This is a genomic window from Pseudomonas sp. NBRC 111131, from assembly GCF_001320525.1.
Taxonomy (GTDB): Bacteria; Pseudomonadota; Gammaproteobacteria; order Pseudomonadales; family Pseudomonadaceae; genus Aquipseudomonas; species Aquipseudomonas ceruminis.
This window is the reverse complement of the sequence record NZ_BCBH01000007.1, coordinates 168,778-211,889: the sequence shown is the minus strand read 5'-3', so window position 1 is coordinate 211,889 and position 43,112 is coordinate 168,778. Positions and strand designations below refer to the sequence as shown.

Here is a 43,112-nt window from a genome sequence, read left to right as displayed (position 1 = left end):
AAAAAAGGGCCCCGCGAAGGGGCCCTTTTCATATTGCATGGCGGTCGTTTAGACGCCCGAAGCCTTGGCAGCGGCAACGTCTTTGATCGACAGCTTGATACGGCCGCGGTTGTCCACGTCCAGTACCAGAACTTCAACTTCCTGACCTTCTTTCAGAATGTCGGTCACCTTCTCTACACGCGCATCGCTGAGCATGGAGATGTGCACCAGGCCATCCTTGCCCGGCAGGATGTTGACGAAGGCACCGAAGTCGACGATGCGCTCGACCTTGCCCACGTAGATCTTGCCGATCTCGGCCTCTGCGGTGATACCCAGGATGCGCTGGCGAGCAGCTTCCGCGGCATCTTTGGTTTCGCCGAAGATCTTGATCGAGCCATCGTCTTCGATGTCGATCGAGGCCTTGGTTTCTTCGCAGATGGCGCGAATGGTGGCGCCGCCTTTACCGATGACGTCACGGATCTTGTCGGTGTCGATCTTCATCGCGATCATGGTCGGGGCGTTGGCCGACAGCTCGGTACGCGATTGGCCGATGATCTGGTTCATCTGGCCGAGGATGTTCAGGCGCGCTTCCAGGGCTTGGCCCAGGGCGATTTCCATGATCTCTTCGGTGATGCCGTTGATCTTGATGTCCATCTGCAGCGCAGTAACGCCTTTGGCGGTACCAGCAACCTTGAAGTCCATGTCGCCCAGGTGGTCTTCGTCACCCAGGATGTCGGTCAGGACCGCGAACTTCTCGCCTTCCTTGACCAGGCCCATGGCGATACCGGCAACCGGAGCCTTCATCGGTACACCCGCGTCCATCAGGGCCAGGGAAGCACCGCAGACGGAGGCCATGGAGCTCGAGCCGTTGGACTCGGTGATTTCCGAAACCACACGGATGGTGTACGGGAACACGTCAGCAGCAGGCAGCATGGCCTGGACCGAACGGCGGGCCAGACGGCCGTGACCGATTTCACGACGGCCTGCACCGCCCATGCGACCACACTCGCCGACCGAGAACGGCGGGAAGTTGTAGTGCAGCATGAAGGGGTCTTTCTTCTCGCCTTCAAGGGTGTCCAGCAGCTGGGCGTCACGGGCAGTACCCAGGGTCGCAACGACCAGGGCCTGGGTTTCGCCACGGGTGAACAGTGCAGAACCGTGGGTTTTCGGCAGTACGCCGACTTCGATGTTCAGCGGGCGCACGGTCTTGGTGTCACGACCATCGATACGCGGCTTGCCGTTGACGATGTTCTCGCGAACGGTGCGGTATTCGATTTCACCGAAGATTTCTTTGACTTCGGACGCCGATGGCTGGCCTTCTTCACCGGAGAACTTGGCGATCGCCTGATCACGCAGCTCGCCCAGGCGCGCATAGCGGTCAGCCTTGACAGTGATGGTGTAGGCCTGAGAAACGCCCTCACCGAATTCGGCGCGGATGGCGTTGAACAGTTCGGTGTTGGCAACGGCTGGTTTCCAGTCCCAGGTCGGCTTGGCAGCTTCAGCGGCCAGCTCTTTGACAGCCTGGATAACGGCCTGGAATTCGTCGTGGGCGAACAGAACGGCGCCCAGCATCTGGTCTTCGGTCAGCTCTTGGGCTTCCGACTCAACCATCAGTACAGCAGATTCGGTACCGGCGACGACCATGTCCAGGCTGGAGGCAGCCAGTTGCTCGTAGGTCGGGTTCAGCAGGTAGCCGGTGCTTTCGTGGAAGGCAACGCGAGCCGCGCCGATCGGGCCTTCGAACGGAATGCCGGAGATGGCCAGGGCAGCCGAGGTACCGATCATCGCAGCGATGTCCGGGTCGGTCTTCTTGCTGGTGGACACCACGGTGCAGACGACCTGGACTTCGTTCATGAAGCCTTCAGGGAACAGCGGGCGGATCGGACGGTCGATCAGGCGCGAGGTCAGCGTCTCTTTCTCGGAAGGACGGCCTTCACGCTTGAAGAAGCCACCCGGGATCTTGCCGGCGGCGTAGGTCTTTTCCTGGTAGTGGACCGACAGCGGGAAGAAGCCCTTGCCTGGGTCGGCCTGCTTGGCTCCGACCACGGTCACCAGCACGGTGACGTCGTTGTCGACGGTAACCAGCACGGCGCCGGTTGCCTGGCGGGCAATACGGCCCGTCTCGAGAGTAACGGTCGACTGACCGAACTGGAATTTCTTGATTACCGGGTTCACGGTTTCCTACCTTTTTCAGTGGCTCTGGGGGAACTGGTTTCTTGCGAATTCTTGGGCAGAACGGGGAATCGGCCCCATTGACCGTCCAGATACAACACGAGGCTGGGAGCCTGGCGCCGAGCGGATAATCCGCTCAACATTGCCAGGCTGCCAACCTCGAAGATACGCGTGGCGTGTTCGACGCAAACGCTGCCAGGCAGCGTTCCCGAAGCATGCAACACGCCATGCACACCACTGACCAGGCCGCTATTAGCGACGCAGGCCCAGGCGACCGATCAGGGCGCTGTAACGAGTGGTGTCTTTGCCCTTCAGGTAGTCCAGCAGCTTGCGACGCTGGTTAACCATACGGATCAGGCCACGACGCGAGTGGTGGTCTTTACCGTTGGCCTTGAAGTGGCCTTGCAGCTTGTTGATGTTCGCGGTCAGCAGAGCGACCTGAACTTCCGGGCTACCAGTGTCGCCAGCGGCTTGCTGGAAGTCGGTAACGATTTGAGCTTTTTCTTCAACGCTGAGGGCCATGAGGCTTCTCCTGATAACGGAACCCGCGAACGGGTCCAATAGGCCAGGGACAAATCCCTGTATTAATAAAAAAGGTGTGACCGTGCCTACTGACAGCCACCCTTGTGTCCGCGGGCCGCAGCCGAAGCCTTGACCCGTGGTTTCGATCATTCCGACCGAATCAGTCGACGCGGCGCAATGCGCCCGTCTTCGCTCACTTCACCGATACCGATGAAGCGACCATTGTGATCCTGTACCCGGACCATGCCAAATTGCGGCGCGTCCGGCGCACGTACTGCCTGACCATGCAGCCAGTAGAAAGCGCTGTGTTCGGACAGGCCAACCAGCGGCCAGTCCTGCAGACCACTGTCGGCAGGCATGAGGAAGCGGTCGAGCGCTTCGTTGCCACCTTCGGCGTGTGCCTGTTCGAGTTCCTCGAGGGTCACGGTCTGGGCCAGCTCGAAGGGCCCCGCGTGGGTCCTGCGCAGCTCGGCAACATAGGCGCCGCAGCCAAGGGCCTCACCGATATCCTCCACCAGGGTGCGGATATAGGTGCCTTTGCTGCATCCTACGCTCAGCCGTGCACGGGTGCCTTCGCACTCGAGCAACTCCAAGCGGCCAATAGTAACAGAACGCGCCTCGCGCTCCACTACCTCTCCTGCACGTGCCAGTTTGTAAAGCGGCTGACCGTCACGCTTGAGGGCCGAGTACATGGGCGGTATCTGGCTGATCGGGCCGCGAAAACGAGGCAGCAGTGCCTCGATATCGGCACGACCAACGGTCACCTCCCGCGTTTGCAGGACTTCGCCTTCAGCGTCGGCAGTGTTGGTAGTCTGCCCCAGCTGCATGACCGTTTCGTAGCCCTTGTCGGAATCGAGCAGGTACTGCGAAAACTTGGTCGCCTCGCCAAAGCACAACGGCAGCACGCCAGTGGCCAAGGGGTCGAGGCTGCCGGTGTGGCCGGCCTTCTCGGCATTGAGCAACCAGCGCACTTTCTGCAATGCAGCGTTGGAGGTGAACCCCAACGGCTTGTCGAGCAGGATGATGCCGCTGACATTGCGGCGGATACGTTTGACCTGGGCCACCGCTTACTCCTTGGTGTCCAGCTCGTCGGCGTCCTTGTGCAGGCGGTCTTCGGCCACCGCACGCTCGATCAGCGCCGACAGGTGTACACCACGGCTGACGCTTTCATCGAAGTGGAAGTGCAGTTGCGGCACGCTGCGCAGCTGCATCGAGCGGCCCAGGTGCAGGCGCAGGAAACTGGCGGCGCTGTTCAGCGCCTTGAGCGACTGCTGCACCGCGTCCGGGGTTTCTTCACCCATGACGGTGATGAAAACCTTGGCATGCCCCAGGTCGCGGCTGACGTCCACGGCGGTGATGGTCACCAGACCGACGCGTGGATCCTTGACTTCACGGCGGATCAGTTCAGCCAGCTCGCGCTGCATCTGATCACCGATACGTTGGGTACGGCTGTATTCTTTGGCCATTTTTGCTACCTGTAACGTAAAGCGGCAAACGCCCGGTCAGGCTGAAGCCTGACCGGGCGCTACCTACAGAGGCGCTGCCACCGCCCTGGGACGGGGGCTGGCGCCATGCTCGCCCATTAAAGGGTACGAGCAACCTGGACTTTCTCGAAGACTTCGATCTTGTCGCCGACCTTGACGTCGTTGTAGCTCTTGACGCCAATACCGCACTCCATGCCCGAACGCACTTCGGCAGCGTCGTCCTTGAAGCGACGCAGCGACTCCAGCTCGCCTTCGAAGATCACAACGTCTTCGCGCAGTACGCGGATCGGACGGTTGCGGTACACGGTACCCTCGATGACCATACAGCCAGCGATGGCGCCGAACTTCGGCGAACGGAACACGTCACGTACTTCGGCGACGCCCAGGATGTTCTCGCGAACATCGCTGCCCAGCATGCCGGTCAGGGCCTTCTTGACGTCTTCGATGATGTCGTAGATCACGTTGTAGTAACGCATATCCAGACCTTCCTGCTCGACGATCTTGCGCGCACCGGCATCGGCACGCACGTTGAAGCCGAACAGCACCGCGTTGGACGCCAGCGCCAGGTTGGCATCGCTCTCGGTGATACCACCGACGCCGCCACCGATCACACGAACCTGAACTTCGTCGTTGCCCAAGCCGCCGAGCGAACCCTGCAGTGCTTCCAGGGAACCACGCACGTCGGTCTTGAGGACGATGTTGAGGGTCTTCTTCTCTTCCTGACCCATGGTCTCGAAGATGTTTTCCAGCTTGCCGGCGTGAGCACGGGCCAGCTTGACCTCGCGGTACTTGCCCTGACGGAACAGTGCAACTTCGCGGGCTTTCTTCTCGTCAGCAACCACGGACAGCTCGTCACCGGCTTCCGGCGTGCCGTCCAGGCCAAGGATCTCGACCGGGATCGACGGGCCAGCTTCCTTCACAGGCTTGCCGTTCTCGTCGAGCATGGCGCGAACACGGCCGTAGTTGGAGCCGCACAGGACCATGTCGCCCTGACGCAGGGTACCGTCCTGAACCAGGATGGTGGCTACCGGGCCGCGGCCCTTGTCGAGGCGCGATTCGACCACGACACCACGACCTGGAGCGGTCGGGGTAGCGGTCAGCTCGAGGATCTCGGCTTGCAGCAACACGGCTTCGAGCAGTTCGTCGACACCGGTACCCATCTTCGCCGAAACCTTGACGAACGGCGTGTCACCACCCCAGTCCTCGGAGGTCACACCTTCGACAGCCAGTTCGTTACGGATGCGATCGAGGTCGGCACCCGGCTTGTCGATCTTGTTCACTGCAACAACCAGTGGAACACCGGCTGCCTTGGCATGCTGGACGGCTTCGCGGGTCTGCGGCATCACACCGTCGTCCGCTGCCACCACCAGGATGACGATGTCGGTAGCCTTGGCACCACGGGCACGCATTGCGGTGAACGCGGCGTGGCCTGGGGTATCGAGGAAGGTGACCATGCCGCGGTCGGTTTCCACGTGGTAGGCACCGATGTGCTGGGTAATACCACCGGCTTCGCCAGCAGCAACCTTGGCACGACGGATGTAGTCGAGCAGCGAGGTCTTACCGTGGTCAACGTGGCCCATTACGGTAACGACCGGGGCACGCGATTCGGTTTGGCCTTCGAACTTCAACGACTCGGCCAGGGAGTCTTCCAGGGCAGTGTCGCTGACCAAGGTCACCTTGTGGCCCAGTTCTTCTGCGATCAGCTGAGCGGTTTCCTGGTCGAGCACCTGGTTGATGGTGACCGGGGTACCCAGCTTGAACATGAACTTGACGACTTCGGCGGCCTTGACCGACATCTGCTGTGCAAGCTCCGAGACGGTGATGGTCTCGCCGATGGTCACGTCACGGATGACAGGACCGGTCGGGTTCTGGAAGCCATGCTGGTTGCGCTTCTTCAGCTTGCCCTTGCCACCACGACCACGGCGAGCGCCATCGCTCTCTTCGTCGGTGGTGCGCGGAGCGGCACGCGGCGTCGGAGCCTTTTCCTTCTCCTTGACCTTGACCTTGATCGACACACGCGGCGCCTCGCCACGACGACGGTCGTCATCGCGAGTGCGGCTTTCGTTGCGGCGAGTCTCGTCCTTCTTGCGCTCGGCAGCACGGGCAGCGGCGTCTTCGGACGCCGGAGCGTCGGCGACTACCGGTGCCGGGGCAGCGGCAGGTGCCGGCTCTGCCTTGGCAGCCGTTGCAGGCGCAGCAGTGGCCGTTTCGGCAGCCTGGCGACGGGCCTGCTCTTCGTTACGCTGGCGAACCTCGGCCTCGACCTTCTCGCGAGCGGCGTTTTCAGCCGCGCGGCGCTCTTCCTGCTCGCGCTTCTGCTCGGCCTGGATCTCTTCCGGGCTGCGCTGCACGAATACTTTCTTCTTGCGTACTTCTACGCTGATGCTCTTGCTACCGGCGACACGCAGGGTGCTGGTGGTCTTGCGCTGCAAGGTAATCTTGCGCGGCTCTTCCGCCTTGCTCTTGTGGCTGCTCTTCAAATGGGTCAGCAGAGTCTGCTTCTCATTGTCGGTCACTACCTGACCGGCGTCGGTGTGCGGCAGACCTGCCTCACGCATCTGCTGCAGCAGGCGCTCTACCGGTGCCTCGACCTCTTGGGCCAGTTCTTTCACCGTGACTTGCGTCATGCACTTCTCTCCTCAGGCCGCGCCTAATTACTCGAACCAGTGGGCTCGGGCGGCCATGATCAACTTGCCGGCACGCTCTTCGTCGATGCCGTCGATGTCGAGCAGGTCGTCAATCGACTGCTCGGCCAGGTCTTCGCGGTTAACCACGCCGCGCACCGCCAGTTCCGCCGCCAGGTCCTTGTCCATGCCCTCAAGGGAGAGCAGGTCTTCGGCCGGATGGGCGTCTGCCAGTTTTTCTTCGGTAGCGATGGCCTTGGTCAACAAACGGTCCTTGGCTCGAGCGCGGAGCTCATTGACGATATCCTCGTCAAAGCCATCGATGTTGAGCATTTCTTCCAACGGTACGTAGGCAATTTCTTCGAGGCTGGTAAAGCCTTCGTCGACCAGCACTTGGGCCAGCTCCTCGTCGACTTCCAGTTCCTCGATGAAGTTGCGCAGGATGTCACCGGTTTCAGCCTGCTGCTTGGCCTGGATATCCTTTTCGGTCATCACGTTCAGGGTCCAGCCGGTCAACTGACTGGCCAGGCGAACGTTCTGACCACCACGGCCAATGGCCTGGGCCAGGTTGTCCTCGGCAACGGCGATGTCCATGGCATGGGCATCTTCATCAACGATGATCGCCGCGACTTCAGCCGGCGACATGGCGTTGATGACAAATTGCGCCGGGTTCTCGTCCCACAGGACGATATCCACACGCTCACCACCCAGCTCGCCGGATACGGCCTGGACACGCGAACCGCGCATGCCGATACAGGCACCTTGCGGGTCGATGCGCTTGTCCTTGGAGCGGACGGCGATCTTGGCACGCGAACCCGGATCACGGGACGCGGCCATGACTTCGATAAGGCCTTCGGCGATTTCCGGCACCTCGATACGGAACAGCTCGATCAGCATCTGCGGCGCAGTGCGCGACAGGATCAGCTGAGGGCCGCGGTTCTCGGTGCGGATTTCCTTGAGCAGCGCACGCAAGCGCACGCCAACCCGGAAGGTCTCACGCGGAATGATGTCTTCACGGGCCAGCAGCGCTTCCGCGTTGTTGCCCAGGTCGACGATGACGTTGTCGCGGGTGACCTTTTTCACAGTCCCCGAGATGATCTCGCCCACGCGTTCGCGGTAGGCATCCACCACCTGGGCGCGCTCGGCCTCGCGGACCTTCTGCACGATGACCTGCTTGGCGGTCTGGGCGGCAATACGACCGAATTCGATGGACTCGATCTTCTCTTCGATCACGTCACCTACCTTGGCATCAGGGTGGGTCTCGTGAATCTTGGCCAGCCAGGTCTCGATGGCCGGATCGTCCAGATCGGCCTCATCGACCACGGTCCAGCGACGGAAGGTCTCATAGCTACCGGTGTGGCGGTTGATTTCCACACGCAGGTCGACTTCGTCCTCAAAACGTTTTTTGGTTGCAGTAGCCAGGGCCACTTCCAGCGCTTCGAAAATGACGCCGGGCGGTACACCTTTTTCGTTGGATACCGATTCAACAACCAGCAGTACTTCTTTGCTCATCGTACGCCTCGCCTTGCGCAAGCCATTGGGCCCGGATAGTCCGCCGGGCCCGGCACGTCTCAGTCAAAACTGGGAATAATATTGGCCTTGTCGATCGAGTCGATCGGCAACAGGAACTCGTGACTGTCCACCTGGACCACCACATCCTGCTCCTCCACACCGCGGAGAAGGCCCTGGAAGTTACGACGCCCCTCAAAGGGTGTACGCAGCTTGATCTTCACTTGTTCGCCGGCATGCGAGGCAAACTGTTCCAGTGTGAACAGCGGGCGATCCATGCCAGGAGAGGACACCTCAAGGGTATATTCACTGCTGATCGGATCTTCCACATCGAGGATGGCGCTGGCTTGGCGGCTGACCGATTCGCAGTCGTCCACCAGAATGCCGCCTTCCTTGTCGATGTAGATGCGCAATACCGAATGCTTACCCTGGGAAACGTACTCGATCCCCCAGCATTGATAGCCCAGACCCTCGACAACCGGGGCCAACAAGGCCTGCAACTGTTCTAGCTTGCTCGACACCTGAACCCCCTCGTGCATGCTGTGCAAATAAAAAATGGGCGAAGCGCCCATCCCTGAAAGCGCCGTAGGACAACGACGCCGTAAACTGTTCGGCTAGCAAAAAGCCCCTGAAAAGGGGCTCCGCTGAAGCTGGTTGCGGGGGCTGGATTTGAACCAACGACCTTCGGGTTATGAGCCCGACGAGCTACCAAGCTGCTCCACCCCGCGACAAAGCTGGGGCGAAAGTATAAGACCGAACCCGTTGCTGGGTCAATCCAACCTCCACCTGCAAGAAAGCCCGCTAAAGCGGGCTCTCAAGCTTTAATTGGTACCGAGAAGGGGACTCGAACCCCTACACCCTATGGGCACAACCACCTCAAGGTTGCGTGTCTACCAATTCCACCACCTCGGCAATACTACATCTTGAAACCCGTTACTTCTGCTCTTCGGCTGGAGGAGGTACATCACCTTTAGGGGTGGTTTCGCTCTTCTGCTCCTGGAGCACCGGTACATCATCATTTACTGCCGGCTTTGGCTCTTTAACTTCCAACACCGCCGGATCCGGAAGACCCGCCTGGCTCAGCTGGTGAGCTTGTTGCTTGGCGAAGTATCCTAACCCAAGTGCTGTCAAAAAGAAAGTGGCAGCAAGTATAGCAGTAAATTTACTTAGGAAGGTAGCAGAACCTTGGCTTCCGAACACAGTATTTGAAGCACCTGCGCCGAAAGATGCACCTGCTTCCGCACCTTTACCCTGTTGCAACAGAACCAGCACTACTAGCGACAGCGCTGCCAACAGATGAAAAACAACGATGACTGTTTCCAGCATTTGTTCAGTTTCCTGCGGCGCGACAAATTGCACCGAATTCGTCTGCGTTCAGGGATGCTCCACCAATGAGCCCCCCATCAATATCCGGCATGCCGAACAGTTCGGCCGCATTGGCCGCCTTCACGCTACCGCCGTAGAGAAGCTGCACGTTTTCTGCAACTTCGGCGTCCATCGCTGCCAACTGCTTGCGGATGGCAGCATGCACATCCTGAGCTTGTTGCGGCGAGGCCGTCAAACCTGTACCGATGGCCCAGACAGGCTCATAGGCAACTACTGCATTGGCAAAAGCGGTAATACCGAACGCGTCGATAACACTGCTTAGTTGACGCCCAACAACTTCAAGCGTCTTGCCTGCCTCACGCTCTTCAAGAGTTTCCCCTATGCAGAGCACCGGCGTCAAACCACTTTTCTGAGCAGCTGCAAACTTGCGATTCAGCACTTCTTCACTTTCGCCGATAATCTGGCGACGCTCGGAATGGCCAATCAATACCAACTTGCAACCTGCTTCAGCCAACTGACTCGGTGCAACTTCACCGGTCAGCGCACCCTGTTCGGGTTGTACTGCAGAATTCTGTGCTCCAACGATGATTCCCTTGCCCTTCAGGCCATCAATGACTTCATTGATGAACAAGGCCGGTGGGAATACCGCGACTTCGATACCTTCGGGAATGAGCATTGTGCCCAAGCCCTGAGTCAGCTCAGCGACGCTGGCGCGGGTACCGTGCATCTTCCAGTTACCAGCTACCATGGGGCGACGCATGCTTTACCTCGTCGGTCAAAGTGGGCGCAGATCTTACCCAACCCGATCTGCGCTGGCAAGCCTCTTTCAGACACAAACTTCTTTGACCAGCTTGGCCAAGGCTTCGGCGTGGGTGCGCACCTGGTGCTCGTCGTCACCTTCGACCATCACCCGGACCAACGGCTCGGTACCGGATTTGCGCAACAGCACACGCCCGCGCCCTGCCATGTCCTCGGTCACCTTGGCGCTGGCCTCCTTGACCGCAGGGTGCTCCAGAGGGTCGACCTTGCTTGCACCGAAGCGCACGTTGATCAACACCTGGGGGCACTTGCGCAGGGCCTGGCGGGCCTGTGCCAGCGTCTCGCCGCGGCGCTTGAGTGCCATCAGCACCTGCAGTGCGGCAATGATCGCATCACCGGTAGTGGTATGGTTGCAGCACACCACGTGGCCAGAGTTCTCGCCACCGACCAGCCACTCGCGCTCAAGCAGCTCTGCCATCACGTAACGGTCGCCGACCTTGGCCCGCACGAACGGGATATCCAGGTCCTTGAGCGCCAGCTCCAGGCCCAGGTTGCTCATCAAGGTACCGACCACACCGCCCTGCAGCTTGCCTCGCTCGTGCATGTCGCGGGCGATGATGAACAGCAATTCGTCACCGTCGACGATGGCACCGGTATGGTCCACCATCAGCACACGGTCGCCATCACCGTCGAAAGCGATGCCCAGATCGGCATGGCCAACCAGTACTGCGGCCTGCAGCGACTCAATATGGGTCGAACCGCAGTTTTCGTTGATATTCAGCCCGTCGGGCTGTGCATGCAGCACGGTCACGTCGACACCCAACTCACGGAACACGCTCGGCGCGACCTTGTACGTAGCACCGTGGGCACAGTCGATCACCAGCTTGAGGCCCTCAAAGCTGGTGCTGCTGGGCACGCTGCTCTTGCAGAACTCGATGTAGCGGCCTGCAGCGTCGTTGATACGCGACACCTTGCCCAGCTTGCTCGAGTCGACCACCGTCATGGGCTGATCAAGCAACTCTTCGATCATCAGCTCGACTTCGTCCGGCAGCTTGGTGCCCTGGCCCGAGAAAAACTTGATACCGTTGTCATCGTGCGGATTGTGCGAGGCACTGATGACGATACCCGCCTCGGCATGGAACGTGCGGGTAAGGTAAGCGATGGCGGGCGTGGGCATCGGGCCAAGCAACATGACGTCGGCACCTGCTGCGGACAGCCCGGCCTCCAGTGCAGACTCGAACATGTAACCGGAGATGCGCGTGTCTTTGCCCACCAGCACGCGGCAATTGCCTTGCTTGCGGAAGGCCATGCCCGCCGCCCAGCCCAGCTTGAGCATGAAGTCAGGAGTGATCGGGTATTCGCCGACACGGCCACGGATGCCGTCGGTACCAAAATATTTTCTGCTCATAGAAACTCCAGTGTTCTTATTCGGCGCCTTGCACCGCAGCAATCATGCGCACGACATCGACAGTCTCGGCCACATCGTGGACGCGCAGAATGCTGGCGCCCTTGGTCATGGCCAACGCCGCCAGCGCCAGGCTGCCGTACAGTCGCTCGCCGACCGGGCGATCCAGCGCCAGGCCGATCATGCTCTTGCGTGAAACGCCCACCAACAACGGACGCCCGAGGCGATAGAGCGCTTCCATGTGTTTGAACAGGCTGAGGTTGTGCGCCAGTGTCTTGGCGAACCCGAAACCCGGGTCAAGAATGACCCGCTCGGCACCGATGCCCACCGCTGCGCAAGCAGCCATTCGCTGCTCAAGATAGCGCGTTACATCGGCGGTCACATCCTCGTAATGCGGGTTGTCCTGCATGTTCCCCGGCTCGCCACGCATGTGCATCAGGCACACCGGCAACCCCGTATCCGCTGCAGCATCCAGGGCGCCATCGCGCTCCAGTGCACGGACATCGTTGATCAGGCCGGCACCCAGGCGCGCGGCCTCGCGAATGACGGCTGGGGTAGAGGTATCGACAGAGATGACGACGTCGAGACGGCTGTTGATGGCCTCGACCATCGGGGCCACCCGCTCGAGCTCTTCGGTGACGGATACAGCGCGCGCACCCGGGCGCGTCGATTCGCCACCGATGTCGATCAGTGTGGCACCGGCCGCGACCATCGCCTCGGCATGGCGCAACGCTTCGTCACGCTGGGTGAAGCGCCCGCCGTCGGAGAACGAATCAGGGGTGATATTGAGGATACCCATGACATGGGTACGGGACAAATCAAGAACCCGGTTGCCGCAAGGCAACCGGGTCGGGTACAGCTTCGAGCTCATAGATGCCCTTAGTGTTGAGCCGCGGGGCCGCCAATCGGCGATTCCGGACGATCATTCTGGGCAGCCGGAGTGCCCGAGGTCTTGTCGTCGTCCCAGTCACGGGGTTCGCGCGGGGTACGACCAGACATGATGTCGTCGATCTGGTCAGCGTCGATGGTCTCGTACTTCATCAGCGCTTCGGCCATGGCGTCCAGCTTGTCGCGGTTGTCGGTCAGCAGCTGCTTGGCAGTGGCATAGCACTGGTCGATGATGCTGCGTACTTCGGAGTCGATCAGCTTGGCAGTCTCGCCCGAAACACTGGCGTGCTGGCTGCCGGCGCTACGGCCGAGGAACACCTCGCCCTCTTCTTCGGCATACATCAGTGGGCCGAGTTTTTCGGACAGGCCCCACTTGGTCACCATGTTCCGTGCAATCTGGCTGGCGCGCATGATGTCGTTGGACGCACCGGTGGTAACGCCATCGAAGCCCAGGGTCATTTCCTCGGCGATACGGCCGCCATACAGCGAGCAGATCTGGCTGATCAGGGCGCGCTTGGACAGGCTGTAACGGTCTTCCTCTGGCAAGAACATAGTGACGCCCAGGGCGCGACCACGAGGAATGATGGACACCTTGTAGACCGGATCGTGCTCCGGCACCAGGCGACCAACGATGGCGTGGCCTGCCTCGTGATAGGCAGTGTTCTGTTTTTCTTTCTCGGACATGACCATGGTCTTGCGCTCGGCGCCCATCATGATCTTGTCTTTGGCCAGCTCGAACTCTTTCATTTCGACCAGGCGCTTGTTGGAGCGCGCAGCGAACAGCGAAGCCTCGTTGACCAGGTTGGCCAGGTCGGCACCAGAGAAGCCAGGGGTGCCACGAGCAATGACCGCCGGGTTGACGTTATCGCCGATCGGCACCTTGCGCATGTGCACTTTGAGGATCTGCTCACGGCCGCGGATATCCGGCAAGCCAACCACGACCTGACGGTCGAAGCGGCCCGGGCGCAGCAGTGCTGGGTCGAGGACGTCCGGACGGTTGGTCGCTGCAATGACGATGATGCCATCGTTCATTTCAAAACCATCCATCTCCACCAGCAACTGGTTGAGGGTCTGCTCGCGCTCGTCGTGACCACCGCCCATGCCGGCGCCACGGTGGCGACCAACGGCGTCGATTTCGTCGATGAAGATAATGCACGGTGCGTGCTTCTTGGCCTGCTCGAACATGTCACGCACGCGGCTCGCGCCCACGCCGACGAACATTTCGACGAAGTCAGAGCCGGAAATGGTGAAGAACGGCACCTTGGCTTCGCCGGCAATGGCCTTGGCCAGCAGGGTCTTACCGGTACCTGGCGGGCCGACCATCAACACACCACGTGGAATGCGGCCACCCAGGCGCTGGAACTTGCCCGGGTCACGCAGGAACTCGACCAGCTCGCCGACCTCTTCCTTGGCCTCGTCGCAGCCAGCGACGTCAGCCAGGGTAGTCTTGACCTGGTCTTCGGACAGCAGGCGCGCCTTGCTCTTGCCGAAGCTCATCGGGCCGCCCTTGCCCCCCGCACCACCTTGCATCTGGCGCATGAAGAACATGAATACGGCAATGATCACCAGAATCGGGAAGCTCGCGACCAACAGCTGGGTCCAGATGCTCTGCTGCTCAGGCTGCTTGCCTTCGACCACGACGTGGTTGTCGACCAGGTCGCCGATCAGGCCATTGTCGGTAATGGCCGGGCGCACGGTCTTGAAGTTGTCACCGTCGGCGCGCTTGCCGGTAATGATGTAGCCGTCGACGGTCACACGCTCGACCTTGCCATCCTTGACCTGCTGGATGAAGTCGGAGTAGTTGAGGGTCTGCGGCTCGTTAGGGCTGGAGAAGTTGTTCATCACTGTCACCAGGACAGCTGCGATGATCAACCACAGGATCAGATTCTTTGCCATGTCGTTCAATTCGCTACCCTCTGAGGCCGGCGCACGACGCAGCCGTGCCTCGCATGATATTCATCGCCCTAACTTACTACATTACCTACGCATCCGCAGGCACCGTCTGTAACCCTTTGTGAAACCTAGACTACACGAAGTTCGGACGATCCAGACGGGCTGGCCGATTGGAATTAACTATCAGCCACCCCGCAACACGCCTCATGCCCCTTTGAATCCCTTGGCCAGCAGATACTGTTCACGGGAACGATCCCGCGAAGACGATGGCTTGCGCATCTGTACCTTGTCGAACTTGCTACGCACGTCCTTGAGGTACACATCGAAACCCTCGCCCTGGAAAATCTTGATCAGGAAGTCCCCGCCGGGCTTGAGCACGCGGGTCGCCAGATCCAGAGCCAGCTCGCAGAGGAACATGGCACGCGGCATGTCCACCGCAGGCGTACCACTCATATTGGGGGCCATGTCGGAAATCACAAGGTCTACGTGCGAATCACCGACCGCCTGGAGGATCTGCTGCAGCACTTCGTCCTGGGTGAAGTCGCCTTGAATGAAGGTAACATCAGGGATCGAGTCCATTTCCAGGATGTCGGAAGCGATCAGTCGACCTTGGCCACCAATCAGACGACTGGTCACCTGCGACCAGCCCCCAGGCGCTGCGCCCAGGTCGATCACGCTCATGCCAGGGCGAATCAGGCGGTCCTTTTCCTGAATCTCCAGCAGTTTGTAGCTCGCGCGTGAGCGGTAGCCATCCTTCTGCGCCTGCTTCACAAAAGGATCGTTGAAATGCTCTCGCAGCCAGTTTGCGCTGCTTTTGGAACGTTGTACCACGGGGCACCTCGATGATATGCGTCGTGATTGACTGGGCGGAGCCGGTGGCCCTCGGGTAAAATGCCGGTCAATTTTACAGAATCAGACGGAAAGGGTCAGATTATGCCGCTCAATAACGAGCAGAAGAAGCAATACAAGTCCATTGGTCATGACCTGAAGCCGGTCCTGATCGTTGCTGGCAACGGTTTGAATGAAGGCGTCATCGCCGAACTGGAACGCGCGCTGGCCGACCATGAACTGATCAAGGTCGAGATTCGTTCGGAAGACCGCGAGGAACGTGCCGAAACCATCGCCGAGCTGTGCAAGGCCGGCCGTGCCGAACTGGTGCAGACCATTGGCAAGAAAGCCCTGATCTACCGCAAGAACCCACAGCCGAACAAGCAGCTGTCCAACATCCACCGTTACAAGTAACGGTAGCTCCGATCAGTGGCGCGGTGAACGCGCCCTGACCGGGACCGGCTGGGCCACCAGCACGATGCCGGAAAAGCCCAGCACCAGGAAGCAGAACATCTGCCAGCGCTCGCCCACGGAAATACCGTAGCGCAAGGTGTAATACCCTACGCAGGCACCAAAGCCGAGCAACAGCATCTGGCCACGGAACTGCCGCCACCAGGCCGCCAGGCCGTCCACCCTCGCCAGCACTGCCAGCTGGGTCAACAAGCCAAGCAACGCCACGCCGATCAACCAGCGGTCGATCTGCCCTGCGATGTCCTGCACCAGCAGCGGCGCCAGGCCACTGACCTTGAGCGCAGGCACCAGCCCCACGTGAAACACCCACAAGCCACCGACCCAGAAAACCTGGGCCAGTTGCCAGAGGATGCCCTCGAGGGATGGCGCCCGCAGGCGCCGATCAGATGTGCTTGACTTCGACAATCTCGTACTCGACCGTGCCGCTCGGCGTCTTGACGACGACAGTATCACCTTCTTCCTTGCCGATGATGGCGCGGGCGATTGGTGCGCTGCTCGAAAGCTTGCCCTGCTTCACGTCGGCTTCGTCCTCGCCGACGATCTGGTAGGTCACCTCGTCATCGGTTTCGGTGTTGGCCAGCACCACGGTGGTGCCGAAGATCACCTTGCCGGTGTGAGGGATAGTGGTCACATCGATCACTACCGAGTTTTGCAGACGGCCTTCGATATCGCGGATACGCGCTTCGACCATGCCCTGCTCTTCACGGGCGGCATGGTATTCGGCGTTTTCCTTGAGGTCGCCCAGCTCGCGTGCTTCACCGATCGCCTGGCTCAGGCGCGGGCGCTCGGTCTTGCTCAGGAACAGGTGCTCCTCTTCCAGGGCGCGAGCGCCCTGGACGGTCATCGGGTACTTGGTAATGCTCATGCTTTGAGTCCTGCATGCAAATCCTGCAAGCGACGAACGGTCTTTTCAGGGCCGAATTTCAGCGCTTCGCAGATGGCTTCACCAGCCGCAATGGTGGTTGTGCAGTAAATCTTGTGCTGCAGCGCATTGCGACGAATCGAGTAGGAATCGGCGATCGACTGGCGGCCTTCGGTGGTGTTGATGATCAGCGACACTTCGTCGTTCTTGATCATGTCGACCACGTGTGGGCGACCCTCGGTCACTTTGTTCACGCGGCGCACTTTCAGGCCAGCCGCTTCGATAACCTTGGCGGTACCTGCAGTAGCAACCACTTCGAAGCCCAGGGCGATCAGGTCACGGGCAACGCCAGCCACCTGTGGCTTGTCGTCGTCACGCACGCTGATGAATGCGGTACCGCCGGTTGGCAGCACTTCGCTGGCACCCATCTGGGCCTTGGCGAACGCTTCACCGAAGCTGTCGCCGACACCCATGACTTCACCGGTCGATTTCATCTCAGGGCCGAGGATCGGGTCAACCCCTGGGAACTTGGCGAACGGGAAGACGGCTTCCTTGACGCTGTAGAAGTTCGGGATGATTTCTTCGGTGAAGCCCAGTTCTTTCAGGGTTTTGCCAGCCATGACGCGCGCCGCGATCATCGCCAGCGAAGTGCCGATGCACTTGGAGACGAACGGCACGGTACGCGAGGCGCGCGGGTTGACTTCGATCACGTAGATCTTGTCGCCCTGCAAGGCCAGCTGCACGTTCATCAAGCCGACAACGCCCAGTTCCAGGGCCATCTTGCGCACCTGCTCGCGGACTTCGTCCTGCACTTGCTTGCTCAGCGAGTACGGCGGCAGCGAGCACGCCGAGTCACCGGAGTGAACGCCGGCCTGCTCGATGTGCTGCATGATGGCGCCGATCACCACGTCGGTGCCGTCGCAGACCGCATCCACGTCCATCTCGATGGCGCAGTTGAGGAAGTGGTCGAGCAGCACCGGGCTGTCGTTGGACACCTGTACCGCTTCACGCAGGTAGCGCTTGAGCTCGTCCAGTTCGTAGACGATCTCCATGGCGCGGCCGCCCAGTACGTACGATGGGCGCACGACCAGTGGGTAACCGATACCGCCAGCGGCACGGATGGCCTCGTCTTCGCTGCGCACGGTAGCGTTTGGCGGCTGCAGCAGGTTCAGGCGCTGAACCATCTGCTGGAAGCGCTCGCGGTCTTCGGCGCGGTCAATGGCGTCCGGGCTGGTACCGATGATCGGTACGCCGGCTTCTTCCAGGGCGCGTGCCAGTTTCAGCGGAGTCTGGCCGCCGTAGTGAACGATCACGCCCTTGGGCTTCTCGACGCGGCAGACTTCCAGCACGTCTTCCAGGGTCAGCGGCTCGAAGTACAGACGGTCGGAGGTGTCGTAGTCGGTGGAAACGGTTTCCGGGTTGCAGTTGACCATGATGGTCTCGTAACCGTCTTCACGCAGCGCCAGTGCCGCGTGTACGCAGCAGTAGTCGAACTCGATGCCTTGGCCGATACGGTTAGGGCCACCACCGAGGATCATGATCTTGTCGCGGGTCGACGGGTTGGCCTCGCACTCTTCCTCGTAGGTGGAGTACAGGTAGGCGGTGTCAGTGGCGAACTCGGCGGCGCAGGTGTCGACGCGCTTGTAGACCGGGAACACTTCCAGCTTGTGGCGGTGACGACGCAGGTTCTTGTCGGTGATGCCGAGCAGCTTGGCAAGGCGCTGGTCCGAGAAGCCTTTGCGCTTGAGGCGCAGCATCAGGTCCTTGTCGATGGCCGACAGGGCCAGGGTCTTGACCTTCTCTTCTTCCTTGATCAGGTCTTCCATCTGAACCAGGAACCACATGTCGATGCCGGTCAGGGCGAAGATTTCTTCGCACGTCATGCCCGAACGCATGGCATCAGCCACGTACCAGATGCGCTCGGCGCCCGGAACGGTCAGTTCGCGCTTGAGGATGCTGCTGGCTTCTGGGCTGGCCAGGTCGACTTTCGGGTCCAGGCCACAGGCACCGACTTCCAGGCCACGCAGGGCCTTTTGCAGGGATTCCTGGAAGGTACGGCCGATGGCCATGACTTCACCCACAGACTTCATCTGGGTGGTCAGACGGGCGTCGGCTTTCGGGAATTTCTCGAAGGCGAAGCGTGGCAGCTTGGTGACGACGTAGTCGATCGACGGCTCGAAGGACGCCGGGGTGCGACCGCCGGTGATGTCGTTCTGCAACTCGTCCAGGGTGTAGCCGACGGCCAGCTTGGCGGCGATCTTGGCGATCGGGAAGCCGGTGGCCTTCGAAGCCAGGGCCGAGGAACGCGAAACGCGCGGGTTCATCTCGATCACGACCATGCGGCCAGTGTTCGGGCAGATACCGAACTGCACGTTGGAACCGCCGGTTTCGACACCGATTTCACGCAGCACCGCCAGCGAGGCGTTGCGCATGATCTGGTATTCCTTGTCGGTCAGGGTCTGTGCCGGCGCCACGGTGATCGAGTCACCGGTGTGCACGCCCATCGGGTCGAAGTTCTCGATGGAGCAGACGATGATGCAGTTGTCCTTCTTGTCGCGGACCACCTCCATCTCGTATTCCTTCCAGCCGATCAGCGATTCGTCGATCAGCAGCTCCTTGGTCGGCGACAGGTCCAGACCACGGGCGCAGATTTCTTCGAATTCTTCACGGTTGTAGGCGATACCACCACCGGTGCCGCCCATGGTGAAGGACGGACGGATGATGCACGGGAAGCCCAGACGCTCGAGGACGGCGTTGGCTTCTTCCATGCTGTGGGCGATACCGGAGCGCGGGCACTCCAGGCCGATGTCCTTCATCGCCTTGTCGAAGCGCGAACGGTCTTCGGCTTTGTCGATGGTGTCGGCGTTGGCACCGATCATCTCTACGCCGAACTTTTCCAGAACGCCGTGGCGCTCCAGGTCCAGGGCGCAGTTCAGTGCGGTCTGGCCGCCCATGGTCGGCAACAGCGCGTCAGGGCGCTCTTTTTCGATGATCTTGGCCACCGATTGCCATTTGATCGGCTCGATGTAGGTGGCGTCGGCCATGGCCGGGTCGGTCATGATGGTGGCAGGGTTGGAGTTCACCAGGATGACGCGGAACCCTTCCTCGCGCAGGGCTTTGCAAGCCTGGGCGCCGGAGTAGTCGAATTCGCAGGCCTGGCCGATCACGATCGGGCCAGCGCCGAGAATCAGGATGCTTTTGATGTCTGTACGTTTTGGCATGGTTGTCACTCAAATCCGCGGGTCAGTCGGCAAGCCGTCTTGAACAATCTGGGTCAGGCGCTTCCGGGCGCGGCGCAAGCCGGCCCGGGGCCTTGATGCAGGATGCTCAGCGGCGCTTGGCCATGGCATCGGTGAAACGATCGAACAGGGGCGCGACGTCGGTCGGGCCTGGGCTCGCTTCAGGGTGGCCCTGGAAGCTGAACGCGCTCTTGTCGGTACGCTCGATACCCTGCAGGGTACCGTCGAACAGCGACTTGTGGATGGCGCGGACATTGCCCGGCAAGGTGGCTTCGTCCACGGCGAAACCGTGGTTCTGGCTGGTGATCATGACCACGCCGGTGTCCAGGTCCTGGACCGGGTGGTTGGCACCGTGGTGGCCGTGGCCCATTTTCAAGGTCTTGGCGCCGGAAGCCAGGGCCAGCAGTTGGTGGCCCAGGCAGATGCCGAATACCGGGATCTCGGTTTCAAGGATTTCCTTGATTGCCTGGATCGCGTAGTCGCATGGCTCGGGGTCACCTGGGCCGTTGGAGAGGAACACGCCATCGGGGTTGAGGGCGAGCACTTCGCTGGCCGGGGTCTGGGCAGGCACCACGGTCACGCGGCAACCGCGGGCGACCAGCATGCGCAGGATGTTCAGCTTGACGCCGTAGTCGAAGGCGACCACGTGGTACGGCAGTTCGGATGCGTCCAGGGTCGGGTGGCTGTCGGTTTTCAGCTCCCACACGCTGGAGCGCCACTCGTAGCGCTCCTTGGTGGAAACGACCTTGGCCAGGTCCATGCCCTTCAGGCCCGGGAAGGCACGGGCAGCGGCGATGGCGGCTTCTTCGCTGATGTTGTCACCGGCAAGGATGCAACCGTTCTGAGCGCCCTTTTCACGCAGGATACGGGTCAGACGACGGGTGTCGATACCCGCGATGGCAACGACATTGTTCGCCTTGAGGTAGTCGGGCAGCGACTGGGTGTTACGCCAGTTGCTGGCCAGCAGCGGCAGGTCACGGATGACCAGGCCAGCCGACCAGACACGGTTCGACTCGGCGTCTTCCGGGGTAGTGCCGGTGTTGCCAATGTGCGGGTAGGTCAGGGTAACGATTTGCTGCGCGTAGGAAGGGTCTGTAAGGATTTCCTGGTAGCCGGTCATAGCGGTGTTGAACACCACCTCACCAACGGTCTGACCGTCGGCACCGATGGCTTCACCGCGAAAAATACTGCCGTCGGCAAGGGCGAGTATGGCTGGCTTTGTCAAGAAGACCTCCCGTAAATCAAGCATGAAAGGGCGATCGCAGGTTGCAAAAAAGCGGAGTGACGTATGGACACGTCACCCCGCTTTTATGTGCTGAATTCAATTCGCTGCGCGCTTTTAGTGGACACACTAAAGCTGTAGCTTACAGAAAAGTGCGTTTTGGGTCTACCGTATATGTGCCTCTAAAACACATGATTGCGACAGACAGGGATCGGCGGGGCATTCTTCGCGGGGCAAGCCCGCTCCCACAGAGGATTGTGGAGTCCTTGTGGGAGCGGGCTTGCCCCGCGAAGAAATCAACACTGCTTGAACGGCTTAGCGCAGCTCCAGCACATCCTGCATGTCGTACAAGCCAGCCTCACGCCCATCCAGCCACAGCGCCGCACGCACCGCACCCTTGGCGAAGGTCATGCGGCTGGAGGCCTTGTGGGTGATTTCCAGGCGCTCGCCTTCAGCGGCGAACAACACGGTGTGGTCACCCACTACATCGCCGGCACGCACAGTAGCGAAGCCGATGGTCTTGCGATCGCGCGCGCCGGTCTGCCCTTCACGGCCATACACCGCCACTTCCTGCAGGTCACGCCCCAGCGCATTGGCGACCACTTCGCCCATCCGCAGCGCAGTCCCCGAGGGTGCATCGACCTTGTGCCGGTGGTGCGCCTCGATGATCTCGATGTCGACATCATCACCCAGCACCCGCGCCGCCATGTCCAGCAACTTGAGGCTGAGGTTGACGCCTACGCTGAAGTTGGCGGCGAACACAATAGGAATGTCCTTGCCTGCCTCGACCAGCAACTGCTTCTCTTCAGCGGTGAAACCGGTGGTACCGATGATCATCGCCTTGCCGTGCTTGCGGCAGAACGCCAAATTCTTCAGGGTCACCGAAGGGTGCGTGAAGTCGATCAGCACGTCGAATTCGTCAGCCACCTTAGCCAGGTCATCGGACAGCAACACGCCGATCCGCCCGAGGGCCGCCAACTCACCGGCATCAGCCCCGACGAGCGAACTGTCAGGACGATCGATCGCCGCCGTGAGCCCGGCACCCGGGGTTTGCTGCACCGCTTCAACGAGGGTCTTGCCCATCCGCCCTGCCGCGCCCATCACTGCAATACGTCGCATAGCCATGTCCTTTTCAGAGATCGCCGAAGAAGCGCTTCACGCCTTCGAACCAGCCACTGGCCTTGGGCGAATGGGAGCTGTCGCCTTCGAGCGAATCCCGCAGTTCCTCGAGCAGCTCGCGCTGGCGGCGGCTGAGGTTGACCGGGGTTTCCACTGCCACGCGGCACAGCAGGTCACCGGCCGCACCACCACGCACTGGCGCCACACCCTTGCCACGCAGGCGGAACTGCTTGCCGGTCTGGGTACCTTCGGGGATCTTCAGCTTGACGCGACCGTCAAGGGTCGGCACTTCCAGCTCGCCACCCAAGGCAGCGTCGGTGTAGCTGATCGGCACTTCGCAGTACAGGTGCTTGCCATCACGCTGGAAGATCGCATGCTCACGCACGTTGATGACCACATACAGGTCACCGGTAGGGCCGCCGTGGGTCCCCGCCTCGCCCTCGCCGGACAGGCGAATGCGGTCGCCGGTATCGACACCTGCCGGCACCTTGACCGACAACGTCTTGTATTCCTCGACACGGCCTTCGCCATGGCACGAGGTGCATGGGTCGGTAATGATCTTGCCCTGGCCATGGCAGCGCGGGCAGGTTTGCTGCACCGAGAAGAAGCCTTGCTGCATGCGCACCTGGCCGATACCGCCACAGGTCGGGCAAGTGGCCGGGGTGGAACCTTTCTTGGCACCGGAGCCATCGCACGGCTTGCAGTTGACCAGGGTGGGAACGCGGATACTGACCGTGGTGCCACGCACCGCTTCTTCCAGGTTCAGCTCCAGGGTATAGCGCAGGTCGCTGCCACGCTGGGCACCGCCACGCGAACCGCCACGACCACCACCGAAGAAATCGCTGAACACATCACCGAAAATATCGGAGAAGTTGGCGCCACCGAAGCCGGCACCACCGCCACCCATGCTAGGGTCGACGCCGGCATGGCCGTACTGGTCATACGCCGCGCGCTTGCTGGCATCGGACAGCACTTCATAGGCCTCGTTGGCCTCTTTGAACTGCTCTTCCGACTCCTTGTCGCCCGGGTTGCGGTCGGGGTGGAACTTCATCGCCAGGCGGCGATAGGCCTTTTTGAGATCACCTTCACTGGCGCCGCGCTCGACACCCAGGACCTCATAATAATCACGCTTTGCCATAGGTCATTTGCACTCTTGGGGGCGTTCGGCATACCTCTGCGCTATGCGCTGTGCCGCAGCACCCGCCACCGCCCGAAGGCTTTGACAGATGCTGTAAAAATTCTCGTATTCCAGACACACCAACGCGGGAGCAAGCCCCCGCGCGGCGACATCCTACCAGCTCACCCGCAAACGCCGGTGAGCTGGCCGACAACATGCAACGATTACTTCTTGTCGTCGCCTTTCACTTCTTCGAACTCGGCGTCAACCACGTCATCGTGCTTGGCTTCCGGCTCGGCTTGTTGCTGGGCGCCGCCTTCAGGCTGCTGAGCCTGGTCGGCGTACATCTTCTGCGCGACCGGTGCCGAGACCTTGGACAGCTCTTCGACCTTGGCTTCGATGGCAGCCTTGTCGTCGCCTTTGACAGCGGCTTCCAGGGCAACCACGGCAGCCTCGATGGCAGCCTTCTCTTCGGCAGTGACCTTGTCACCGGCGTCAGCGACCATCTTGCGCGTCGAGTGCACCAGCGCATCACCCTGGTTACGGGCGGCGGCCAGCTCTTCGAACTTGCGGTCTTCCTCGGCGTTTGCCTCGGCGTCACGCACCATGCGCTCGATTTCTTCGTCCGACAGGCCGGAGTTGGCCTTGATCACGATCGACTGCGACTTGCCAGTGGCCTTGTCTTTGGCGCTGACGTGCAGGATGCCGTTGGCGTCGATGTCGAATGTCACTTCGATTTGCGGAACGCCACGCGGTGCTGGCGGAATGTCAGCCAGGTCGAACTTGCCCAGCGACTTGTTCTGCGCAGCCTGCTTACGCTCACCCTGCAGCACGTGAATGGTCACGGCGCCCTGGTTGTCGTCGGCAGTCGAGAACACCTGCGACTTCTTGGTCGGGATGGTGGTGTTCTTCTCGATCAGCGAGGTCATCACGCCGCCCATGGTTTCGATACCCAGGGTCAGCGGGCTAACGTCCAGCAGCAGTACGTCTTTGACGTCACCGGCCAGAACCGCGCCCTGAATGGCTGCACCCATGGCGACAGCTTCGTCCGGGTTGACGTCTTTGCGTGCTTCTTTACCGAAGAAGTCGGCAACGGACTTCTGCACCAGCGGCATACGGGTCTGGCCACCGACCAGGATCACGTCGTCGATCTTGCTCACGTCAATGCCAGCGTCTTTCAGCGCGATGCGGCAAGGCTCGATGGTACGGTTGACCAGGTCTTCTACCAGCGACTCCAGCTTGGCGCGGGAAATCTTCACGTTCAGGTGCTTCGGACCGGTCGCATCTGCAGTGATGTACGGCAGGTTGACGTCGGTCGACTGAGCGGACGACAGCTCGATCTTGGCCTTTTCCGCAGCTTCTTTCAGGCGCTGCAGAGCCAGAGGGTCGTTCTTCAGGTCCATGCCGGACTCTTTCTTGAACTCCTCGACGAGGTAGTCGATCAGGCGCATGTCGAAGTCTTCACCACCCAGGAAGGTGTCGCCGTTGGTGGCCAGCACTTCGAACTGGTGCTCACCGTCGACTTCGGCGATTTCGATGACCGATACGTCGAAGGTACCACCACCCAGGTCATAAACGATGACGGTGTGGTCGCCCTTGGCCTTGTCCATGCCATACGCCAATGCAGCGGCAGTCGGCTCGTTGATGATACGTTTTACGTCCAGGCCAGCGATGCGGCCGGCGTCTTTGGTCGCCTGGCGCTGGCTGTCGTTGAAGTAGGCCGGAACAGTGATGACCGCTTCGGTAACAGGCTCACCGAGGTAGTCTTCGGCGGTCTTCTTCATTTTCTTCAGGACTTCGGCGCTGATCTGCGGCGGAGCCATTTCCTTGCCAGCAGCCTCGACCCAGGCGTCACCGTTGCCCGCCTTGACGATTTTGTACGGCACCAGCTTGATGTCTTTCTGCACGACGTCTTCTTCGAAGCGGCGGCCAATCAGGCGCTTCACTGCGAACAGGGTGTTGTGCGGGTTGGTGACAGCCTGGCGCTTGGCCGACTGACCCACCAGGATTTCGCCATCGTTGGCGTAGGCCACGATCGAAGGGGTGGTACGCGCACCTTCGGCGTTTTCGATGACTTTGACGTTACCGTTTTCCAGAATGGAGACGCACGAGTTGGTGGTCCCCAGGTCGATACCGATGATTTTACCCATGTTAACTCTCCCGAAACTTGAATTTGGTAGCAGCGACTACGTTGGCCAACTGCAGTAATACTTGAAGGCTTGACACCTAGATGGGGATGCCCCGACGGATTTCAAGCCTTTTCATCGATCGAAGGTTGCGGGGCGCTCGGCGCCTTGCTGACCACTACCATGGCAGGGCGCAGCAGGCGGCCGTTGAGCAGGTAACCCTTCTGGAACACGTTCAGCACGCTGTTGGGCTCTGCTTCAGCGCTCTCCTGCATGGCCATCGCCTGATGGTGCTCGGCATTGAATGGTTGGCCGTGCGGATCGATGGCTTCGAGGTTGTAACGCTTGAGGGTGTCCTGGAACATCTTCAGGGTCAGTTCAACACCTTCGCGGATCTTCTTGACGTGCTCATCTTCAGCACTGGAGTGCGCCAGGGCGAGTTCCAGGCTGTCGATCACCGGCAGCAGATCGCCTGCGAACTTCTCCAGGGCAAACTTGTGTGCCTTCTCGACGTCCTGCTCGGCGCGACGGCGCACGTTCTGCAGGTCGGCAACGGCACGCAGGGACTGATCCTTGGCGGCGGCCAGCTGCTCCTCGAGCTCCTGAACACGGGCGCCGATTTCTACTGCACCAGTCTCTTCAGCGTTAAGGTCTTTCTCATTCAGCTGTTCGTCAGCCATGGGGTCTCTCCTTCGCAATTTCTGTAGTACGAGCAAAGCTCGCCGTGTCTGCCGGCTATATGGGGCCGGAAAAACCAGCTTCAAGGGGCAATGCGCTTTTCAGGGCCTATCGGGAATCTCTCGGCGGGCATTGGCAGACCTGAAAAAAGTACTGTATAAATAACCAGACCTGACCTTCGGGAGCCGCCCCCATGCTGGTGCACCTGTCCATTCAAAACTACGCCATCGTCGAACACCTCGACCTCGAACTTGCCCGTGGCATGTCCGTCATCACGGGCGAAACCGGTGCCGGCAAGTCGATCATGCTCGACGCCCTTGGCCTGGCCCTGGGGGATCGCGCCGACAGCGGCGTGGTGCGCCCCGGTGCAGACAAGGCAGACATCCTGGCCACCTTCGACCTGGTGGACATTTCCGAAGCACATACCTGGCTCACCGAACGCGACCTGAACAACGACGGGCCCTGCATTCTGCGCCGGGTTATCACCGCAGAGGGCCGCAGCCGCGGCTACATCAACGGCACCCCCTGCCCGCTGAGCGATCTGAAGGCCCTGGGCGAACTGCTGATCGACATCCACAGCCAGCATGAGCACCAATCGCTGCTCAAGACCGACACCCACCGCCGCCTGCTCGACGAGTACGCCGGCGCCATCGACCTTGCCCGCCAAGTACAACTGGCGGCCAAGCGCTGGAACCAGACCCGCCTGGAGCTCGAGCGGCTGTCCAACTCCGGTGACGAGCAGCGCGCCCGCCATCAGTTGCTCAGCTACCAGCTCGAAGAACTCGATAACCTCGGCCTGGGTGAAAACGAGCTGGAGCAGTTGGAGCAGGAACACAAGAACCTGACCAATGCCGAAGCCCTGTTCGGCATCTGCCGCCAGGTCATCGACCAATGCAGTGAAAGCGATTCGGGCAATGTGCTCGGCGCCCTGACCGCCAGCCTCAACCGCCTGGGTGCGGCGAACAACACCCCGAAGGCGCTGGGTGAGGCCGCCAACCTGATCGCCAGCGCGCAGATCCAGATCGAAGAAGCCGTTGGCGAGCTCAATCGCTTCCTCGACAACTTCGACGCAGACCCCATGCGCCTACAGGCACTGGAAGAGCGCCTGGACACTATCTATACCCTGGCGCGCAAACACCGCGTGCACCCCACTGAACTGCCGCACCTGCAACAGCAGTTGATGGAAGAGATCGAAGGCCTGAATGCCAGCGACGAGTCGATTGAACGCCTCGGCGAAGAACTGGCCGCCTTTGCCCAGCATTACAAAGAGAGGGCCATCGAGCTGAGTGCCTTGCGCCAGCAGGCTGCGCAGCAGCTGGCGATTGCGGTTGAGCAGGAAATCCAGCGCCTGGGCATGCCCGGTGGCCGCTTCTGTATCGAGCTCACGCCCAACGAAGGCAGCGACCTGTCGCCACACGGCCTGGAGCAGATCGAATTGCTGGTCAGCGCCAACCCGGGGCAGCCGCTCAAAGGCCTGGCCAAGGTAGCCTCCGGGGGTGAATTGTCACGTATCAGCTTGGCGATTCAGGTCATCACTGCACAAACCTCGCGCATACCAACACTGGTATTCGACGAGGTGGACGTGGGTATCGGCGGGCCTACCGCCGAGATCGTCGGCCAGTTGCTGCGCCGGCTGGGTGAACGGGGCCAGGTGCTGACCGTCACCCACCTGCCACAAGTCGCAGCGCAAGGGCATCACCATCTGTTCGTACACAAGGTGCGCAACAGCGACACCACCCACACCGCCGTGGCCAACCTGGGCAAACGCGAGCGGGTCGAGGAAGTGGCGCGGATGCTGGGCGGGATCGACCTGACCAAGGAATCGTTGGCGCACGCGCGCAAGATGGTCGTCAGCGGCAAGGCGTGAGCCTCAGTCGCCCTCTTCGCAGGCAAGGGAGTCGACCTGAGTTGATAGCGTAGAAAGCACAAAGGCGACCCTAGGGTCGCCTTTGCAGTTCATAACGATCGAAATCGTTACTTTTTCTTACGCACATAGAGGACCAGGTTGTGGTCCACCAGTTCGTAGCCATGCTCGGCCACGATCTCCTTTTGACGCCGCTCGATTTCGGCATCCATGAATTCGATCACTTCGCTGGTTTCCACGTTGACCATATGGTCGTGGTGACCGCCGTCCGCGAGCTCGAAAACCGCGTGACCGCCATCGAAGTTGTGGCGCACCACCAGACCAGCCGCTTCGAACTGGGTCAGTACGCGATAAACGGTTGCCAGACCGACGTCCTCGCCAGCCTCCATCAGCGCCTTGTAGACATCCTCGGCGCTCATGTGACGTTGCTCGGTCGAATCGAGCATCTGAAGGATCTTGACTCGAGGCAGTGTCACCTTGAGACCGGCTTTGCGCAATTCGCTATTTTCAACCATGGTCAGCTTTCTCGCCGATGCTGCTTCGCAGCTTCTCTTAATACGGGTATGATCGGGGTTTACGTTGTCCAGCCAAGATAGTGGAAGTCGCCCACCGATGCAAAACAACACCAAGCACTTGCTAACCAGCCTCACCTTCGTGGGACTGCTCGCACTCGCCGGTTGCTCGTTTCCCGGGGTTTACAAAATCGACATCCAGCAGGGCAATGTCGTCACGCAAGACATGATAGACCAATTACGCCCCGGAATGACCCGTCGGCAAGTAAGGTTTATCATGGGCAACCCGCTGCTCCAGGATACGTTCAACACCAATCGTTGGGATTACCTGTACAGCTTGCAGCCTGGTGGCGGTCAACGCCAGCAGGAACGCATGAGCATCTTCTTCAACGACAGCGACCAACTGGTGAGCCTGTCGGGCGACTTCATGCCAGGCGTGAGCCGCGACCAGGAAATCCTCGGCGGCAGCAGCAATACCACGGTCAGCCCGGCCACCGAGCCAGGCCAGCCAGCGCCGCAGCCGGAAGAGAAACCGGCCAAGGCCGGTTCGGTGGAAGAGTCCATCCAGCGCGAGATCGACACCATCGAGACTACGCCGGTGCCGACCCCTGCCCCCCTGGAAACGTCGCCGCAGTAATTGCAGGCGACATGAAAAGCCCGGGCCAAGGCCCGGGCTTTTTTGTGGGCAACCGCTTGCCAGCAATCAGCTATAGAGCTGCTTGGCGCGCTGGCAAAACGCATCCACCAAGGTATTGGCGGCCTGGTTGAACAGCGGGCCCAACGTAGCGCGCACAATGGGCCCAGCGTAATCGAAGGACAGGTCCAGGCTGATCTTGCAGGCCTTTTCGCCCAGCGGCTTGAACACCCACACGCCATGCAGTTGGGTGAACGGCCCTTCTTCCAGGTTCATCTCGATGGACTGCCCCGGCACCAGCACATTGCGCGTGACAAACTGCTGGCTCATGCCGCCCTTGGCCACTTCCAGCTTCGCCCGCATGTGCGTATCACTGGCCTCGATCACCGTCGATGCAGAGCACCAGGGCAAAAATTGCGGGTAGTTGGCCACGTCGTTGACCAGATCGTAGAGCGCCTGGGCAGGGTACGGCAGCAGGGCGGAGCGTTGAATATGGGTAGTCATCCAGGCGTCACTTCCAAGGCTGGGTGGCGGCGCTTCGCAGCGTGCCGAAAACAGGTTCTGTGCGTATGACAGGGCCTGTATTGTCCGGTATTCATTGCGGTGGCTCAAGCACACCGAAATCCCGTAGCCGACGACGCGATGACTTGCCTATAATGCCGCCCCTATGGCTAAGCAAAAGAAACATCCGACCGGGACCATCGCGCAAAACAAGAAAGCGCGACACGATTACTTCATCGAACACAAGTTCGAGGCCGGGCTGGTCCTGTCCGGTTGGGAAGTAAAAAGCCTGCGGGCCGGCAAGGCGCACCTGACCGACAGCTACGTGCTGCTCAAGGATGGCGAAGCCTGGCTGTTCGGCAGCCACATCACCCCGCTGACCACTGCCAGCACCCACGTCATCGCCGACCCTACCCGCACCCGCAAGCTGCTGCTGAACAAGCGCGAGCTCGAGCGCGTGGAAGCCGCTGTGGCGCAGAAGGGCTACACCTGCGTAGCCTTGGCGCTGTACTGGAGCAAGCACCTGATCAAGTGCGAAATCGCGCTCGGCAAGGGTAAAAAGGAATACGACAAGCGCGATACCGTGCGCGAACGCGATTCCAACCGCGAGCTGCAGCGTGCGGTGCGCAATAAGGGCAAGGAAGACTAAGACTTCTTTTTGCCTGTGCAGGCCCTTCGCGGGGCAAGCCCGCTCCTACAGGATTGGCGTGCGGCCTTAATCCTGTAGGAGCGGGCTTGCCCCGCGAAGGGGCCGCAGCACACTAGCGCCCGCTGCGCCGCTCCGCCCGCGCTACCCGCTGCGCCTCGTCCTGCGCCTCTTCCAGCACTTCCTGCACATACAGAATGTGCCGGCTGGACACCTCGCGCGCCTCGTCCGCCCTGCCCTCGACAATTGCCAGGTACAGCTCGCGGTGCTGGCTGATCAGCATGTCCCGCGTTTCGCTACGCTGCTGGTACATGCCGCCAATGTTGGTCACCACGTTGCGCTTGAGCAGGTCGAACAACCCGCGAATGGTGTGCAGCAGCACGGCATTGTGGCTGGCTTCGGCAATCGCCAGGTGAAAACGCGCATCCGCCGCCCCCTCCTCTGCACGGGTAACCTCGTCGGCCCGCGCATAGCAATCCTGCAAGGTATCGAACGCTGCTTTCAGGCGTAGACGATCAGGCTCGGTGGCCCGCTGGGCCGCGTAATACGCACATGAGGCCTCCAGCGTATGGCGAAACTCCAGCAGGTCGCGCTGCGCCTCGGCACTGTGCTCTAGCAACTGCAACAACGGGTCGCTGAACGTCGACCCCAGCGACTGGGCCACGTAGTTGCCGCCGCCCTGGCGACTGACCAGCAGCCCCTTGGCCACCAGCTTCTGGATCGCCTCGCGCAGTGAGGGGCGCGACACACCGAACTGTTCGGCGAGGACACGTTCGGCCGGCAGCCGCTGCCCGGAGGTCAGCGTGCCTTCCAGAATCATCCCTTCCAACCGATCGACGATGTCGTCGGACAGGCGCCGTTGGCGGACCTGATCAAAAACCATCACTTGCTCTCCACAAACCCCCGGCACATTTCGGGGGGTGCCTATTCTCGCCGATCCACGCAGCGCCAGCACCCATCAGGTGGGGTTTTTCCCTGGCAAACAGCGGGCCATTCATCGGTGCCCGACCAAAGTTTTGCGCGGGACAAATTGACACACCCACGACAGCGCTTTTAACCTAGCGACCAGCCATTGTAAATTGGTCTTACCAATTATCCAATGCCAGTGCCTGACCAACAACAATTAGGGGCCACCCCATATGCAAACCTGGCAACAACTCTATAGCCCGCTTGGTAGTCTTGGCCTGTCCGCACTGGCGGCGGTCATCCCTATCGTGTTCTTCTTCCTCGCCCTCGCCGTGTTCCGCCTCAAGGGCCACGTCGCCGGTAGCATCACCCTTGCCCTGTCGATTCTGGTGGCGATCTTCGCCTTCCAGATGCCTGTCGACATGGCCCTCGCTGCCGCGGGTTATGGCTTCCTCTACGGCCTCTGGCCGATTGCCTGGATCATCGTTGCCGCGGTGTTCCTGTACAAACTCACGGTCAAGAGCGGCCAGTTCGAAGTCATCCGCAGCTCGGTACTGTCGATCACCGACGACCAACGCCTGCAGGTGCTGCTGATCGGTTTCTGCTTCGGGGCCTTCCTCGAAGGTGCCGCCGGCTTCGGCGCCCCAGTGGCCATCACTGCCGCGCTGCTGGTGGGCCTGGGCTTCAACCCCCTGTATGCCGCTGGCCTGTGCCTGATCGCCAACACCGCGCCGGTGGCCTTCGGCGCCCTGGGCATCCCGATCATCGTTGCCGGCCAGGTGACAGGCATCGACGCCTTCCACATCGGCGCCATGACCGGCCGCCAGCTGCCGCTGCTGTCGCTGTTCGTGCCGTTCTGGTTGGTATTCATGATGGACGGCCTGCGCGGCGTGAAGGAAACCTGGCCTGCAGCCCTGGTCGCCGGCTTGAGCTTTGCCGTGACCCAGTACTTCACCTCCAACTTCATCGGCCCGGAACTGCCCGACATCACCTCGGCCCTGGCCAGCCTGATCGCCCTGACCCTGTTCCTGAAAGTCTGGCAGCCCAAGCGCTCGTTCGCCGAAGCCAAAGGCAGCGTTGGCGCAGCCGTGGTCAGCAGCGGCGGCAGCCAGCCGAGCCCCTACAGCTTTGGCGAAATCTTCAAAGCCTGGTCGCCGTTCCTGATCCTCACCGTGCTGGTCACCATCTGGACGCTGAAGCCATTCAAGGCCGCGTTCGCCCCAGGCGGTGCGATGTACAACTTCGTGTTCAACTTTGCCATCCCGCACCTCGACCAGCTGGTGGTCAAGACCGCGCCCATCGTCACAGCACCGACCGCCATGCCAGCGGTGTTCAAGCTCGACCCGATCTCTGCGACCGGCACTGCGATCTTCCTGTCTGCGCTGATCTCCATGGCAGTGCTGAAGATCAACGTCAAAACTGGTCTGACCACTTTCAAGGAAACCTTCTGGGAGCTGCGCTGGCCCATCCTGTCGATCGGCATGGTGTTGGCGTTCGCCTTCGTCACCAACTACTCGGGCATGTCGTCGACCATGGCCCTGGTCCTGGCCGGCACCGGTGCCGCGTTCCCGTTCTTCTCGCCGTTCCTCGGCTGGCTGGGTGTGTTCCTGACCGGCTCGGACACGTCGTCCAACGCCCTGTTCAGTTCGCTGCAAGCCACCACTGCGCACCAGATTGGCGTCAACGACACCCTGCTGGTAGCCGCCAACACCAGCGGCGGCGTGACCGGCAAGATGATCTCGCCGCAGTCGATCGCCGTGGCCTGCGCCGCTACCGGCCTGGTGGGCAAGGAATCCGACCTGTTCCGCTTCACCGTCAAGCACAGCCTGTTCTTCGCCACCATCGTCGGCCTGATTACCCTGATCCAGGCCTATTGGCTGACCGGCATGCTGGTTCATCACTAAAGTGAAAGGGGCCGGGCGCCAGCGCGCGCCCGGTATTTCCTTCAACCAACGCTGCGAGAATCCATGATCATTTCCGCCTCCACCGACTATCGCGCCGCGGCCCAACGCAAGCTGCCCCCCTTCCTCTTCCACTACGCCGACGGCGGGGCCTACGCCGAGCACACGCTGCGCCACAACGTTTCGGACCTGGCCAGCATCGCCCTGCGCCAGCGCGTGTTGAAGAACATGTCCGAGCTGAGCCTGGAAACCCGGCTGTTCGACGAAACCCTGAGCATGCCTGTGGCCCTGGCCCCGGTCGGCCTCACCGGCATGTACGCCCGCCGTGGCGAAGTGCAGGCGGCACGTGCCGCAGCGGCCCACGGCATCCCGTTCACCATGTCCACCGTGTCGGTGTGCCCCATCGAAGAAGTCGCCCCGGCCATCGACCGGCCCATGTGGTTCCAGCTGTACGTGCTCAAGGACCGCGGCTTCATGCGCAATGCCCTGGAGCGGGCCAAGGCCGCCGGGGTGAAAACCCTGGTGTTCACCGTCGACATGCCGGTACCCGGTGCCCGCTACCGTGACGCCCACTCCGGCATGAGCGGCGCCAACGGCCCGATGCGCCGCGTGTTGCAAGCCATGACTCACCCCGAATGGGCCTGGGACGTCGGCGTGATGGGCCGCCCGCATGACCTGGGCAATATCTCCAAATACCGTGGCAACCCCACCGGCCTTGCCGACTACATCGGCTGGCTGGGCGCCAACTTCGACCCGTCGATTTCGTGGAAAGACCTGGAGTGGATCCGCGAATTCTGGGACGGCCCGATGATCATCAAGGGCATCCTCGACGCCGACGACGCCCGTGACGCCGTCAAGTTTGGCGCCGACGGCATCGTCGTCTCCAACCACGGCGGCCGCCAGCTCGACGGCGTGCTGTCCAGCGCCCGCGCCTTGCCAGCCATTGCCGACGCCGTGAAGGGCGACCTGAAGATCCTCGCCGACTCCGGCATCCGCAGTGGCCTGGACGTGGTGCGCATGATCGCGCTGGGCGCCGACACCGTGCTGATCGGCCGTGCCTTCCTCTGGGCCCTGGCAGTGCATGGCCAGGCCGGGGTGAAAAACCTGCTCGAACTGTTCGAAAAAGAAATGCGCGTGGCCATGGTGCTGACCGGCGCCAAGTCGATCAGCGAAATCAGCCGCGACTCGCTGGTCCGCGAACTGGGCGCCTGAGCGCCTGTCAGAACACCGCCTGAATGACCGGGGCACACGGCGCGCAGACGCCATGGCCCCGCGAGGAGATTGCATGAGCCTGCCCGCCGCGTTCCTGCGTGATGCCGAGCGCCTGATACCCGCCGAACGCCGTTTCGACGACGCAACGTCTACCCTGGCCTTTGGCACCGACGCCAGCTTCTATCGGCTGATCCCCAAGCTGGTGGTGCGCGTGGAGTCTGAGGACGAAGTGGTCGGGCTGCTGCACCTGGCCCAACGCGACCGCGTGCCGGTCACCTTCCGCGCTGCCGGCACCAGCCTGTCTGGCCAGGCCATCAGCGATTCGGTGCTGATCGTGCTTGGCGACAACTGGGGCGGCAAGGAAATCCGTGGCCAAGGCGAGCAGATCCGCCTGCAACCTGGCGTCATCGGTGCCCAGGCCAACGCCTGGCTGGCGCCTTTCGGGCGCAAGATCGGCCCCGACCCGGCCTCGATCAACGCCTGCAAGATCGGCGGCATCGTCGCCAACAACGCCAGCGGCATGTGCTGCGGCACCGCGCAGAACACCTACCACACCCTGGCCGGCCTGCGCCTGGTGCTGGCTGACGGCACCCGCCTGGACAGCGAAGACCCGGCCAGCGTCGCCGCCTTCCAGGCCAGCCACGCCAGCCTGCTGGAAGCGCTGGCCAGGCTTGGCCGCGAAACCCGCGCCAACACCGAACTGGCCGACCGCATCCGGCATAAATACCGCCTGAAAAACACCACAGGCCTGTCGCTCAACGCCCTGGTGGACTACGACAAGCCGCTGGATATCCTGCAGCACCTGCTGGTCGGCTCCGAAGGCACCCTGGGCTTCATCAGCGCCGTCACCTACGACACCGTCCCCGACCACCCGCACAAGGCCAGCGCACTGCTGGTATTCCCCAGCGTAGAAAGCTGCTGCCGCGCCGTGACCGTGCTCAAGCGCCAGCCCGTTTCCGCCGTGGAACTGCTCGACCGCCGCAGCCTGCGCTCGGTGCAGAACATGCCGGGCATGCCGGTGTGGGTAAAAGGCCTGTCGGACAATGCCTGCGCCCTGCTGATCGAGTCCCGCGCCGCCAGCCAGAGCCTGCTGCATGAACAACTGCACCAGGTGATGGCCTCCATCGCCGACTACCCGTTGGAGCAGCAGGTCGATTTCAGCGAAGACCCGGCGGTGTACAACCAGCTGTGGAAAATCCGCAAGGACACCTTCCCCGCCGTCGGCGCCGTGCGCCAGACGGGTACCACCGTGATCATCGAAGACGTGACCTTCCCTGTCGAACAGCTGGCCGAAGGCGTCAACCGCCTGATCCAGCTGTTCGACAAGCACCATTACGACGAAGCGATCATTTTCGGCCATGCGCTGGAAGGCAACCTGCACTTCGTCTTCACCCAAGGCTTCAACAGTGCCGAAGAAGTCGCGCGCTACCAGGCCTTCATGGACGATGTGGCACAGCTGGTGGCGGTGGAGTTCGGCGGCTCGCTCAAGGCCGAACACGGCACCGGGCGCAACATGGCGCCGTTCGTGGAGCTGGAATGGGGCAGTGATGCCTACCAGCTGATGTGGAAGCTCAAGCGCCTGCTCGACCCCAACGGCATTCTCAACCCCGATGTGGTGCTGAGCACCGACCCGGACATCCACCTGAAAAACCTCAAGCCACTGCCCGCCGCCGACGAGATTGTCGACAAGTGCATCGAGTGTGGCTTCTGCGAACCGGTATGCCCTTCCAAAGGCCTGACCCTCAGCCCCCGCCAGCGCATCGTGATGTGGCGTGACATTCAGGCGAAAAAACGCGCCGGCATCGACACCCGCGCACTGCTGCAAACCTACCAGTACCAAGGCATCGACACCTGCGCCGCGACTGGCCTGTGCGCCCAGCGCTGCCCGGTGGGCATCAACACCGGCGAGCTGGTGAAGAAACTGCGCAGCCAGGCCGCCGAATACGAAAAGACCGCCGACTGGCTGGCCGAGCATTTCCACACTGCGCTGGGTGGTGCCCGCCTGACGCTGACTGCCGCCAACACCGCCCGCAAGCTGCTGGGCGCCCCGCGCCTGGGCCGACTGAGCGCGTCGTTGAGTAAAGCCAGCAAAGGCCGCCTGCCGCAATGGACCCCTGCCATGCCGCAGCCGCTGCGCAGTATCGACTTCGGCGCGGCGAGCAACGATGCCCGCCCCCGGGTGGTGTACCTGGCGGCCTGCGTGTCACGGGTGATGGGCCCAGCCTACGCCGACCGCGAGCAAAGCTCCCTGCTCGACAAGACCCGCGCGCTGCTGGAAAAGGCCGGTTACCAGGTGGTGTTCCCCGACAACGCCGACAGCCTCTGCTGCGGCCAGCCGTTCGCCTCCAAAGGCTACCCCGAGCAGGCCGAGCACAAGCGCCAGGAGCTGATCGCAGCGCTGTTGCATGCCAGCCGCGGCGGCCTCGATCCCATCTACTGCGACACCAGCCCATGCACCCTGCGCCTGGTACAGGACCTTGGCGAGACCCGCCTGGACCTATACGACCCGGTGCGTTTCATCCGCACCCACCTGATGGACAAACTGGAGTTCACCCCACAGGACGAACCGGTGGCCGTGCATGTGACGTGCAGCACCCAGCACTTGGGCGAGAGCCAGGCCCTGATTGACCTGGCCCGCCGCTGCAGCAAGCAAGTGGTGATACCAGAAGGCATTCACTGCTGCGGTTTTGCCGGTGACAAGGGCTTCACCACACCGGAGCTCAACGCCCACTCGCTGCGTAGCCTGAAGGATGCGGTGCAGTATTGCAGCGAAGGCATCTCCACCAGTCGTACCTGCGAGATCGGGCTATCCACCCACAGCGGCATCGACTATCACGGCCTCGTCTACCTGGTAGACCGCGTCACCCGCCCGCGCACCATCTAACGCCTGGCGTGGTCCATTGTGGGAGCGGGCTTGCCCCGCGAATCGAGGGCAAAGCCCTCGCCCACGCCCTCCAGCCGTAAGACATTTCCTAACCTGCAACCAAATGCTTCTGAATAGGATGCTTTGGGAATTATCCTACGACCGCCGCTGCCGTTTCACTGTTGTTGCTCACAACCATCAGGGCTAATTTCCCTAGGTCGTCATCTTTGACGATTTGGGTGTGAGAGCCCGCAAATTTCGGCAGTACTGCTATGGCAGCCGCAACGCGGGCAGGCTTCGGCCTGGCCGGTTTGTGCCGATCTTTGCCGGTCTCTCACCCCGCGTTCGGCTGCCACCCTATTCTGTGAGAGGAAGACGAAGGGCAGCTCTAATCTAGCCATGATCGGATCTGTACCATGAAGAAACTCGTACCCGACCCACCCCGCCTGCGTGTCATCGCCACCCCCTACTTCTCCATCCACAGCGACATGCCCACACCCGATGCACTCGCTCACGCCAGCGAACTGCTGCGCGGCGTCGCCGAAACCATCGACGAACACTGCCGCACCCACGCCGGCGAACCCGGCCTGAACATGCTCAGCAACGCCGCCCACGCCTGCGAAACCTCACGCGCGCTGATCGAGCACGCCTTGACCGACCTCTACGACGCGCAAAGGCAGAGGTGACCCCATGCATGACGAACTGAAAAAGCTCACCACCGCAGGAAAGGAATCGTTCGACCTCTTCCGCCTGCAACCCGGCGTCCCCTTCGAGCAAGCCTTCAGTCAACTGTCCGTCCTTCTCGGCTGCATCCGCCACCTCACCACCGAAGCCGAAATGGAAAACGACCGCCAGGCCGGCAGCGCGGCGCGCATCCTCAGCGAGATGGCCAAGGCACTCATCGACGACATGGAACGCGGCCTGACCAAACCTCACTAAACGCTCCCCCGCCCCACAGGCCCCCCGCCATCCATCCTGTGGGAGCGGGCTTGCCCCGCGAATCGAGGGCAAACCCCTCGCCCGCAACATCCCGCCACACACAGTCATGTCCCCTAGCCAGCACGCCGATTGAACCCTCGCCAAAACGCAGCGGTCCACCCTTACAGGCCCACCTTCCAGAGGCCTTGCAAAGGAGACACCCATGAAAGGTACCGCGCTTTCGGCCCTCTTCGCGGCCGCTACCCTCCTGGCTTCCCCAGTGTTTGCCGATGATGACCTCTGCGCCGCAAATCTGCAGAAGATCGAGGACAGCATGACCACCGCCGGCGCCACTTCCGAAGGCCTGGACAACGGGATCAAAGAGCACATCAAAGAAGCCAAGGCCGCCCAGGACTCGGGCGATACCAAGAAATGCATCGCTATCACCAGCAAAGTCATCGAACGCCTGGAGAAAACCGACAAGGGCAGCGGCTCGGCCGGCGGCAGCGGTGCTTGAGCCTAGAGCGGGCGGCAAGAACCGGCTGTCGACGCCGCCCGCGTAAAGGCGTATACTCAGCCCACGTGCCGAAAGGTACGTCAGCTAGAGCTGAGTGTGGGGCCGATTAGGATTCGACGCCGGTAGCGAAACTCTAGGTGCATGCCGAGTTGGTAACAGAACTCGTAAATCCACTGTTGCAACTTTCTATAGTTGCCAATGACGAAAACTACGAGGGTTACGCTCTCGCTGCGTAAGCAGCTGAGCCCGCTCTCCTGGTAGCTTCGGCTCCAGCAATCATCAGGGGATGCCTGTAAACCCGAAATGATTGTCATACAGAACAGGATCGTCGTGTAGCACGTTGGGGGCAAAGCGACTAAAACTTACCCAACTCGTCCAAAGCACCCTGCCCGTCGGGCGGCTGCGGATTAACTCAGTAGACACGGCTAAGCATGTAGTACCGACAGCGGAGTACTGGCGGACGGGGGTTCAAATCCCCCCGGCTCCACCAAATAATCCTTATAAATCAGGCACTTAGCGAATCTCGCAAGTGCCTTTTTTGTGCCTAAATGGGTTGTTTTGGCTCGGTAATGCCAGCTTTATGACAGCCTTCCTAACCCATTCCACATCTGCGGCTATGCCCCCATCGCATCAACCGTCGTTCCGTTTTCCGACGATTTTTTGGTTTGAAATCGCGCCACAGGGGGCTGCCAGGGGTATTAAATCTGTGTCGGCTTATACACAGAGACCCACACATGCCGACACATGCCCCCAAGAAGTACCTGATCAGTCACGCCTCGCTACAGCACTTCTTTGACAAGAGCCGCTCCGGCCTCGAAAAGCTGCGCGAAACCGATCCCAGCTTCCCTCGCCCCATCAAATTTGGCTCGAGCAAACAGGCTGGCGTTTACTTCGTCGTCGCTGAGGTAGAGGCCTGGCTGGAGATCAAGATCAGCGAACGTGATGGAGTCCCAAGCGAGAAGCCCAATGACCTCACATGAGCAAATACCGTCATTCTTGGCAGAGATGCCCGAGCCGGCATGTGCCTCATACCTGAACCCAGGAATTGTGCCAAAACCGCTCCCGATCGGGTTGGCCAGGGTCATGCCCTGGCGTGACGAACTACTGCCTGCCGCTCTTCAAGAGTACGTGCGGGATGTCGCTGAGCGCACCCAGTGCCCGCCTGATTTTGTTGGCGTCGCGCTTGTAGTGGCTGTCAGCGCCGTAGTTGGGCGCAAATTCACTATCCACCCAAAACAACACGATGACTGGATGGTCGTTCCCAACCAGTGGGGCGTCGTCATTGGTCGTCCATCCGCCATGAAATCACCTGCACTCAAACACGCACTACGTCCATTGCATGCCCTGGAGTCCAGGGAACGAAAACAGCACGGTCAGGCGGAAGCCGAACACAAGGCAAGCAGCGAGCTGCTCGAAATGGAGCGCAACGCAGCCAAGGTCAAGGCAAAAAAACTTCTCAGTAGCGGCGACAAGAACGCTGCTTTGGCGGAACTGAACATACTTTCCAGCGACATGCAAGCTCCAGTCCTGCGCCGGTACATCGTCAACGACTCCACTGTCGAGAAACTCGGCGAACTGCTCAACCAAAACCCCAACGGCCTACTGCTTGTGCGTGACGAGCTGGGAGGCTGGCTGGCGACGATCCAGAGCGAGGACGGTTCTGTTGCGCGAGCGTTCTACCTGGAATGTTTCGATGGCAACGGCTCATTCACCTACGACCGAATTGGGCGCGGCACCATTTTCATCGAGTCATGCTGTTTATCCTTGATCGGCGGCATTCAACCGTCACGAATCGCATCGCTGGTGCGCGCCGCGATCAGCGGTGAACTGGATGACGGCCTGATTCAGCGCCTGCAACTCGCCGTTTATCCCGACGATGTCCGCGAATGGCGTCTGGTGGACCGCTGGCCGAACAAAGCCGCCACTGAGCACGTGGGTTGGGTTGTCGAGCAACTCGACCAAATACCCGATCAGCCTCGTTCTGCACTCAGGTTCAGCCCAGAAGCTCAGGAAATATTTAACGCCTGGTATACACGTCACATGCAACAAAGCCGGAGCGACGAACTCCACCCGGCATTGCAATCCCATTATCTAAAAATGCCGCAAACAATTGCGGGATTGGCCCTACTGTTCGAACTGGTCGAAGGTGGACAAAGGGCTGTGGGCGCAGAGCCCACTACCCGCGCCATCAACTGGGCGGCCTACCTCATGAGCCATGCCCAGCGACTGTACGGCACAGCGATCAACGCCCCATTACTCGGTGCCAGGCTCATCCTGGAGCGTCAGCAGAAATTACCCGAGCCATTTACGGCACGAGAGGTGCGCCAGAAGGACTGGACGGGATTGGGCTCGCAAGATGCCGTGAATAATGCGCTGACAGTTCTGGTTGAGCACGACCTCATCATTGGCTACGAGGTGGCTGGAGAAAAAGGAGGTCGCCCTTCGACGCGCTATGTCTGGAGAAAAACGTAGCCTCGCTCCAATCGACTTACTCAGATAGTCGAAAAAGTGACCTGCAAAACCTACGAAACCCTGTTCTGTAGGTTTTGTAGGCAGCCCGCCCCTGGTAGGGGATAAGATCTACTAAGCCAACAGTGGTATTCGGGCGAATTTCGCTAGACCGGCGACCAGCATTGCGCCTTACACCTCGGCAAAGTAATCACTATCGAGCTGCTTCACCTCGTACACCTGCTTGATGCTCACCCCCAAATTGTTTTCCACCATCAGGCGCGCTAGCTCAACGCCGTCGATCAGCACCACTTTGATATCTAGCCCCAGCGCCGCTTCGCGAGCGCCGACGGAGAAGTCCGAGGTGGTGATAAACACGCCTTTGCGCGCCCGCTGGCGGGTCAAGGCACCGATGAACTTGTCGATCTCCGGGCGGTGTACTGTGTTGCTCCAGCGCTTGGCCTGCAGGTAGATCACGTCGAGGCCGAGCTTGTCCTCCTTGATGATGCCGTCGATACCGTCGTCGTTGGTGGCCTGGGTCGCCTTGCCGGCCTCCTTACGTGAACCGCCATAGCCCATGGCAATCATCAGATCGACCACCAGTTGTTCGAAGAAACTTGGCGTAGCTGCTCGCACCATAGCCAGCAGCTCATCGGCAAGCGATTGCAGCAGTGCCTGATGTGCATCTGCAAGTTGCTCATCCGGCGTCGTTTCGGCGGCATCGAGCGCTACCATGGCAGGCGTATCGGCAGCCGGTGGCTTAGCGGTGTGGAAATCGGCAAATTCGGGGAACTGCTTCAACCAGCTCACGGTGATGCGTTGCGGACCGCTGATCAGCGCGTCCCGACCGCGTGCGGTGATCTGCACCAAGCCCTTGGCCGGAATGCACAGCAGGCCAGCCTTATTCAGGTAGGTGCGCGCCCAGCCCACACGGTTGTTGATCACCGTTTGATTACCCGAAGGTAATCGTTCTTTGCGCTCGTCCTCGGTCAGTTGGAACTGATCGGCAACGCGCTTGCGCAGCTCGTTCAGTGCCAGTGGCACGCCATCCTGCACAGTCGCCAGTACCGGGCGCATCACGCTTTGGAAATCCGGAATTGCCATCTCTTTTTCCCTGTTCGAGGCAGTCAGATACCGCGCAGGCCGCTCTCATCGAAGCCGGCGGCCGACTTCAGCATCTTCAAAATTACCAATGCAAACGCCCGGCTCTTGGTCTCGTTGTCCAACACTTCCAGCGACAGCTTCTCGTGGTCGGTCATGGCGTCCAGTACGGTGTCGAGCACGCGTTTGGGGAACAGGCCGTGCATCACCTGTTCGACCGAGTGGTTGTTGACCTGAGCCATGACATCTTCCTGGCGGCTGATGCGGTTGGCGATGCCAGTGAGGAACAGCAGCTGATCCTCATCGCTCACTTCGGCACCGAAGATATCGTTCAGCGCCTCGATAATTTCCGATAGCCGCTTTTTCTCCGGGTCATGGGGTTTGCCACTGCCCAGTCCTGTGGCTGGATCGAGGCCGTAGTCGCCTTCCTCTTCACTCAGTCGCAGTTGGTGCTCGGCGCGCTTGGTCAGGCGGTAGTGGGTCAGTTGCAGTTCGCCCACGTCCACATCTTCCTGATCGAGGCGATCCACCCGCAGCAGCGGGTGCAGGTGCTTGGCATACACGCACAGCTGCTCCAGCTCGCGATCCTCGTAGGGGATGATCTGCGAGAGGAACTCGTACAGGCGCACAAAGCTCTGCAGGTTCTTCTTGAATAGGTCGAGCTGATCCACCTGCTCGCCGGCTTCCTTCACTGCCGCCTCGGCCTTTTTCAGGCCTGCGCCGTCACCGTTCTTCTCGGCAGTACGCTTGAAGTCCAACGCGTGCTGGCGTGATTCCTGGGCCAGCTTGTAGCGCTTGGCGAAACGCTCCCTGGCCGGAGCGCAGTAGTAGCTGAGCTTGCTGGCAGCGGCCTTGGGATCGAAGAA

The 43,112-nt window shown here is 61.0% G+C and carries 38 protein-coding genes, 2 tRNA genes and 1 other RNA gene (1 of these 41 running past the window's edge); 13 read left to right on the top strand and 28 right to left on the bottom strand.

What is annotated here, in order from left to right:
• Nucleotides 1-48: 48 nt before the first annotated feature.
• The 15 genes from pnp to rlmE all read right to left on the bottom strand — a co-directional run bounded on the left by pnp (nucleotide 49) and on the right by rlmE (nucleotide 15,392).
• Nucleotides 49-2,154: a polyribonucleotide nucleotidyltransferase gene (pnp, locus tag APH34_RS09765; RefSeq protein ID WP_054900961.1), complete on the bottom strand. Its 2,106-nt coding sequence runs from the start codon at nucleotides 2,152-2,154 to the stop codon at nucleotides 49-51.
• Between the two features lie 249 nt (nucleotides 2,155-2,403).
• A complete protein-coding gene (rpsO, locus tag APH34_RS09760) occupies nucleotides 2,404-2,673 on the bottom strand; it encodes a 30S ribosomal protein S15 (RefSeq protein WP_012274241.1) in 270 nt (89 codons plus the stop codon).
• Between the two features lie 146 nt (nucleotides 2,674-2,819).
• On the bottom strand, nucleotides 2,820-3,737 hold the full coding sequence (gene truB / locus APH34_RS09755) for a tRNA pseudouridine(55) synthase TruB (RefSeq protein ID WP_054900960.1): 918 nt from the start codon (nucleotides 3,735-3,737) through the stop codon (nucleotides 2,820-2,822).
• Nucleotides 3,738-3,740: 3 nt separating this feature from the next.
• The gene (gene rbfA / locus APH34_RS09750) at nucleotides 3,741-4,139 is read right to left on the bottom strand and encodes a 30S ribosome-binding factor RbfA (RefSeq protein WP_016391794.1); all 399 of its coding nucleotides are present in this window, start codon (nucleotides 4,137-4,139) and stop codon (nucleotides 3,741-3,743) included.
• Between the two features lie 116 nt (nucleotides 4,140-4,255).
• The gene (gene infB, locus APH34_RS09745; RefSeq protein ID WP_054900959.1) at nucleotides 4,256-6,784 is read right to left on the bottom strand and encodes a translation initiation factor IF-2; all 2,529 of its coding nucleotides are present in this window, start codon (nucleotides 6,782-6,784) and stop codon (nucleotides 4,256-4,258) included.
• Between the two features lie 27 nt (nucleotides 6,785-6,811).
• Complete coding sequence (gene nusA, locus APH34_RS09740; RefSeq protein WP_054900958.1) at nucleotides 6,812-8,293, bottom strand: transcription termination factor NusA; 1,482 nt, start codon at nucleotides 8,291-8,293, stop codon at nucleotides 6,812-6,814.
• 59 nt (nucleotides 8,294-8,352) lie between these two features.
• Complete coding sequence (gene rimP / locus APH34_RS09735; protein ID WP_054900968.1) at nucleotides 8,353-8,811, bottom strand: ribosome maturation factor RimP; 459 nt, start codon at nucleotides 8,809-8,811, stop codon at nucleotides 8,353-8,355.
• Between the two features lie 130 nt (nucleotides 8,812-8,941).
• Nucleotides 8,942-9,018 (bottom strand) — tRNA-Met (locus tag APH34_RS09730).
• A gap of 98 nt (nucleotides 9,019-9,116) precedes the next feature.
• Nucleotides 9,117-9,202, bottom strand: a tRNA-Leu gene (locus APH34_RS09725).
• A gap of 21 nt (nucleotides 9,203-9,223) precedes the next feature.
• A complete protein-coding gene (gene secG, locus APH34_RS09720) occupies nucleotides 9,224-9,616 on the bottom strand; it encodes a preprotein translocase subunit SecG (RefSeq protein ID WP_054900957.1) in 393 nt (130 codons plus the stop codon).
• Nucleotides 9,617-9,620: 4 nt separating this feature from the next.
• Entirely contained in the window at nucleotides 9,621-10,376 is a 756-nt protein-coding gene (gene tpiA / locus APH34_RS09715) for a triose-phosphate isomerase (protein ID WP_054900956.1), read from the bottom strand.
• 66 nt (nucleotides 10,377-10,442) lie between these two features.
• A complete protein-coding gene (glmM, locus tag APH34_RS09710; RefSeq protein ID WP_054900955.1) occupies nucleotides 10,443-11,783 on the bottom strand; it encodes a phosphoglucosamine mutase in 1,341 nt (446 codons plus the stop codon).
• Nucleotides 11,784-11,799: 16 nt separating this feature from the next.
• Nucleotides 11,800-12,651 carry a dihydropteroate synthase gene (gene folP / locus APH34_RS09705; protein ID WP_054900954.1) on the bottom strand — a complete coding sequence of 284 codons (852 nt, stop codon included), beginning with the start codon at nucleotides 12,649-12,651 and terminating at the stop codon, nucleotides 11,800-11,802.
• 8 nt (nucleotides 12,652-12,659) lie between these two features.
• Nucleotides 12,660-14,564, bottom strand: a complete 1,905-nt coding sequence (gene ftsH / locus APH34_RS09700) for an ATP-dependent zinc metalloprotease FtsH (RefSeq protein ID WP_054900953.1) — start codon at nucleotides 14,562-14,564, stop codon at nucleotides 12,660-12,662.
• A 201-nt stretch (nucleotides 14,565-14,765) separates the two neighbouring features.
• A complete protein-coding gene (gene rlmE / locus APH34_RS09695) occupies nucleotides 14,766-15,392 on the bottom strand; it encodes a 23S rRNA (uridine(2552)-2'-O)-methyltransferase RlmE (RefSeq protein ID WP_016391785.1) in 627 nt (208 codons plus the stop codon).
• A 102-nt stretch (nucleotides 15,393-15,494) separates the two neighbouring features.
• On the opposite strand from rlmE, the gene yhbY reads away from it, so the two are divergent.
• Nucleotides 15,495-15,803: a ribosome assembly RNA-binding protein YhbY gene (gene yhbY, locus APH34_RS09690; protein WP_051101222.1), complete on the top strand. Its 309-nt coding sequence runs from the start codon at nucleotides 15,495-15,497 to the stop codon at nucleotides 15,801-15,803.
• 12 nt (nucleotides 15,804-15,815) lie between these two features.
• On the opposite strand, the gene APH34_RS09685 is transcribed toward yhbY, so the two are convergent.
• The 8 genes from APH34_RS09685 to grpE form a co-directional block, all read right to left on the bottom strand.
• Complete coding sequence (locus APH34_RS09685; protein ID WP_012053750.1) at nucleotides 15,816-16,265, bottom strand: hypothetical protein; 450 nt, start codon at nucleotides 16,263-16,265, stop codon at nucleotides 15,816-15,818.
• Entirely contained in the window at nucleotides 16,243-16,725 is a 483-nt protein-coding gene (greA, locus tag APH34_RS09680) for a transcription elongation factor GreA (protein ID WP_082422760.1), read from the bottom strand. Before greA ends, APH34_RS09685 begins: the two co-directional genes overlap by 23 nt.
• The gene (gene carB / locus APH34_RS09675; RefSeq protein WP_054900952.1) at nucleotides 16,722-19,943 is read right to left on the bottom strand and encodes a carbamoyl-phosphate synthase large subunit; all 3,222 of its coding nucleotides are present in this window, start codon (nucleotides 19,941-19,943) and stop codon (nucleotides 16,722-16,724) included. Before carB ends, greA begins: the two co-directional genes overlap by 4 nt.
• Before the next feature lie 106 nt (nucleotides 19,944-20,049).
• Entirely contained in the window at nucleotides 20,050-21,186 is a 1,137-nt protein-coding gene (gene carA, locus APH34_RS09670; protein WP_054900951.1) for a glutamine-hydrolyzing carbamoyl-phosphate synthase small subunit, read from the bottom strand.
• A 312-nt stretch (nucleotides 21,187-21,498) separates the two neighbouring features.
• Complete coding sequence (gene dapB / locus APH34_RS09665; RefSeq protein WP_054900950.1) at nucleotides 21,499-22,302, bottom strand: 4-hydroxy-tetrahydrodipicolinate reductase; 804 nt, start codon at nucleotides 22,300-22,302, stop codon at nucleotides 21,499-21,501.
• Between the two features lie 13 nt (nucleotides 22,303-22,315).
• Nucleotides 22,316-23,440, bottom strand: a complete 1,125-nt coding sequence (dnaJ, locus tag APH34_RS09660) for a molecular chaperone DnaJ (RefSeq protein WP_054900949.1) — start codon at nucleotides 23,438-23,440, stop codon at nucleotides 22,316-22,318.
• A 203-nt stretch (nucleotides 23,441-23,643) separates the two neighbouring features.
• Nucleotides 23,644-25,569: a molecular chaperone DnaK gene (gene dnaK / locus APH34_RS09655; RefSeq protein WP_054900948.1), complete on the bottom strand. Its 1,926-nt coding sequence runs from the start codon at nucleotides 25,567-25,569 to the stop codon at nucleotides 23,644-23,646.
• A gap of 101 nt (nucleotides 25,570-25,670) precedes the next feature.
• Nucleotides 25,671-26,225, bottom strand: a complete 555-nt coding sequence (gene grpE / locus APH34_RS09650) for a nucleotide exchange factor GrpE (RefSeq protein ID WP_054900947.1) — start codon at nucleotides 26,223-26,225, stop codon at nucleotides 25,671-25,673.
• A 191-nt stretch (nucleotides 26,226-26,416) separates the two neighbouring features.
• Here grpE and recN point away from each other — a divergent pair, with 191 nt between their 5' ends.
• Nucleotides 26,417-28,090: a DNA repair protein RecN gene (gene recN, locus APH34_RS09645; protein ID WP_054900946.1), complete on the top strand. Its 1,674-nt coding sequence runs from the start codon at nucleotides 26,417-26,419 to the stop codon at nucleotides 28,088-28,090.
• Between the two features lie 107 nt (nucleotides 28,091-28,197).
• Here recN and fur read toward each other — a convergent pair whose 3' ends face one another.
• The gene (gene fur, locus APH34_RS09640; protein ID WP_008096237.1) at nucleotides 28,198-28,602 is read right to left on the bottom strand and encodes a ferric iron uptake transcriptional regulator; all 405 of its coding nucleotides are present in this window, start codon (nucleotides 28,600-28,602) and stop codon (nucleotides 28,198-28,200) included.
• Nucleotides 28,603-28,699: 97 nt separating this feature from the next.
• Here fur and APH34_RS09635 point away from each other — a divergent pair, with 97 nt between their 5' ends.
• A complete protein-coding gene (locus APH34_RS09635) occupies nucleotides 28,700-29,236 on the top strand; it encodes an outer membrane protein assembly factor BamE (RefSeq protein WP_054900945.1) in 537 nt (178 codons plus the stop codon).
• A 66-nt stretch (nucleotides 29,237-29,302) separates the two neighbouring features.
• Here the strand turns inward: APH34_RS09635 and APH34_RS09630 are convergent, their stop codons facing one another.
• Nucleotides 29,303-29,737, bottom strand: coding sequence for a type II toxin-antitoxin system RatA family toxin (locus tag APH34_RS09630; protein ID WP_054900944.1), 435 nt, complete (start codon nucleotides 29,735-29,737; stop codon nucleotides 29,303-29,305).
• A gap of 163 nt (nucleotides 29,738-29,900) precedes the next feature.
• Here APH34_RS09630 and smpB point away from each other — a divergent pair, with 163 nt between their 5' ends.
• A complete protein-coding gene (smpB, locus tag APH34_RS09625) occupies nucleotides 29,901-30,383 on the top strand; it encodes an SsrA-binding protein SmpB (RefSeq protein ID WP_054900943.1) in 483 nt (160 codons plus the stop codon).
• Nucleotides 30,384-30,495: 112 nt separating this feature from the next.
• On the opposite strand, the gene APH34_RS09620 is transcribed toward smpB, so the two are convergent.
• Nucleotides 30,496-31,263, bottom strand: coding sequence for an FCD domain-containing protein (locus APH34_RS09620; RefSeq protein ID WP_054900942.1), 768 nt, complete (start codon nucleotides 31,261-31,263; stop codon nucleotides 30,496-30,498).
• Between the two features lie 256 nt (nucleotides 31,264-31,519).
• Here APH34_RS09620 and APH34_RS09615 point away from each other — a divergent pair, with 256 nt between their 5' ends.
• From APH34_RS09615 to APH34_RS09580, 9 genes are all read left to right on the top strand, one after another.
• Nucleotides 31,520-33,190 carry a lactate permease LctP family transporter gene (locus tag APH34_RS09615; RefSeq protein WP_054900941.1) on the top strand — a complete coding sequence of 557 codons (1,671 nt, stop codon included), beginning with the start codon at nucleotides 31,520-31,522 and terminating at the stop codon, nucleotides 33,188-33,190.
• Nucleotides 33,191-33,253: 63 nt separating this feature from the next.
• Complete coding sequence (lldD, locus tag APH34_RS09610; RefSeq protein WP_054900940.1) at nucleotides 33,254-34,399, top strand: FMN-dependent L-lactate dehydrogenase LldD; 1,146 nt, start codon at nucleotides 33,254-33,256, stop codon at nucleotides 34,397-34,399.
• Nucleotides 34,400-34,472: 73 nt separating this feature from the next.
• A complete protein-coding gene (locus tag APH34_RS09605; protein WP_054900939.1) occupies nucleotides 34,473-37,283 on the top strand; it encodes an FAD-binding and (Fe-S)-binding domain-containing protein in 2,811 nt (936 codons plus the stop codon).
• A 395-nt stretch (nucleotides 37,284-37,678) separates the two neighbouring features.
• On the top strand, nucleotides 37,679-37,948 hold the full coding sequence (locus APH34_RS09600; RefSeq protein WP_054900938.1) for a hypothetical protein: 270 nt from the start codon (nucleotides 37,679-37,681) through the stop codon (nucleotides 37,946-37,948).
• A gap of 4 nt (nucleotides 37,949-37,952) precedes the next feature.
• A complete protein-coding gene (locus APH34_RS09595; protein ID WP_054900937.1) occupies nucleotides 37,953-38,201 on the top strand; it encodes a DUF3077 domain-containing protein in 249 nt (82 codons plus the stop codon).
• A 202-nt stretch (nucleotides 38,202-38,403) separates the two neighbouring features.
• Nucleotides 38,404-38,697: a hypothetical protein gene (locus APH34_RS09590; RefSeq protein ID WP_054900936.1), complete on the top strand. Its 294-nt coding sequence runs from the start codon at nucleotides 38,404-38,406 to the stop codon at nucleotides 38,695-38,697.
• A gap of 98 nt (nucleotides 38,698-38,795) precedes the next feature.
• Nucleotides 38,796-39,187, top strand: a transfer-messenger RNA (tmRNA) gene (gene ssrA, locus APH34_RS28595).
• Nucleotides 39,188-39,431: 244 nt separating this feature from the next.
• Nucleotides 39,432-39,677: an AlpA family transcriptional regulator gene (locus APH34_RS09585; protein ID WP_054900935.1), complete on the top strand. Its 246-nt coding sequence runs from the start codon at nucleotides 39,432-39,434 to the stop codon at nucleotides 39,675-39,677.
• A gap of 103 nt (nucleotides 39,678-39,780) precedes the next feature.
• On the top strand, nucleotides 39,781-41,169 hold the full coding sequence (locus APH34_RS09580; RefSeq protein ID WP_177337020.1) for a YfjI family protein: 1,389 nt from the start codon (nucleotides 39,781-39,783) through the stop codon (nucleotides 41,167-41,169).
• A gap of 168 nt (nucleotides 41,170-41,337) precedes the next feature.
• Here APH34_RS09580 and APH34_RS09575 read toward each other — a convergent pair whose 3' ends face one another.
• Nucleotides 41,338-42,249, bottom strand: coding sequence for a restriction endonuclease (locus APH34_RS09575; RefSeq protein ID WP_054900933.1), 912 nt, complete (start codon nucleotides 42,247-42,249; stop codon nucleotides 41,338-41,340).
• Between the two features lie 23 nt (nucleotides 42,250-42,272).
• Nucleotides 42,273-43,112, bottom strand: the 3' end of a protein-coding gene (locus APH34_RS09570) for a type I restriction endonuclease subunit R (protein ID WP_054900932.1). 2,346 nt of this gene lie beyond the right edge of the window; the window shows 840 of its 3,186 coding nt (coding positions 2,347-3,186); its start codon lies off the right edge, out of view; its stop codon occupies nucleotides 42,273-42,275.

What these genes read in the sequence shown, in the direction of transcription:
- APH34_RS09600 (WP_054900938.1), top strand. Translation starts at nt 37,679, where the DNA reads ATGAAGAAACTCGTACCCGACCCACCCCGCCTGCGTGTCATCGCCACC.
- grpE (WP_054900947.1), bottom strand. Translation starts at nt 26,225, where the DNA reads ATGGCTGACGAACAGCTGAATGAGAAAGACCTTAACGCTGAAGAGACT.
- tpiA (WP_054900956.1), bottom strand. Translation starts at nt 10,376, where the DNA reads ATGCGTCGCCCCATGGTAGCTGGTAACTGGAAGATGCACGGTACCCGC.
- fur (WP_008096237.1), bottom strand. Translation starts at nt 28,602, where the DNA reads ATGGTTGAAAATAGCGAATTGCGCAAAGCCGGTCTCAAGGTGACACTG.
- APH34_RS09615 (WP_054900941.1), top strand. Translation starts at nt 31,520, where the DNA reads ATGCAAACCTGGCAACAACTCTATAGCCCGCTTGGTAGTCTTGGCCTG.
- lldD (WP_054900940.1), top strand. Translation starts at nt 33,254, where the DNA reads ATGATCATTTCCGCCTCCACCGACTATCGCGCCGCGGCCCAACGCAAG.
- secG (WP_054900957.1), bottom strand. Translation starts at nt 9,616, where the DNA reads ATGCTGGAAACAGTCATCGTTGTTTTTCATCTGTTGGCAGCGCTGTCG.
- rpsO (WP_012274241.1), bottom strand. Translation starts at nt 2,673, where the DNA reads ATGGCCCTCAGCGTTGAAGAAAAAGCTCAAATCGTTACCGACTTCCAG.
- APH34_RS09580 (WP_177337020.1), top strand. Translation starts at nt 39,781, where the DNA reads ATGCCCTGGCGTGACGAACTACTGCCTGCCGCTCTTCAAGAGTACGTG.
- folP (WP_054900954.1), bottom strand. Translation starts at nt 12,651, where the DNA reads ATGAGCTCGAAGCTGTACCCGACCCGGTTGCCTTGCGGCAACCGGGTT.
- dnaJ (WP_054900949.1), bottom strand. Translation starts at nt 23,440, where the DNA reads ATGGCAAAGCGTGATTATTATGAGGTCCTGGGTGTCGAGCGCGGCGCC.
- smpB (WP_054900943.1), top strand. Translation starts at nt 29,901, where the DNA reads ATGGCTAAGCAAAAGAAACATCCGACCGGGACCATCGCGCAAAACAAG.
- rbfA (WP_016391794.1), bottom strand. Translation starts at nt 4,139, where the DNA reads ATGGCCAAAGAATACAGCCGTACCCAACGTATCGGTGATCAGATGCAG.
- greA (WP_082422760.1), bottom strand. Translation starts at nt 16,725, where the DNA reads ATGAGCATTACCAAGTACCCGATGACCGTCCAGGGCGCTCGCGCCCTG.
- yhbY (WP_051101222.1), top strand. Translation starts at nt 15,495, where the DNA reads ATGCCGCTCAATAACGAGCAGAAGAAGCAATACAAGTCCATTGGTCAT.
- dapB (WP_054900950.1), bottom strand. Translation starts at nt 22,302, where the DNA reads ATGCGACGTATTGCAGTGATGGGCGCGGCAGGGCGGATGGGCAAGACC.
- recN (WP_054900946.1), top strand. Translation starts at nt 26,417, where the DNA reads ATGCTGGTGCACCTGTCCATTCAAAACTACGCCATCGTCGAACACCTC.
- carB (WP_054900952.1), bottom strand. Translation starts at nt 19,943, where the DNA reads ATGCCAAAACGTACAGACATCAAAAGCATCCTGATTCTCGGCGCTGGC.
- dnaK (WP_054900948.1), bottom strand. Translation starts at nt 25,569, where the DNA reads ATGGGTAAAATCATCGGTATCGACCTGGGGACCACCAACTCGTGCGTC.
- APH34_RS09595 (WP_054900937.1), top strand. Translation starts at nt 37,953, where the DNA reads ATGCATGACGAACTGAAAAAGCTCACCACCGCAGGAAAGGAATCGTTC.
- infB (WP_054900959.1), bottom strand. Translation starts at nt 6,784, where the DNA reads ATGACGCAAGTCACGGTGAAAGAACTGGCCCAAGAGGTCGAGGCACCG.
- ftsH (WP_054900953.1), bottom strand. Translation starts at nt 14,564, where the DNA reads ATGGCAAAGAATCTGATCCTGTGGTTGATCATCGCAGCTGTCCTGGTG.
- APH34_RS09590 (WP_054900936.1), top strand. Translation starts at nt 38,404, where the DNA reads ATGAAAGGTACCGCGCTTTCGGCCCTCTTCGCGGCCGCTACCCTCCTG.
- APH34_RS09585 (WP_054900935.1), top strand. Translation starts at nt 39,432, where the DNA reads ATGCCGACACATGCCCCCAAGAAGTACCTGATCAGTCACGCCTCGCTA.
- APH34_RS09620 (WP_054900942.1), bottom strand. Translation starts at nt 31,263, where the DNA reads ATGGTTTTTGATCAGGTCCGCCAACGGCGCCTGTCCGACGACATCGTC.
- APH34_RS09635 (WP_054900945.1), top strand. Translation starts at nt 28,700, where the DNA reads ATGCAAAACAACACCAAGCACTTGCTAACCAGCCTCACCTTCGTGGGA.
- APH34_RS09575 (WP_054900933.1), bottom strand. Translation starts at nt 42,249, where the DNA reads ATGGCAATTCCGGATTTCCAAAGCGTGATGCGCCCGGTACTGGCGACT.
- nusA (WP_054900958.1), bottom strand. Translation starts at nt 8,293, where the DNA reads ATGAGCAAAGAAGTACTGCTGGTTGTTGAATCGGTATCCAACGAAAAA.
- APH34_RS09605 (WP_054900939.1), top strand. Translation starts at nt 34,473, where the DNA reads ATGAGCCTGCCCGCCGCGTTCCTGCGTGATGCCGAGCGCCTGATACCC.
- glmM (WP_054900955.1), bottom strand. Translation starts at nt 11,783, where the DNA reads ATGAGCAGAAAATATTTTGGTACCGACGGCATCCGTGGCCGTGTCGGC.
- APH34_RS09630 (WP_054900944.1), bottom strand. Translation starts at nt 29,737, where the DNA reads ATGACTACCCATATTCAACGCTCCGCCCTGCTGCCGTACCCTGCCCAG.